Origin of the sequence: Wolbachia endosymbiont (group A) of Chalcis sispes, assembly GCF_964026765.1 — a bacterium.
In the GTDB taxonomy this organism is placed as follows: domain Bacteria; phylum Pseudomonadota; class Alphaproteobacteria; order Rickettsiales; family Anaplasmataceae; genus Wolbachia; species Wolbachia pipientis.
In genome coordinates this window covers 576,716-634,386 of record NZ_OZ034697.1, presented here as the reverse complement: position 1 = coordinate 634,386, position 57,671 = coordinate 576,716, and the positions used below count along the sequence as shown (strand labels likewise).

Sequence of the window (57,671 nt, the reverse complement as noted above, 5' to 3'; positions counted from 1 at the left end):
TTTGCCAAAGCTTGCAATCATTTTGCAAAAACTGACAAGTTAGATGCTAAATTACTGGAAAAATACGCTGAATTTGTCAGTAAAGACGGTGAAGTAAAAGGATGTATAATTTCACAAAAGCAAGAGGAATTAAAGGAGCTGGGGGCAGTTGAGCGTAATTTAAATGATGCAATTCATGCAAACAAGTGTCGCCTGCAAAGTGCGACGGGAAAAGCTAGAGAATACATAGAAAGACAGATAGGGTTTGCTGAAAAACAATTGAAAGAAATTAGGCAAGACATAGAAGACACAATAGATTCTGACCCTGAATTGAAAGGAAAAAATGAGCTTTTAATCAGCTATAAAGGTATTGGTCAAAGACGGCGAGCGTTCTACTGACAGAGGTGCCTGAGCTTGGTAGATTAGAGAATAGAGAAATTGCATGCTTAGTTGGAGTTGCACCTAAAACTAGTGAAAGTGGAAGAAAAGTTGGCAAAGCTCAAATCAAAGGAGGCAGGTTTTATGCAAGGAAAGCACTATACATGTCAGCTCTTGTTGCTATGCGCCACAACAGAAAAATGAAAGCGTTTTATCAGCGTTTGGTTGATTCTGGCAAAGCTGCTAAGGTTGCATTAGTTGCTGTCATGAGAAAAATTATCGTTTGTTTAAATGCCATGATAAAAAATAACAACTTTTATCTTGACTCTTAAGACGGTAGATGACAGACCATTGATTGTATGGGTTCCATCTGTTATATATAATCTTTTTGAATACGAAGAAAACTGATGAATGAGTATGATATTACGGTTATAGGTAGCGGTCCTGGTGGTTATATAGCGGCAATTAGGGCGGCACAGCTTGGGTTTAAAACTGCAATTGTGGAAAAAGAAAAAAATTTAGGCGGTATATGCTTAAATTGGGGATGTATACCAACAAAATCACTGCTTAGAGCATCTGAGGTTTATAGGCTAATAAAAAGATCAAAAGAGTTTGGTATAGAAGTAAAGGGAGCGAATTTTGATATACAATCAATAGTGAAATACTCAAGAAACGTTGTTGATAAATTGTCAAGCGGTGTTGCATATTTGATGAAAAAAAATAATATCAAAGTTCATCAAGGTTTTGGTAAACTTGCAGGCAATGGTACTATAAAAGTCGTTAGCGATAAGGAAGAACAAGAAATTGTTTCCAAGCATATCATTTTAGCAACAGGCGTGAGGGCACGGAATCTGCCTGGAATAGAGGCAGATGGAGATTTAATATGGAATGCGCAGCACGCTATGACTCCAGAGAGATTACCAAAATCGCTACTAATTATAGGGTCTGGTGCAATTGGAATAGAATTTGCAAGTTTTTATAGTACTTTGGGTGTTGATGTAACAATCATAGAGATAAAGAGCACTATTTTGCCGCTGGAGGATAAGGACATTTCAGATTTAGCACAAGAAATATTCACAAAACAGGGGATAGAAATATATACAAGCAGTAGCGTAAAAGCTCTTACTAAAAGTAAAGACTCTGCTCAAGTGCTACTAAGTAGTGGTGAGAGCAAAGAATTTGAGAGGGTGATTGTTGCGGTTGGAATTCAAGCAAATATTGAAAATATAGGTTTAGAAAATACAAAAATTAAATTAAGCCCTTCTGGCTTTATTGAAACGAATGAATGGTATGAAACTAGTGAATCAAATGTGTATGCAATAGGTGATGTAGCTGGCCCACCATGTTTAGCACATAAAGCGAGCCATGAAGCCGTGATCTGCATTGAAAAGATTGCTGGTAAAAATGCTCATGCGTTAAAAAAAGAATGCATACCAAATTGCACTTATTCTCATCCACAAATAGCGAGCATCGGCCTTACTGAGGAACAGGCAATAAAAGGTGGGTATGATATAAAAATAGGAAAATTTCACTCTAACTTTAATGGTAAGTCTGTTGCACTCAGTGAAACTGAAGGGTTAGTGAAAACGATTATAGATAAAAAAACCGGAGAAATTCTGGGTAGCCACATGATAGGTGCAGAAGTAACGGAGTTAATTAGCAATTTTGCTCTTGCAAAGCAACTAGAAGGAACAGACTTCGACATAAAATCTACGATTTTTCCTCATCCAACCATTTCAGAGATGATACATGAATCAGTGCTTGCTGCAGATGTTAAATAGTTGAACTAACGTTCCATCGTTTTAGAGTTGTCAATGTCTTGAGTAGTAGTTTGATTAGGCACTTTAGTTTCAATAGATTGATTACCACCAGCATCAGAATTCTGTAACTCTTCTTTCAATCCCTTAGCTGCTTCTTTAACTTCAAGCTTTGCCTTTGGATGAAGATCTTCTGGGCCTTTTCCTTTAGTATCCAAACCTTGTTGTAGATTAGTGCTTTTCATTTTATTATGCTGCTCGTGCTCAGGTAGGTCAACGACCGAATTGAAAAGAATTTTTATTATATTTTTTAGCAGTTCTAAAAAACCTCCGCTTCTGCCTTCTCTTTGTTCTTGAGGTTTATTTTTCTCATTAGGTTCTTTTTTACTATTACTTTTAGGCATTTTTAACTCAACTATCATAACGCTTAATAAAATTCTACGTGCAAATTGTTAAATAACAGTTAACAATCTAGGATTTATTATTTACAGATGGATATTATTTTAGCAACAGGTGGCACAGGTGGGCATATCTTTCCGGCCATAGCTTTAGCAAAAGCACTAAAGACACAAGGATACAATTGCATATTATTCACTGATAAAAAAACAAATAAAAATACCGACATAGAAAGCTACACCTTACCATTACGTAGACCAAGCAGCAACAAATTTAAGTTTTTCCTTTTCTTGATATACAGCTCTATGTTAGCACTGTATCAAGTAAGAAAATTAAAACCAAAATCGGTCATTGGTTTTGGTAGCTATGCTTCTTTTCCAACTCTTCTTGCAGCAAGAGTTCTTTCTATACCTATAATTTTACATGAACAAAACACAGTTTTAGGGAGAGTAAATAGATTCTTTTTCAAGAGTGCAAAATTAATTGCAACCAGCTTTCCGGAGACTAAATATGCAGAGGGCAATAAATGTATTTTTACAGGAAATTTTGTTGATATAAAAGCACAGAGCCATTCTAGCACTGAGAAAATCCTAAATATATTGGTCATAGCAGGCAGCCAAGGTGCAAATTTTTTTGATGATGTAGTAAGCAGCGTAATTTGTGATTTACCTATTAAAATGAAAAAGAAAATTAGAGTGACGCAGCAATGTACGAAGAAAAATGTAAACAAGGTCAAAAGTCTATACAAAAGTGAAAAGATCGATTGTGAATTGAGTGAATTTTTTGATGATATGGAGAATAGACTGGCCAATGCTCACTTGGTAATTAGCAGAGCAGGAGCAACTTCAATAGCAGAGATCACTCTTGCTAGGCGTTCTGCTATATATATTCCTTACCCTTACTCAAAAGATAATCACCAATTTTATAACGCAAAATATATTGAAGACTCGAGAGCAGCTATAATAGTTAAGCAGAATAGTGAAGCAAAAAAAAATCTAACAGAGGTACTATTTGATCTATTAAATAATTCTCAAAAATTGCGTGATATGACCAATAGTACAGAAAAAACAGGGATAAAGAATGGGACTACTGAGTTTGTTAAGGTGATTGTTCACAGGTTTAGTTGATGGCTGCTTGCTTTTTCTTCAAACACGTCCCAAAGATCCTTTTCTAGCGATATATTATACAATTTATTGATATAAACTACTCCCGTGGGTGAAGTTGTGTTAATTTCGAGCAGGAAGTCATCTATAATATCAATACCAACAAATATTAGCCCTCTTTTCTTTAATTCAGGACCAATTTTGTTACATATTTCATTGTTTCTATCGTTCATTTGAGCGGGCTCAAAACTTGCTCCAAGTCGCATGTTTGTTCTGATCTCTCCACTGATTTTTGGAATTCGTTTCATTACACCAATTGGTTGGCCATAAAGTAGCAATATTCTTTTATCTTTATCTATGTTTTTACAAAATGATTGTGCAATCACAGGGCATTCGTATTTTGCTATCATGAGATCCACTACTACTTGAATACTATTCTCATCTTGTATTCTTATCACATCGTTTCCTCCATAACTATACAATGGCTTCAGAATAATATCTTGATAGTTGTAGTAGAAATCTCTAATCATTGATATATTTTCAGTAATCAAAGTTGGCGGAATTAGCTCTGGAAATAATGAAGTTATCAATTTTTCAGGACAATTTCTTATTTCTGTTGGATTGTTAATTACCAATGCGCTGGTTTTTTCTAAGATATATGTTGTTGTAATATAACGCATATCAAAGGGTGGATCCTGTCTGATAAATATGATGTCCATTTCATTCAAGTTGATTGCTACATCCTCTTTAGAGATAAAACTAAAATCATCAACGCTGACTTTCTGAGCCAGAGCAATTGGATGGTTTAGCTTTAGTGCTAAATTGTTAGGAGCATAGACAAAAACTTCGTGCTTCCTCCTTTGTGCTTCCTTTATTAGCACGAATGTAGTGTCAGTTTCAAAATTTATATTTTCATCCATCTGAAAGGCAACTTTCATTTATGTTCTCTACCTATTGTCACAATTGTACAAATGTTATAATTTGAAAGCGATTTTTGCCTAATGGCGTAACTTACTGTACCTATATCGTACATAACTTACAACTTGTTTTACTCCCTTTACTTTTCTTGCAATTGCTATTACAGCTTTTAATTCCGCTTTATTTTGGGCTATACCCATCAAATAAACAACTCTATCAACCGTATTAACGCTATAATTAATTGACTTAATATTTCTTTTTCCCAGGAGTCTTGTTCTTATTTCCGCTGTTATCATGCCATCTACAGTGGTGTCTAGCATGGAAGCCATTTGAATTGGTATTACTCTTATTTCATTTATCACTTCTTTAATTTCTTTTTGCTGCCAAGCTATTTTTTCTGCTGTAAGTTGTTTTTCAGGAGTGTCAACACTTCCAATGAGCAATACTCTTCCTTCACTTACTTTAACCTTTATGGATGAAAATAGCCCATGTTTTAAGAGCCCCTTATTAATTCTGATGACCATAGTCGTATCATCAATGATATTTCCCAAGGATTTGTCCTGCATTGTTATTGCTGTTGCTGTCGCTGTAGCCACCACACCACCTATTATAAGGGTTGTGCAACCACTTTGTGTAATCAAAAAAATTGCGAGTAAGAAGCTTGTTATTAATCTCATTATTGATTTTCAGGGTTTAGAGCTTTCATTAAGAAATGTTAATAAGCTTTTTTGATTGTGTAAATACCATAAATTAAGTAAGACTTTAAACCTTGAATATTTTTAATGGAATACCTATAATAGGGTACTGAAAATTTCTTGCGGATATGGCGGAATTGGTAGACGTGCCAGGTTTAGGTCCTGGTGAGCTTGCTCGTGGGGGTTCAAGTCCCTCTATCCGCACTTTAAAGTCATGTAACTTAGGTTTTAAGGGAAAATTTATAATCACTAAATACACTTTTGTTTGTGTAAAAACCTGTTCTTAAGGATTGTGTTTAACTTAAATTCTGGTAAAATGACTCTATTAAGATATGAATTAAAATGTTAATAAATGAATTATGATGTCTAATAATATACCTCAAAATACAGTCGAAGTAAGTAGCGTATATACCTACAAAGAGCTTAGTATAGATAAACTAAAGTATGAGTATGAAATCACAGTTGGTAGTGATTATATAAAACAAAAGGTAAATTCCAGGTTGCAAGAGATAGCAGAAAATGCAAAATCACCTGGATTTAGGGCTGGAAAGATGCCCTATGACCTTGTTGTTGCAAATTATAAAAACGAGGCTTTGGAATATGTGATAAATAATACAATTGATTATTGCTCAAGTGATTTGATGAAAAAAATTGAAGTCAAGTCTCACATTTATCCTAAGGTTGATGTTATATCATTACCAGATCTGGGCAAAGAAAATGAGGAGGGCAATTTTGTATACAAGCTATCTTTTGAGTCGATGCCTGAAGTACCGATGATAGATCTTGACAAAATAAACTTAAAGAAAATTGAAGCAAAGATTGAAGAGGAAGATATAAAAGAATTTATTGATTCTATCAAAACAAAGTTCCCCAATTTTGCCTCTGTTGATGATGCTTCTTATCAAGCGAAAGATGGGGATAAATTGATAATTGATTTTGAAGGGCGGATTAGGAATAAGCTCTTTCAAGGTGGAAGTAGCAAAAATTTTGCCGTTAATTTAGGGTCTGGCACATTTATTAATGGTTTTGAAGATCAATTAACTGGTATGAAAAAGGGAGAAACAAAGAACTTTAAGTTGAAATTTCCTGAAAATTACCAAGCCATTTCCCTTGCAGGACAGGAAGCTGATTTTTCTGTGCGAGTTAATGAGATTCAAATTGCCAAAGATTTTGAAAATGATGATGAAATAGCTAAGAGTATTGGGTTTAAAGATTATTCTTTGCTAATAAATCATGCAAAAAAAATGATTGGTGATCAGTGCACCGAAATGAGAAATCTCTTAATTAAAAAGGAGCTGTTTGATTATTTGGATGCTAATTATAGTTTTGATTTACCCACAGACATAGTAAAACAGGAGCAACAAAGAATGGAAGGAGAATTGGGTGCTCAAAATGATTCTCGTAAAGAAGCTGAAAAACGTGTAAAGCTTGCTATGTTATTTATGAAATTTAGTGCAGAACATAAAATATCATTAACTCAAAATGATGTTTTGAGTGTTATTGTAAATCAATATGTCAGTAAAGATGTGCAATTTGACAGAGTACTTAAGCATTTTGAATCAAATAAACAATTTCAAGAATTAGTTAGAGGGCAAGCGCTTGAGTATAAAGTGACAGATTATATAATAGAAAAAGTTAGTAAAGAAGAGCAGATTGTTTCTGTGAAAGAATTAAAGGAATTATTTGATAATATTTAATAGGAAAAGGTATGACTCTTATACCAATTGTAGTTGAACAAACTAGTCGCGGTGAGCGCGCTTATGACATATATTCAAGACTAGTGAAAGAAAGAATAATTTTTGTAACAGGTCCTATTGAAGACAATATGGCCAGTGTAATAGTAGCACAGCTTTTATTTTTAGAATCGGAAAATCCCGATAAAGACATTTGTATGTACATCAACTCACCAGGTGGTGTTGTAACTGCTGGTTTGTCGATCTACGATACAATGCAGTATATAAACCCAGACGTTTCAACTTTATGTATAGGTCAAGCTGCGTCTATGGGTTCTTTATTGCTTGCAGCTGGTACAAAAGGTAAGCGCTACTCTCTACCTCATTCAAGAATTATGATACATCAGCCATCTGGTGGTTATCATGGTCAAGCAACTGATATAGAAATACATGCTAATGAAATTTTGCGAGTTAAGAAAAAACTAAATCAAATTTATGAAAAACATACTGGAAATTCACTGAAGAAAATTGAAGGAATGATGGAAAGAGATAAATTCATGGATCCTGAAGAAGCAAGGAAAATTGGCTTAATTGACAGGGTGATAGCTGAGCGTACAGATATTGAAATTGAAAATATTAAAGTTAAACAAAAGGTGGGTTAATGGATAACAATAATGATTTACACTACTGTTCTTTTTGCAACAAGGCGCAAGATGAAGTAGATAAATTGATTACTAACTCTTCGGATGGTTTAAAGGTGTTTATTTGTAATGAGTGCATAGAATTATCCCATAAAGCAATAAGTCAAAAGAAAGATAGATCTTTTAATTCAGATCGTATATCTGATATGAAGCTATTACTAAAGAAACCTGAGGATATAAAAAACTTTCTCAGCAAGCATGTTGTAGGTCAAGAACACGCGCAACACGTTTTATCTGTAGCTATGTATAACCATTGTCAATCCATGGTACAATTTCATGCTATAAGTGATATTGAAATCGAGAAGTCAAATATAATGCTTATTGGTCCCACTGGTTCTGGTAAGACTTTGCTAGCCAAAACACTTGCTAAAGTTTCAGATGTGCCATTTGCTATGGCTGATGCGACAACTTTAACTGAGGCAGGTTATGTGGGTGATGATGTAGAAAGCGTGTTGTCGCGTTTATTACAAGCTGCAAATTATGACGTTGTAAAAGCACAGCGTGGTATAGTGTTTATAGATGAAATAGACAAGATTACAAGAAAATCTGAAAGCACTTCAATAACCCGTGACGTTTCAGGTGAAGGGGTCCAGCAAGCTCTGCTTAAGATTATGGAGGGTACAGTTGCTTATGTTCCGCCACAAGGAGGGCGAAAACACCCACAACAAGAGTTTATACAAGTGGATACTAGTAACATACTGTTTATTTGTGGAGGAGCTTTTGAAGGCCTCGATAAAATTATTGAAGCGAGAAAAAAGGGAACGTCAGTTGGCTTTGGAGCAGATATAAGTCAGTCTAAAGAGCAAAAGAAAAAGAATGCTTTACATGATGTTCAACCTGAAGATTTAATCAAATTCGGTTTAATACCCGAATTTGTAGGGCGGGTTCCAATAACTGCTGTTTTAGATGAGCTGGATCATGAAGATTTAATACATGTGTTGACAGAGCCAAGGAATGCACTAATAAAACAGTACAAAGCATTGCTTGCGTTTAGCAAAGTAAACCTTGAGTTTTCAGATGAAGCAATATCAGCTATTGCTAAAAAGGCTATAAGCTACAAAACAGGTGCAAGAATGTTACGTGCTATCTTGGAGTCACTTTTGCTTGACATTATGTATACATCTGGAAACGGAGGCTTTGAAGGTAGCACTATAGTAATCACTAAGAAAATGGTAGAATTAGGAAAAGCAACGGTTAATCATAATAACAATGGCAATGTTATAACGGTTAATGATTAATTTGAGGCATATATTATGAACATTGAACGTGCTGTAAGCTCTAGTTTTACTGCATTGCCAGTATTACCTTTAAGAGATGTAGTAATTTTTCCAAATATAATGGTGCCTTTATTCATAGGCAGAGAAAAATCTGTTAATGCACTAGAGTATGCAATAAGTAGTAGTAATCACCAAAATGAGATTTTTCTTGTAGCACAGAAAGATGGCTCTGTTGATAATCCAGAGCCTGAAGATCTTTATGAAGTAGGTGTGTTAGCAAGCATTGTACAACCGTTAATAAAATTACCTGACAATGCAGTAAAAGTTATAATCCGGGGGATAAGAAGGGGAAGAGTTGTAGAATATATTAGCTCTCATACTTTATTACAAGCCAGGGTAGAGTTAGACAATCATTATAAAGAAGATGAAGACAATATTGATTTAGAAGCTTTAAGGCGGTCTGTTGTAGACGCGTTCGATAGCTGGTGTAAGCTAAACAAGAAAAATCAACCCGAGGTTGCCATTAACTCCATTGATCAAATCAAAGAAGTTGATCAACTTGTAGACACGGTAGCTTCACATTTAAATATAAAAGTATCAGATAAACAAAGTATACTTGAGGCTTATGACCCAGAAGAGCGTTTAAAAAAAGCTTTTGCTTTTATTGAGAGAGAAATGAGTATTTTGAACGCACAAAACCGTTTATATAAGACAATTAAATCGCAAGTTGAAAGCACTCAGAAAGTTTACTACCTTAACGAGCAATTGAAAGCTATACAGAAAGAATTAGGCGAATTTGAGAATGGTGATGAAGGGAATATACTCAATGAATTTGAAAAAAAGATAAATGAAACAAAGCTTTCTCAGGAAGCAAGAGAGAAAGCTATAACTGATTTGAAGAGATACAAGAAAATGAATCCCATTTCTCCTGAAGCTACAGTTATATCTAGTTACTTGCATTGGTTGCTTGAGTTGCCATGGGGAAAGTACAAAGATGCAAAAATTAACTTAAATGCAGCTAAGAAAATCTTAGATGAAAATCATTATGGCATAGAGAAAGTAAAAGATAGAATAATAGAATTTTTAGCGGTATTAAAAAGAGTAAAAGAGATAAAAGGTCCTATACTTTGCTTAGTTGGACCGCCAGGTGTTGGTAAAACTTCTTTAGCTAAGTCTATGGCAAGAGCAGTAGGAAGAGATTTTGTTCGCATAGCTCTTGGTGGTGTGCGTGATGAGTCTGAGATACGAGGGCATAGGAAAACTTATATTGGCTCAATGCCTGGTAAAATCATTCAACACATGAAAAAAGCTAATTCATGCAACCCGCTTTTTCTGCTTGATGAAATAGATAAGATGGGTTCTGATTCGCGTGGCGATCCTGCATCTGCATTACTTGAGGTTTTAGATACTGAGCACAATAAACACTTTACGGATCATTACTTGGAAGTTGAGTTTGATCTTTCAAGTGTAATGTTTGTAGCTACGGCAAACAGCTTAAATTTACCACATCCTTTGCGTGATAGGATGGAAATTATACAATTGTCCGGGTATACTGAAGATGAAAAAATCAGTATTGCTACACACCACCTTATTCCGAAGTTAAAGAAGGAGCATGGTTTGTATCAGAAGGAATGGGACATAACTAATGAGGCGTTATACGAGTTGATACGTTTATATACACGTGAAAGTGGTGTGCGGAGTATGGAAAGGGAGCTTGCAAAGCTCATGAGAAAGGCAGTTAAAGAAATATTGACTGATAAAAATAAGAAAATATCCGTAGGGGTTGACAATTTACAAGATTATTTAGGGGTACGTAAATATACCTTTGGCATTGCGGAAAATGAGAGTTTAGTAGGAATAGTAACTGGGCTCGCCTATACTGAAACAGGTGGTGATATTTTGATGATAGAATCAGTCCTAATTCCGGGCAAGGGAGAAATAAAATACACAGGAAAGCTTGGAGAGGTTATGCAAGAATCTATAAAAGCTGCGTATAGTTATATTCGATCAAATTGTTTGTTTTTTGGTATAAAGCCCGAAAAATTCCAAAATAATGATATACATTTACATGTACCTGAGGGTGCAGTACCAAAAGATGGCCCTTCTGCTGGCGGCGCGGTATGTACGTCTATTGTTTCTCTTATGACGAATATACCAGTTAACAAAAATGTTGCTATGACAGGCGAAGTGACATTGCGTGGTAGAGTTTTAGCTATTGGGGGCTTAAGAGAAAAATTGCTTGCAGCGCTCAGAGGATCAATCAAAACTGTGATTATACCAAGTGAAAATGAGAAAGATATGCAAGAGATTCCGGCAAGCATCAAAGAGGGGATCAACGTAGTTTTTGCTAAGAATATTGATGAAGTTATGAAAGTTGCTTTAATGCACCCTACTACTCCAATTGATGGTGATGATAATCAAAATAGTGTGCCTTCCTCTATAGAAAGTAAAGATGATACTTTTCCTATGTCGGAAACATTGAAGCATTAGATTAAAAAAATATTATCAATCTCCATTTCTCTTTTATCCGGCAAAAATCCACCAACTTGTGCATCCCATAAGGATATGACTTGCTTTGTTGTTATGTCATTCATATTTTTTACTTATTCTATCTCCCAGTTTAATTCAAGTAGATGATATATTATAATAGTCCTTTTCATGGAAATCTTTTCTGGTAGATTGCTTTCTAGAAAAACATTGGTCAAGGTGCCAACTGTGGTTTATAATAATATAGATTATATCATAGTTGATTTGCGTTTATCAGAGCTGAGGTATGTTTTATCTTACAAATTTTTTGCCTATTTTACTGTTCCTATTTCTTTTTGTAGGAAGCGGCATATATTTTACTGTTCTTGGCGTGTCAAATGCTTTTTATCAGTTATCTCCACTGGTAGCCATTGTTCCTGCCATAGCTCTGGGTTGGGTTTTATACAAGGGCAATACTGAAGAAAAAATGTATGCCTTTCTAGATGGGGTAAGAGATCGTAATATTATCACTATGTGCATCATTTTTTTACTTGCAGGTGCATTCAGTGAAGTAACTAAAGCAATCGGTAGTGCTGATGCCACAGTTAATTTGGCTCTTTCATTTATACCAACACAATTTTTACTCATAGGATTATTTTTTGTAGCAGCTTTCATCTCCACTGCTATTGGTACATCAATGGGCACCATTGCAACAATTGCTCCTATTGCAGTTGAACTGACACAAGCTGGGATTTCTCCTTCCTTAGGAGTTGCAACTGTTGTAGGAGGAGCAATGTTTGGCGACAATTTATCTATTATCTCTGATACTACCATTGCATCTGTGATGTCTCAAAAGGCTGATATAAAGAAAAAATTAAAACTGAATGCAAAAGTGGCACTAATTGCTTCTATATTCACAATAATTATATTATTTTATAGCTCAAGCAATAGTGCTGCTATTTCAGTTAAGGAGTATTCTTTATTGCTTGTGGCTCCTTACATCATACTTATATTGCTTGCAAACTTTGGAATCAATGTATTTACGGCATTGGTTTTAAGCATAACTTTTGCTGGAATCATTGGATTTATAAATAACAACAATTATGGGTTATTGTTTTTAAGCCAAAACATCACCAAAGGGTTTATGAGTATGCATGAAATTATGCTACTGTCATTGATGGTTGGCGGACTTTCAGGACTGGTAGGTAAAAATTCTAAGGAGTTTGCAGATAAACTTTCATCTTGGGTTATGATACAACGTGGTGGACAAAAAACTGCGCAGTTATTTATTGCAAAAATAGTCAGTATATTTGATATTTTACTTGCAAATAACACCATCGCTATAATTTTTAGTGGTGAAATTGCTAGAGATATTGCTAAGAAATATGAAATACCGCCTCGCTATAGTGCAGCATGGCTAGGCATATTTTCTTGTGTATTTCAAGGATTAATACCGTATGGCGCTCAATTGCTTTTGGCTAGCACTATTGCTGGAGTTTCACCTTTGGCAGTCGTGCCACACGTATACTATTGCTATGTTTTAGGTATTATTGCAGTGTTATATATTGTATTGAACAAAATTGAGAAAAAAGATTGTGCTTAATATACAAGACAACGCTCCGCTCTGTAGAAAATGGATGTTCTTAGCAGTATGTGCCCTTGCTTGCTCTGGGTTACTGTCAATAATTGTTATTTTTCTACGATTGCCTTTTATCTCCTCTCTCGTTCCTTCTGCACAATATATTTTTGATAATGCGCTGGTAATACACGTGAACTTGTCAATTTTAGTGTGGATGTGCTCTATAATATCTCTGCTCTTTATCATAAACCTACAAAATACCAATAGTTGGTTTAACTTTTCATGGGTTCTATCAACCCTTTCGATGCTGCTCATGTTTATATCCGCATTCGTTCCAAACACTGAAGTTATCAAAAGTAATTATATTCCCGTGTTACAAAACAAATTATTTTTGTTTGGACTCAGTTTATTTATTGCCAGTATATTAGTAAATACAATGCTAGCATACACATCAAAAAAAGAGGTTTCATTTCTCTCTGTTGGGCAAATTGGGCTAGTTATTATACTTGTATCGTCATTTCTTTGCTTTGTTTTAGCATATAATAATATGCCTCCAGGTCTATATCACTCAGATAATAATTTATTTTACGAATATCTCTTTTGGGGAGGCGGACATTTATTGCAGTTTGCTTTTACTCAAGGAATGTTTTTAGTCTATTTAATAATGCTAAGTTCCAATGATATTAGTCTAGCTTCAAGCAATAAAATTACTATTTTACCACTATTTATAAACACGATTTTAGCTGTAGGCGCACCGTTTGTATATTTTGTTTATCCAGTTGATAGTGCCAAGTTAATACAGTTTTTTACTTGGCATATGAGGATTGCTGGAGCAGTTTTGCCGTGCTTTTTGATAATATTAGTGTGCTGCAACATCAGGACTTTTACTAATGATAAAAGCAACTATTTATTACATTCATTTTTGTTGTTCACTTATGGAGATGTGCTCGGAGTGTTGACTATTGAAGGTAATGTCACGATTCCCGCTCATTACCATGGTTCTGTAGTTGGGATCACTATAGCTTTTATGAATTTCATTTATTGGCTGTTACCCAAATTAAACTTTAAAGAGGTAAAAAACTCCATGGTAAGATTACAGATTTATGCCTACAGTGTAGGGCATTTTCTCCATATTACTGGCCTTGTTTGGCTTGGTGGGTATGGTGCTTTAAGGAAGGTTGCAGATCTGCCAAGCATTTCGTCAATGTTAGCACGCACGTGCTTCATTATAGGTGGCGCTATATCAGTTGTTGGTGGAATGTTGTTCGTAATAATTGTGCTTTTACATCTGTTAAAAGGCAAAGCGCGTACCAACTGACCCATAGAAACAAAAAAAACTTACTTGACAAACTCCGCCAGCCCCCTTATCATGAAACTGAAGCTATTTATTTATCTTCTCTGTACAGATTAAATGACAAAAAAACTCACGTATCTGGCGTCTCATGTTTAATTTTTTGCACTATGTGCACCTTATGTCTTTATCAAACTTCTACCTACATAAGCTGAAACGCGCTTATAAAGCGTTTAAAACATAAAAAAACGCCAACTTAAAAAATGGATAGTGAATAACTAGCTACCCTAGGGTTTCTTTTGCCTTTTTTTCTGTTTAGTAAATTTCTTAATGTTTCTAATTTAGATTAGTTGCGGTTTAAAAGCAACTGAATCGCGGTTATTAAGCATTTAGAATAAAAAAACGCCATACTTGAAAGTATAATGTAAGTAATTAGCCAACCACGGGGCTTCTTTTGCCTTTTTTTTCATTTGGTAAATTTCTTAATGTTTATGGCTAAAGATTGCACGAATGTTGCAATTACAAAAGCGTTTCTACTAGGAGGGTGTCATCCCAGTGCTTGACACTGGGATCCAGCCTTTCTGCAATCTCATCGGAAACGTTGTAACCACTTTCTATACTAGTTTGCTTGTGAGCAACCTGGATCCCAGTGTCAGCTACTCGGATGACACCATTCTTTTTCCTGGATCCAAATAGTCAAGGCACTGGAATGACAAAAAAAGGAGGCACTGGAACGACAAAGTGGAGTGTCTGCTTCTGTCATCCTATGATAGCTAAAAAGACCTGGTCACGCGCTGGAATGACACCGAAGGGGCTACTGCCCTCTTGGATGGAGACCAGTGTCAGCTACTTAGATGATACCTTTTTTCTACTTAGTTTAGGTTATGCAGAAGTCTAATACAATTATAGAACAAGCTTAAAAATTCTGGTAAAGTAGTTTTATTTACAAAGAAAGAATATGCTACTTGAAATTGAAAAGCGCAGCATAACAAATGCATTGTGGAAGTTGCAAGAAGCAGATCAAAGGCAAATCTTAACTCTTACACAGAGATTTGAGTTACCAGAAATATTAGCAATAATATTGGTTACTCGTGGTGTTAACATAGAAAATGCAAGCGACTTCTTATATCCACTAATCAGATCGCTATTACCAGATCCCTTTCACCTTCTTGATATGGATAAAGCTGTTTCTCGTATAATACGGGCAATAAAAAATGATGAAAACCTTGCAATATTTGGTGACTATGATGTTGATGGTGCAACGTCGTCAGCATTGATTAACAGGTACCTGAGAGCAATCGATATACACTCTATAATCTACATTCCAGATCGTGTTGATGAGGGTTATGGATTAAACACAGATGCTTTATTACAACTTAAAAAGAATGGAATTGATTTATGTATTTCCGTTGATTGTGGTACGCTTGCATATCAACCAATAGAAGATGCAAAGGCTTTTGGTCTTGATATTATAGTTGTTGACCATCACCTTGGTACGGAAAAATTACCAAGCGCCGTAGCAATTGTGAATCCAAACCGCCTTGATGAGAGCTCTCCTTATAATAACCTAGCAGCAGTTGGAGTGTCATTTCTGCTAATTGTTGCTCTTAATAAAAGCCTACGTGAGCAAGGATTTTTTACCAACAAAAAAGAACCAGATTTATTTGATCTGTTGGATTTGGTTGCCCTGGGAACTGTCTGTGATGTTATGCAGATCACAGGCCTCAATAGAGCACTTGTCTCACAAGGATTAAAAGTTATGTCAACAAGAAAAAACGTTGGCTTGCGTGTTTTATTTGATGCTTTGGGAATCCTTGAAAAACCAAGTGTTTCTCGATTAGGGTTTAGTATTGGGCCATGCATAAATGCTGGAGGAAGAATTGGAGAAGCATCGCTTGGTGCAAGGTTGCTTTCCACCGATGATGATGAAGAGGCACATTCAATCGCGCTAAAATTAATAGATTTGAATAATGCAAGAAAAGTGTTAGAAAATGAGGCTCTCTTGGAAGCTACAGCACAAGCGGAAAAGTCTGCCCAATCAGGTGCGAATTTTATAATGATAAGTGGCAATTGGCACCAGGGAATAATTGGTATAATTGCATCAAGGCTAAAGGAGCAGTTTCACTTGCCAACAGTAGTGATATCTTTAAATAATGGAATAGGAAAAGCAAGCTGTAGATCAATTTTGGGAGTTGATATCGGTGCTGCAGTCCTTTCCGCAAAGTTTATAAATTTGATTATTGAAGGTGGTGGCCATAGTATGGCGGCAGGATTTTCAATTAAAGAAGACAAAATAAATGATTTGCATGATTTTTTTACTGAAAGATTTTCAAATTCTATAAATGAGAAAACTTTAAAAGCTGATAGTATAGTAACTGCTAAAGCAATAAATTTGTCTTTATGGAATCAATTGCAACGCTTGGGACCATTTGGAGTTGGAAATCCTGAACCAAGGTTTATTATCCAAGGAGCAAAGATAAGAAAGCCTGAAGTTATAGGAGTTGACCATATAAAATGTTTTATTGCTGATGATAATGTTATGGTAAGAGCTATTGCATTTCGTTCTGCAAATACTCATCTTGGCTCTGCTATCATGCAGGGTAATGTTAAAGCTATTTTGGGTAAAATCTCTATGAATTACTGGAATGGCAATGAATTTGTACAATTTTTAATAGAAGATGTATTGACCATTAGTTGAGTGTATCTGTTCAGCAGAGTGGCAAAATAGGTAGACAAGATAAACCAAAAAATCAAGAATGAAGTGAGTTTACAACAAATGGTGTCATGAAATTATCTGACACTGATTTCCATCCAAGAGGGTGTCATCCCAGTGCTCCTATAATGTCATCCCAGTGCGTGACACTGGGATGACACCCTACTTAACCGTCATACCGCGATTCATTCGCGGTATCTCTTAGCCGCTAACAAGTAGCGGGATGACGAGCTTATCGTCATGCCACTGCGAACCGTCATACCGCCGCGAACCGTCATACCGCGATTCATTCGCGGTATCTCTAGATCCCGCTAACAAGCAGTGGGATGACGAGCTTATCGTCACGCCGCCACGAACCGTCATACCGCCGCGGCGCTAACAAGAGATCCCGCTAACAAGCAGCGGGATGACGGTTGTCGTTTAGCTACAAACATTAAGAAATTTACCAAATGAAAAAAAAGGCAAAAGAAGCCCCGTGGTTGGCTAATTACTTACATTATACTTTCAAGTATGGCGTTTTTTTATTCTAAACACTTAATAACCGCGATTCAGTTGCTTTTAAATGCAACTAACCTTAGCTATAAATGTTTAAGAAATTTACTAGGCAGAAAAAAAAGGCAAAGAATCCCCAGGGTAGCCAGTATTCAAATTCTCCCTTGTTCTATTTGACGTCTTTTGATGTCTTGAACGCTTTATAAGCGCGTTTCTGCTTGTATAGGTAGAAACCTAAAAGTTTTATAAAGACATGAGGTGCACATAGTGCAAAAAATTAAGCATGATTTACGCCAAATACAAAGTTCCCTTTGTCGTTTTAATCTGCAGATTGCGAAGATAAATAAATAGCTTCAGTTTCATGATAAGGGGGCTGGCGAGGTTTGTCAAGTAAGTTTTTCGTTTCTATATGGGCTACCTTAAGACTTCAACGTCTTAACGCACCTGACCCCACCAGCATATAAATTTGCATAGCTCTTTCCAGTATTAAGCAATGCAAGTCCAATGTTGTCTACACTAGAGCGCAGTTCCCCTATTTCCTCATTGTTTTCATTTGTCACTTTAGTGCCAATATCTGGAAGTGCGTTATCCCCCTCAACAAGGTAAAGTTTTCTTCTGAATATTTCTTGTCTGCTCATTCGATTTACAACTTCCTGACCTATATAACACCCCTTATTAAAGCTTATACCGTTTACCTTATCGATTAAAAATTGCAGCGGAAACGATGAATTCTGCACCATATCTTTCGCTCCATCTGGAACGAGATTTTGAATTCTAACTTTTTCATACTGAGTAAAATCCCCAACCGGCTCTTTTATTTCATCTTTATGTATGATCCTCATTCCTAGCAGCTTGTGCCTTGGATCTTGAAAAATAACTTGTGACTTACCACTACACTCCGCCAACTTAGTATTAAACAAAACTCCAACCTTATATAGTGCGCTAACGTCTTTAATCTTCACTCTCAAGTAAGTTTTAAGCAAATCCAGTTTCTCGATTATTTGCTGCAAGTGCATGTTTTCGCACTCTAAGAGGGTGTATTTACCATATTCAATAAGAAAAAAATCATATAGATATTTTCCCTGAGGGCTAAGCAATAAAGAGTAAATGGCTTTTTGGCTATCCAACTTATTAATATCATTGGTTATAATACCCTGCAGAAAATCTCTAGTGTCAGGCCCATATAGCACTATCACACCACGACTTAAAAATGGTATATAACTCATGAAATCTCTATAAATAAATCTAAATTTTATTATATAACATTAGGCTTTTTTAGAAACTGCTTTTGGCGTGCATATTTTACAAGCTCCAGCCCTTGAAATCTAACTTACGAGTATATATATATAAACTTATAAGTTAATTTGTTGATGAGGAAAAACAAATGTCAAGTATAAGTTTAAATGTATTAGATGATAGCGTGCTGGTCAAGCCTATTAGCGAAGAAAAGCAAGGTGGAATTGTGCTTCCATCAAGTGCTGAAAAGAAACCTACTAAAGGTGAAGTTATAGCAATTGGTGAAGGTTCACGCAATTCAAGTGGCGAACGCGTAACTTTAACTGTGAAAGCTGGTGATAAAGTGTTCTATCGCCAATGGGCTGGTACAGAAATAGAACATAATAATGAGAAGCTTATCGTGATGAAGGAATCCGATATACTTGCTGTCATTAAGTAGCAGTCTTTATTTTACTAAACTTAAACAAAGCGCAACATGACGCATTGTGAATGATTTTATTATAGTTTTCTAAATTTTTTATTAACAAGAGGTGATAAAAATGACTAATGTAGTAGTATCAGGTGAGCAGTTGCAAGAAGCCTTTCGTGAAGTCGCAGCAATAGTAGACTCAACGGTGGCAATAACTGCGGGACCTAGAGGAAAAACAGTAGGGATTAATAAGCCCTATGGAGCACCAGAAATTACAAAAGATGGTTATAAGGTGATGAAGGGTATCAAGCCTGAAAAACCATTAAACGCTGCGATAGCAAGCATCTTTGCACAAAGTTGTTCTCAATGTAACGATAAAGTTGGTGATGGTACAACAACGTGCTCAATACTAACTAGCAACATGATAATGGAAGCTTCAAAATCAATTGCTGCTGGAAACGATCGTGTTGGTATTAAAAACGGAATACAGAAGGCAAAAGATGTAATATTAAAGGAAATTGCGTCAATGTCTCGTACAATTTCTCTAGAGAAAATAGACGAAGTGGCACAAGTTGCAATAATCTCTGCAAATGGTGATAAGGATATAGGTAACAGTATCGCTGATTCCGTGAAAAAAGTTGGAAAAGAGGGTGTAATAACTGTTGAAGAGAGTAAAGGTTCAAAAGAGTTAGAAGTTGAGCTGACTACTGGCATGCAATTTGATCGCGGTTATCTCTCTCCGTATTTTATTACAAATAATGAAAAAATGATCGTGGAGCTTGATAATCCTTATCTATTAATTACAGAGAAAAAATTAAATATTATTCAACCTTTACTTCCTATTCTTGAAGCTATTGTTAAATCTGGTAAACCTTTGGTTATTATTGCAGAGGATATCGAAGGTGAAGCATTAAGCACTTTAGTTATCAATAAATTGCGTGGTGGTTTAAAAGTTGCTGCAGTAAAAGCTCCAGGTTTTGGTGACAGAAGAAAGGAGATGCTCGAAGACATAGCAACTTTAACTGGTGCTAAGTACGTCATAAAAGATGAACTTGGAATCAAGATGGAAGATCTCACGCTTGATGATCTTGGTACGGCTAAAAATGTTAAAATTACTAAAGATAATACCACAGTTGTCAGCGAAAATAGCGATTCTGACAGTGTGAAAGCTAGAATCGAACAGATTAAATCTCAAATTGAAACTTCAACTTCTGATTATGATAAAGAAAAGCTAAGAGAACGTTTAGCGAAATTATCAGGTGGCGTTGCTGTGCTCAAAGTTGGTGGAGCAACTGAAGTGGAAGTTAAAGAACGTAGAGATAGAGTCGAAGATGCGCTGCATGCAACAAGAGCTGCAATTGAAGAAGGCATAGTTCCAGGTGGTGGAGTTGCGCTTCTTTATGCTTCATCTGTTCTCGACAAATTAAAAGGTGCAAGTGACGAAGAGCAAATAGGCATAAACATTATCAAGAAAGTTCTCAGTGCTCCAATTAGAAGGTTAGTTAAAAATGCTGGTCTTGAATCTGCTGTTATAATTGACTATTTGATTAAGCAGAATGATAAAGAGCTTATATACAACGTTGAGGCTATGAATTACGCTAATGCATTTACAGCTGGTGTGATTGATCCAGCAAAAGTGGTGCGTATTGCTTTTGAAACAGCGGTATCTGTTGCGAGTGTGCTGATAACTACTGAATCTATGATAGTTGATGTACCAAGCAAAGAAAATGCTTCATCTCCTATGGGTGCAGAAGAAATGAGTGGCATGGGTGGATTCTAAGTAGAATGAAACCGTGGAGCAATTGCTCCACGGTAGTTCCAAAAAATCTCACATTTTACTATTCGTTAAAGGTAATACGTTTGGTGCAGAAATGCACTACTGTTTGCATCCGTTTCACTCCTTTATATTGTGGTTGTCTAATAACAAAAAGGCAGCATAAGAAAACTATAACCCCTAGTATATTTATACTATAGCTGACCCAAGCAACACGTCATACCGCGATTCATTCCACAACTGTACGAACATTACGATATGGCACATAGTAAACGATGTCATGAAAGTAGCTGACACTGGAATGACACCCTTTTGGATGGAAACCAGTGTCACGCACTGGCATGACACCCATTTGTTCCTATAGTTGTCTTTTCTCGTCTACCTTATTTTGCCACTCTGCTGAACAGATACAATTTACAACCACCCCCCTACCCTTTTTAGTTGTTCAGCAAATATAGAGAGGTTAAAGGGAGTGGTATTACTTAAACAACTAAATAAAAAACCAGGTAGATCATTCTGAAATTCTTGCATTTTTGTCCATAATTTTGTTAAATAACTTCCCTTTTGGTCATATCGAACCAAATTTCTTTTTCACGCCACCTTTTAAGCCACTTTCGTTAGTTTTTGTCATAATGCGATCAAACACTCCCAATAACCTCTTTAATAGGTTTGGAGTTAGCGAAGAGATAAGATCAACAGATACGTTATTGTTTTTGTCATCACCACTTGCTTTATAGTCTATTGAAACGATTCCCCTACTTTTCCCGCCAGTAAGAAATTTCCCAATTATAGGAATTTTTAACAAAGATTTATTAATTGAATATGCTGGTATTACCTGTCCTTCAACTTGGAATTTATAATTTCTAATGTCGAGCTTACCGCTAGTGCTAATGCCTAATTCCGCTCCTTCAAGCCAAGATTCTTCAATTTCGACAGAGCCGTCTTTGTATGAGAAAGGTGCATTGCATTTATAAAAGTATACACCTTCATTTTTTATGGCATTTACAATGCCAGGCAATGAAGACATCGACAATAAAGTAGTAAGTAGTGGAGCATCTTTGATGTAGAAATTGCTAATGGATAACGTACCATAATGTTCTCCACTTTCTCTCTGAGGAGAGAGATAAAAAGACAATTTGCCGTTTTTAATTGATTTACTAATGCCTAAAGAACGCGAAAGTATACCTGCATTATCCGCATATATTTCGAGCCCTATTCCACTGTATTCTGCTAGTATATTGCTGCTATCTTCCAGAAACTGCCCTGTAAATTGACTTCCATTGCAATTACCTTTAGTACAGGTTACATTCAGCTTAGCATTTTTGATAACGATGCCTTCTTTCATCATTGCATTGTCAACATTCATACTAATCTCTATATCTTTGTTTAATCCATTACTGTTTTTGCCAAGCAAGCCTAAAATATCACTTAAGTTAATTTCCTCACCATAAATAGTTATGGCATTTTTTTCCTTACCTGATTCAATTTCTATACTAAAATCATTATCAGGCAATTTAAAGCTACTAGAATTTAAATATAAATTTCCATTTTCTACTCTTCCGCTGAATTTTATATCTAGGTCATTTCCTACAACATCTAATTTGTCTATTAACAATTCACCTGCTCCTTTTAACCTTGTAGAAAACAAAATTTTATTGTGATCTTCAAAACGATTTTTCCATCCTAAATAACTTGAACGTGATTCAAGCTCTGATAAATCCATATTACCATTAACATGCCCCGTCTTATCTTGATTTATCACCGATTCTATATTTGTATTGACATAGCCACCTATATTTTCATCAAAATTAAGTATTTGAGCGGGTAAATCTCCGGTCAAATTCCAGGCGAAACTTTCATTCCTATTGCTACTTTTCAGGTCAAATAATAGCTGTGTGTTATTCACCATACCACTACCATTTAAATCTATAAAGTCACTGCCAAAACTAAGCTTAATATCATATTTACCAAGACTTGCATTATAGACGGCTAAATTGTCAATTTCAGAATGAAAATTGGCCGAAAAATCTACTTTTTTGTCATCAGCGTTTAGATTAAAAATGCGAAAATTAAATACGGATTCTGCCATTCCACTTACTTTATCCCTTTCAACCTTCACCACATCATCCGGCTTAAATTTTATAGGCTCATATAAACCATAAGCATCACTTACAGCTTGGCCATTAATGGTTAGAACTGAATTTTCCTTATCGAGAGATTTCATTTCAATATCACCACCATTAATAGTGAAATTCTGAAACTTAGCGCTATTTACAGTAATTTCAAGATCGTTATTCTTGATGATCAAATCACCCTTTAATTCCTTTACTTGCTCAAAATCTTCATCAAACTTTACGCTACCGTTTTCTATATCAGCAACAATTACAATGTCTGACAGATCGCCATCAACCAATTTGCCATTGAAACTTACAATGGTATTTAAAACATCCCCATCAATATTATCACAATACCAGCTTTTAAATTTATTATTCACTACACCATCTGGTACATAAGTACATAAATCTTTTGCAGCAAACTTACTAATATTAATTCTAAGCAAAGCATGGCTTGTACTAAAGTTCATTTTGCCTATTAAAGAGAGATACGTGCCATTTAACTTAAAATGAAAGTTTTTTACACTAATAATTCCATCACTATATGTTAAATTTATATTTACATTAGTTAAGGCCAAATTTTTGTTCAAATAATTTTCTGTATTCAATACGTATATATTTCCATCTACAATTTCATCCTTTTTATTAATTTTCACTGAGAAGCTTCCTTTGAATCCTATATTTTTGTCCAAATTGTAGCTTTTAACTAATGTAGAAAACTTGCTCAATAGTCCCAATTTTAGATCATAAAATGTCCCGTACACATTTAGCAAATTGTTGCGATTTTTTATCGTAATTGATAAATCATCCAAAAATCCCTTTCCATCTTTTGTATTCACATGAATATCTAAAACATTAAAATCTTCCCCCTTCCCTATATATAATTTATCAATAAAAAATTCATCTTCTGTGCTTTTATCAATAGCGATGTTAGTAAATTCAATTTTTGAATCCGCACTTAAGTCAAAAAAAAATTCCCTTATTGTTTTTACTGAGTTTTGCAGATTAAAATTTACTGCTTTAAAGTCAGCTTCTTTCTGATTGATACATACATGCACATTATCAGCTGAAACCTGAGAGAGATTTGTGCTAGCTTTAAATAAGGAACTTAACTTAAAATGTACAAAAAGCTCAGGAACTTTTATAGTAAAATTAGGGTTTGCTATTGCCAAATCTGTAATGACTAAATACGGATCTTTGCTACCTTTCTGCCAAACAACTGAGGTATTCTCCATATTAACGCTTGAGCCAACAAATATTTTTGATATTTTATGTTTAACATAAAAATTAATATAATTAATATTGATTTCTAAAGGCTTTAAAAAAATAAAGAAGCACAATATGAACAATAAAACTACGGAAAATAATATAGTAATTTTTTTAAGCATCGATTATTGCTTTTCTCGCTAAACTATCAGCCTCCTCATTATACTTATCGCCACTGTGTGCTTTAACCCACTTCCAATCAATTTCGTGTTGTGAAGCAACGTTGTCTAGCTCTTTCCACAATTCCATATTTTTTACTGATTTTTTATTACTTGTTTTCCAGCCATTCATTTTCCACTTATTTATCCACTCTGTTATGCCATGTTTAACATAAAGACTATCCGTATATAAATTAATATTACAAGAAAATTTCAATACTTTCAGCCCATTGATCACCGCTGTTAACTCCATTTTATTGTTTGTGGTATTTTCTTCTCTACCATAAATGTCTTTTCTATAATCTTGAAATAATATGATAGCTGCCCATCCTCCCGCTCCAGGATTACCAGAACACGCCCCATCCGTATATATTGTCACTTCCTTTTTGCTCATCTTTAACTGTAATGAATTAATAAAGTATATAGTTGCTTCTATGAAAGCACAATTTCTAAAGGTAGTTTAAGCTGCACCTTTAAATTTTATTATAGAAACAAAAAAAAGTGTGACAACGAGCATTACCAAAAGGAAAAGTAAAAAATAGTTTTTATGCTTCTGCCGTTCTTTCATAATTAAAATAAATCAATAGAACAAAAAATAATACTGGCGAATAGGGAAAATAGATAAGAAATTGAGTAAGAAAACATTTGTTTCTGTGAGTTGTGGTTCTTGAATCTGAGAATTGATATAGCGTACCAAATAAAGATGCAACCTGCAAAAATTGCCATGCTTAGATAAAGTAAAGCCTTTTTCAAGAATAGAGCTGGAAGCAAGCTAGTTAGCACCAGCAACACACTATAAATTAATATATATTTTCTTGTTTTTTCCGGACCATAAACAATATTGAACATAGGAATCGATGCTCTTGCATAGTCTTCAGACTTATTTAAAGATAGGGCCCAAAAGTGTGGTGGAGTCCACATAAAAATTACTAAAAATAAAATGAAACTTTCCCAACTTACAGAATTAGTCACAGCTGCCCAGCCAATCATTGGAGGGAAAGCACCTGCTGCACCACCGATAACGATATTCTGCGGAGTGCGTCTTTTGAGCCAGATCGTATATACAAAAACGTAAAACAATATGCTGATTGCAAGTAAAGCAGCAGAAATATAGTTTACTGCTATTGCCATGATAAATACTGACAATATTCCAAGAGTTATACCAAATTCAAGCGCACTTTCTGCAAGAATTCTGCCTGAGGGTATAGGGCGGTTTTTTGTCCTTTCCATGAGCAGATCTATGTCTTTGTCATACCACATATTTATAGCACCTGCAGATCCTGAGCCAAGAGCAACACATATAAGAGATATTAGTGCTAGAAAAGGGTGTATACTACCTGGTGCAGCAACCATACCGGCAACTGCAGTGAATACCACAAGGTACATTATCCTTGGCTTCAGCAAACGCCAAAAATCCAGTATTGTTGATTCAACATTTAGCAAAACACTTGTGTACATTCTATTTTACCACTGGTGGTTTTTCGAAAGTATGAAAAGGCGGTGGTGAAGATACCGTCCATTCCAAGGTGTCACCTCCCCAAGGATTATCTCCAGCTTTCTTGCCCCATTTAAAAAGATGTATAACTATAAACACAAAAAACATAACTGAAACAAAGGACATATACGAACCAATTGAGGATATATAATTCCAAGGGATAAACGCATCAGGATAATCAGGTATACGCCTTGGCATACCAGCTAATCCTAAGAAATGTTGAGGTAAAAAAGTGATATTGGTGCTAATAAAAGTAAGCCAAAAGTGGATTTGACCTAAGCGCTCATTATATTGTTTACCCGACATTTTACCAATCCAATAATAAAAGCCAGCAAAAGCTCCAAATAATGCAGCAAGTGACATGACATAATGGAAGTGAGCAACAACATAATAGGTGTCGTGCAGGAGCTTATCTATTCCACCATGAGAAAGAATTATTCCCGTTATGCCACCGCCAACAAACATAAAAATAAAACCTAGTGCAAATAGCATAGGGGTCTTAAACTCAATTGCTCCGCCCCACATAGTTGCAATCCAACTAAAGACTTTTACACCAGTTATAACACCAATAAAAATTGTGGTAGTGCTAAAAAATGCAGCAGCGTCAGCACTAAGCCCAACAGTGAACATATGGTGAGCCCAAACCATAAAGCCAAATACTGCTATACCTATCATTGCATAAACCATCCCTATGTAACCAAATACAGGTCTGTGAGAAAAAGTTGATACAACCTGACTTATGATGCCAAATGCAGGAAAAATAATTACGTAAACTTCTGGATGACCAAAAAACCAAAATAGATGTTGAAATAACACAGGATCGCCACCACCGGCAGGATCAAAAAAGGAAGTGCCAACATTGCGATCAGTAAGAAGCATAGTTATAGCACCGGCAAGCACTGGTAAGGCAACAATCAACATAAATGCTGTTAGCAAGACAGACCAAACAAACAGTGGCATCTTAGTTAATGACATTCCTTTTGTGCGCATGTTAAATATAGTAACTATAAAGTTGATCGCCCCAACAATTGACGACATACCAGCAACATGAAGTGCAAGTATAGCAATGTCAACTCCTGCACTTGGATGGGACATTACCTGTGATAAAGGTGGATATAAAGTCCAACCTGTACCTGGACCTTCACCAATAAACACTGAGAGAATGAGCAAAATAAAAGATGACACTAATAACCAAAAACTTAAATTATTCATACGAGGAAATGCCATATCTGGTGCGCCAATCATGAGAGGTACAAACCAGTTACCAAATCCTCCCATGAGGGCTGGCATTATCATAAAAAACACCATTATCAACGCATGCCCTGTAACCATTACGTTATATAATTGATAGTTATTGTTAAGTATATTAATGTGCATTAGCTGAGTGCGAATAATCACCGATAATAATCCACCAATAATTCCAGCTAATATGGAAAAAATAATGTACAGTGTCCCTATATCTTTATGATTGGTGGAAAACAACCAACGCTTTATGCCCTTTGGTACGTCACTCATATCTATACTCCAAATTTAACTCACTAATTTTCTATTTTCAATCCACTCATTAAAATCTTCTTTGCTTACTGCTTCAACAACAATTGGCATAAATCCATGGCCTTGACCACACAATTCATAGCACTGCCCGTAATAAACACCAGACTTTTTGATATTAAACCACGCCTCATTCAGCCTACCTGGTATCGCATCAATTTTTACACCAAAAGCCGGTACTCCCCAGCTGTGTATCACATCTCCTGCTGTAACTTGTAAACGAACATTAGTATTAATGGGTAAAACGACGTTGTTATCAACAGAGAATAGCTTTAAATCTCCTTCGATAAAGTCTTCTTTTCCCTTAATATAACTATCAAATGACACACCTTGATATTCTGGATATTGGTAACTCCAATACCATTGATGGCCAATAACTTTCAGTGTTATATCAGCTTTCGGTATTTCTTCCTGTAGCTTCAGTAATTTAGCGTTTTCAAAGGCTAATATTCCAACAATGATAGTTGGTATAACAAACCAAATAATTTCTAAAGGAACACTATGGGTAGTTTTACTTATGTTTGTTACTTTGCTTTTACGAAAGCGAAACGCTATATAAGCAAGCAGCGCCCACACAAAAAGCATTATTGTAACCATCACAAGCATCACAAACGAATGTGACCTAACTACAGCCTCCATTACTTCAGTTGCAGGAGCAGGAAATCCAAATTGCCAGGAAGTAGGAGCAGAGGCAACAGATATATTTGAGTAAAATATTATCAATAGTGCAAATAACTTCACCATATCTTTTGTTTGTTTGCTATAAAACTAAGTGATATACTGTATAATAGTATATATAAACTTACTATGCAAATAGAGATTAGTGATGGTTAATAATTTTTTAGCATTCAACAAGTATAATAGTACAATACTAATTGAGGAAAAAAGCATTTACATAAATCTATTGTAAGTAAAAATATTATAATATTTTAAATTAAGTATTTACTTTAAGTAAATTCTATAATAAGTTTAATAGTGTCTGTTACTGCTAATAACCCTCTAGCCTCACACCTAAAAGCAGTAACAGACACTATTAAACTTTATGACAAGTTTATAATCTGTAAGATCAAAGTCTTACAAGTTTCTTTATTTCATTATACATTGCAGTTTGTTAATTAACTTTTAATGCCTATGGTGGCATTTACAGCTTGGACCAAAGGTTTATGTATTATAGAAAATAATTATAAAAAAAACACACTATTTGTATACCATACAAACTTTTTTTATTCTGCATAGCTGAGTTACTAGATTCTGTAAACGAAATCTTTAGAGAAGCCAAATGGGCAAAGTTTCATGAAGGTCTTTGGCATCTCTTAGCATAGATCCCTTACTTAACCATCATACCGCGATTCATTCGCAGTATCTCAAAGCATAGATCCCGCTAACACGTAGCGGGATGACGATTGTCAGGCTAGCTGTCATCCCAGTGTCAAGCACTGGGATGACAAGGTATAAACCTTATCGTCATGCCGCCACAAACCGTCATACCGCGATTCATTCGCGGTATCTCTAGATCCCGCTAACAAGTAGCGGGATGACGATTGTCGTTTAGCCATAAACATTAAGAAATTTACCAAATAAAAAAAAAGGCAAAAGAAGCCCTGGGGTTATTATCCGCTTTAAAATATTGGCGTTTTTTATGTTTTAAACGCTTGACAAGCGAGATTCAGCCGCTTTTAATTGCAACTAACCTACGCTGCAAATGTTTAAGAAATTTACTAAGCAGAAAAAAAGACAAAGAATCCCCGAGTTAGCTAGTCTTTTACTATCTCTGTCGAGTATTGGCATTTTTTGATGTCTTGTAACGCTTTATAAGCGCGTTTCGGCTTATATAGGTAAAAACCCAGAAATTTTTAAAGACATGCGATGCACGTAGTGCGAAAAATTAAACATGAGACGCCAAATACCCTAAGTTTGACTCGCGACATAATGTTGAACATTTTTTTTTGCATTTCCAGAGCAAGTTCTTGAAACCTAAACATTATATGTACATCATCATGATCAATTCTAATGCATCTAACTAATGCTATGATGACCTTACCCAGAAAAAGTGGAGAGAAAGTTTGGAATGTTTTTTACAAAAAGAATGATGCATCAAATTGTTCTGGAATGCAATAGTTAATAGTGACGTTGTTTGTTATAAAAAATTTCTATATATTCAAATATAGCAGTTTTGATATGCTGTTTAGAGTGCCGAGAGGTGTCTATTGGTAACTCCCTTTTTAGAGAACTGAAGAAGCTTTCCACAACAGAATTGTCGTAACAACAACCTTTATGACTCATCTATGTTTTTTATGGATAAGAGATATTGATAACCTTGCGAAGTATATTGTGAACCTTGATCACTATGTAATAGTAGATTTTTGGCAGGTTTACGCTTGTTAACGGCCATTAATAAAGAGTCCATAACCAATTGTTTATTTATTGAACTGCTCATTAACTACCATGCGTGAATATAGATCGATTATTGTTGCCAAATATAGCCATCCTTCTTTGGTTTTTATATAAGTAATCCCATACTTTATTTGGTTGATCGACAATAAAGTTTTGGTCTAATATATTGGGAGCTACTGTCCGTTTGTTGTTTCTTAATTTTAAATTTTCTTCTCAATATAGCCTGAATACCATTTTTCTGCATAATACTTTGCACTGTTTTTAAGTTGCAACTTTTACCCAAAGCCTTTAATTCAGCATGAATTTTAGGAGCTCCATATCTACATTTAAAAGCTTTTTTTGAATATCTGCTTTTATTTGTTGATTCTCTACTGCTTATTTTCCTTGTAGTCCACTTATAGTAGCCACTAGCAGAAAACCCTACATAATTCCTGCACTTTATAGTGTTTACTATGCTCTTTTATGAAAAAATATTTTACTCTTTTTGACTGGCCAGGGCTTTTTTTAAAATGTCTCTTTCTCTTGTTACTTTTGCTAACTCTTTCTGTAAATCAAATCTCTCTTTGTCATAAGGTGCTACATCTGGAAATGCATTTGCCGCTGACTTTTTTTCGTTATATTTCTTCATCCATTTTCCTAATACACTATCCCTTATTCCTAGATCTCTTGCTACTTTTGCAACTGGTTGACCTACCTTTCTTTGTTCATTTGTCAGCTTAACAGCTTCCAATTTGAATTCTGCCGTATATTCTCTTGCCATTTCTAATCCTCCAAAATTTTATTTTACCCGAAAAAACTCCTTTCTTTCTCTCCACTTTTTCTGGGTAAGGTCAATTCGGAACTCTATTTCTTTTTTACGATCTTTACTTTTATTCTTATTGTTCATATAATATACCCTTCACTAATAATAAATTATTTTTAAATGTTTACTGTTATTTTCTTAGCAGTATTGGCATAAAGCCATAGCTTTTGGGTGAAGTCAAATCAAATTTTCAATTTTTTTTTGTTTATTTTTTTATGAAAAGGTAGAAGATATTAATAGCTGCTAATTTCTTTAAACGATGTTGTCGTAGATTCGTATTTTTATACACCAAAAAGGGTATCTTTGATGTCTCCTACAGCTCCAAACTCATAGCATCCATTTGCCAGCCTTTTAAGGCGCTTTATAGAAGGGTTAATAAAAGATGTAAAAAGGACGTCTAAGGTGCGTAGTAGCATTCTAAAGCCATCTATGGGAGACATTTTTTTCATCAACGCATTCAAAACTTAAAAAAATAAAAAACTTGAACATTTCTTCAGAATTGTGTATAATTATTAATGCTTTTTAAGGTTCTTTCTTATGACTTTTTCTAAGTTTCTTGATCCCAAAAATGATGTATCGTTTAAGCGTATCTTCGGTACTGAAAAAAATAGAGATATCCTTATTCACTTCCTCAATGATATTCTTGGCTTTACTGGTAAAAATGAAATAAAGGATATAGAGTTTTTAAGTACTATTCAAGACCCCGATATCGCCGCTAAAAAGCAAAGTATTGTTGATGTTCTCTGTAGAGATTCTACAGGTGCTCAATACATTTGCGAAATGCAGGTCGCTAAAACTAAAGGCTTTGAAAAACGTGCCCAATACTATGCTGCTAAAGCTTACTCAAGGCAAGCTGATAAAGGTGACCAGTATCATAACCTTAAGGAAATTATCTTCATTGCTATAGCAGATTGTGTACTGTTTCCTAATAAATCTGAGTACAAATCAAAGCATACTATTCGAGATGAAGACACTAATGAGCATGATCTAAAAGATTTCTATTTTATATTTATTGAGTTGCCAAAATTTCCAAAGAATAAGGAAGATCAGTTGGAAAATATAGTTGAAAAATGGGTTTATTTTTTTCGATATGCAGATGAGACTAGTGAAGAAGAGCTGGAAAAAATAATAGGTAGTGATGTAATAATTAAAAAGGCCTATGAAGAGCTAAATAGATTCAACTGGTCAGAAAAAGAATTTATTGCCTATGAACAGGAAATAAAACGTATTCTTGATGAACAGGCTGTCCTCGCTCAAAAACTTGATGATGCTACTGAAAAAGGTAGAGAAGAAGGTAAAGAAGAAGGCATCCAAATCGGACATGAAAAAGGCAGAAAAGCAGAGAAAATCGAAGTGGCAAAGAACTCACTTAAGGCCGGTATCTCTATTGATGTTATCGCTCAAATTACCGGCCTTTCGATAGATGAAATTCAAAAATTAAGGAATTAATACTTTACCTTGACCTCTAGCTTGAGTTAAATGACATTGAACAGAAGTATTATTTAGATAACTTTTAGGCTCCAAGCTTATTTGTTGTTCTTTTACGTCACTCACTTCTAATCTGCTTAACATTTGTTGCATTAATTGATTTATTACTGGGTCTATTCTTCTATTAAATTCAGCCATAAACTTATCAAACTTTTTCGGACTTAATCTACCGGGATCTCCGGGTTCTCTACCAGGCAATGCTTCCTCTGCGTATGATTTTAAAATCCCTGAAATTTCATTAAATTCACCACTCCTAATTTTTTCATTAATCTTCTCAAATAATTTCTCAAAATTAATATCTAAGCGGTGCATTTTTATACCACCTTTCGATTCAGCTTGCTTCTCTAATACTTCCTTGAACGACTTTATAATATCCGATGTGTAAAAAAGAGCCTTTACAGGATTAACATCAGAAAACTTAGGAAGAGGACACTTTTTATCTAGAAAAGCTTGTAACAAGAAAAACATCAAGCTAGCATTATTACTCGCACAAACTTCACGACTAAATTGGCTAGTATATTGGATATTTGGGTTTCTTACTGTATCAGAATGGTTGGAGCTACTTCCTGCTGTACCAGAACGGCTAGAGCTATTTTCTGAAAATGAAGGCAACGCAGCCCTTAAAGGGGAAGAGATAAACTGAAAAACACCTTTAACAGCATCTATCCATGAAGACGGCTTACTTGCTCCGCTTGTAGCTCCTATTTTGTTATAGCCTATTTCGTCACTTTGCGATGAATTGTCTGATGCATTATCATAAGATAGATCACACTTAGCTTCTTTTGTAATACTATATTGTACATCACGCTTCTTGCGAGTAGATCCACAATCCTCAATTTTCCATTGACATGGACTATCTTTGCCCCTGGCCTCCAAGTAAATACTCTCCTTCTATCCCTATCATGGCTAAGATAATCACTAGCAGGATATAAATACTCATTAAAATAAGTGCTTTTTATATATATGTTGTTACCTTCAGGTTCAAATTTCCATTGACATGAACTATCTTTGCCCCCTGGCCTCCAAGTAAATACTCTCCTTCTATCCCTATCATGGCTAAGACCATTACCAGCAGGATATAAATACTCATTAAAATAAGTGCTTTTTATATATATGTTGTTACCTTCAGGTTCAAATTTCCATTGACATGAACTATCTTTGCCCCCTGGCCTCCAAGTAAATACTCTCCTTCTATCCCTATCATGGCTAAGATAATCACTAGCAGGATATAAATACTCATTACTATAGTAAACACTTTTAATACATACCTCCGATGAAAATACTGCATTCTTTACTGACTCTGGTAATTCTCCTTTTATCCTTTCAAGCTCAGATTTTTTTTCCGAATGAACATTATGGTAATTACTCATCTCCATAATTCTTTTTACATAACGGGCTAACCTAAACTCCGCATTTTCTACACCTTTAACTTCAATACTAGCTCCAATATTGAGAAGATTTGTAACTTCACTAACATTCCCACTTTCTACAGCAGCAAATAAAAGTCTATCATACTCACTTTGCTTTGGTCCTAAAAAGTTTACTACTTCTGACTGACGATAGGTATTTGCTGCATCTAAAGGGTTTTTACCATCCTTATTTTTAGCTCCAATGTTAGCCCCCTTATCTATAAGAAATTTAACTATCTCTAAATGACCTCCTTCAGCAGCCCTATGCAAAGATGTGTAACCATCACTATCTCTAGCTTCAATATTAGCCCCTTTCTCAAGAAGTTCTCTAACGTCACTAAGGCGTCCTACTCCTGCAGCACTAACTAATAAATCATCATTGTTTAAAGTCATTTGTCCCTCCACATTTATAAAAACTTACCTAACTTAACTAAGCAATCACACTATAACAAGCCACTCTTACCCTGAGCTTTTTTCTTTCCTCAAGCAACACAGAAAGGACCATCTTCCCTCAAACAAGAATTCTGGAATGCCTTCACATAACATAGCCCACTCACAAACGTAAAATTACCTTAGCCATCACACACTTACATACCATAAAAAATTAGTAATCTAATGTATTTCAGGAATAGTACTCCACTTTTAAAACTTGTCAACCCCTAATTTAAAATTTTTTTGAAATAATTTTTGATGAAAATTTTTAATGAATTACTATTAATTTAATATTAAATATTACTAAGAACCTAAATAATACAACCACTTTCAGCAATAAAAACTAGCTAGCATGAGAAGATTTTTTTGGAAATCGATTGGTATTGCAAATGTGCTTAAAATCTTCGTTTCAAGCCCTGGATGTAAGTTTGTTTGCCTTTTTTTGACTATTGGGGTTCCTTCTCTATCTCTTGGTGTTAAAAGTTCAAATAAATCTGCACTTGTACGTAAAGCCTTTGCATTTCTCCCATTTTTTCTATTATTTTCTTCACTTTCAGCCAATAAGTGGTTTTCTATTTCACCTTTTTATATCAATTTATTACTTTCTTTTTGATTTGACACACTTTTTTGAACATCTCTATTGTGGAACAAACTTTCTCTTGGTTCTCCAATTTAGACACATGAGCAAAGATTGTGAGCTTTCTCTTCTTACTTCAAAAACCAATATCTTCTTTAATATGATTACTTCTATGTACTTACTAAATTAGGCTACTTAAATTCCTTAGGCAGGTTATAAACGGATACCTTTGCTGAGCTTTCAAAGCTCTTTATAGAGGTAGGTGATTCTAATGTTCCAGGTACGTCATCATAATCAGATAGTTGCGTAGAAATTGAATTCGTCCTAATACCCTGAGATGTACCTTCTTGAAAATGAAGTAATTTATTTTCCAACTTATCTCTTGCTTCTCTAAAACTGTCCAATTTTTTTTGCAAGCTAACACTTTCTTCTTTATACTTTGAAAGTGTTAAATCGATAAAATGATTACACAACACTATTAGACCTGTAGCACTAGAAAATAACAACAAGAGAGGATGAATGGTAACACCTGGCATATCTCCACTTCTTGCATCATGAAAATTTTTATACATATTAAGACAAGAGCCAAAAGCTGCAGAGCATACAAAAGCAAGTTTTGTTCTGCACAGGAAATACTCGACTTGCGCTAATTTTTCATTGCAATGTGCTAATTCTTTACGCAAATCATTAATTTTATCACTATAATACCTAATAAACAATTGTTTTGTTTCTTCATTATTAACATATTTCCATGCTCTGTAAGATCTTCCATCTATGAGCTCAACGTTTACATGCTCTGATTTTAGAAGCGCACTAATTGCGTTACTACTTCTAGAACGCACAGCTTCATGTAGAGGTGTGTAATCGCTTTTAACATCTTTCCTTCTGTTAATATTTTCATAAGTTAAATACTTGAAAAGAGCCGAAATACATTCTGGGTCATTACCTTCAATAGCCAGAGTAATTGCATCTTTTCCATCTTTATCCTTAGAACCTGTTTAAAATCTTCGTAATAGGAGAGAAATGAAGGAAAGGACAATCACTTGCAAGCTGGTATTGAGTTTACGTTCGCAATTTTTCCATAGCCGTCTACACTTTTCTAACCAAGCAAAAGAACGCTCAACAACCCATCTCTTTGGCAATACAACAAAAGAATGTAATTCACTGCGCTTTATTACCTCAACAGTTGCACCAATAATATCTTTTATTTGGGTTGCAAAAATTTTTCCTGTGTAGCCTGCATCAACCAATATATTTTTGACTTCAGAAAGGGTATCTTTAGCATTTTCAACCATTCTTACAGCGCTACTACGATCAGTTACTTCTGCTGTTGTTACATAAATTGCATGTGGTAGACCTTGAGTATCAACTGCAATATGACGCTTTATGCCTGAAATCTTTTTACCTGCATCATAGCCCTTTTTTTCAGCAGTATCTGTGTTTTTAACACTTTGAGCATCAATTATACAGAAGCTAGTTTTCTCTTTCCGACCATTGTTGATACGGATCTCTCCAACCAATTTTTTTTAAAACTAATTCCAACAAACTTGGTTCTTCTCCATTCTTTTTATTCCACATTTGAAAATAGTAATATACGCTTTCCCACCTTGGAAAATCTTTTGGCAACATTCTCCACTGGCAACCACTTTTTAGGACGTATAACACTGTACGAAATACATCATACAAATCAAGTTTTCTTGGTCTCGTTTTCTTCCTGCTACTCTCTAGTATTGGTCTGATTTTTTCAAATTGCTCTCGACTCATATCACTTGGATAATTTTTACGCATAGATATACCTCATTCTTAATCTACCACTATTTTACCTCATCTCTCCGAGATTTTAAACAGGTTCTTAGAATTAATAACTTTAGAAAGCGGCTTTTCATTTTCTTGCTTACCTTCAAAATACTTGCACTTATACACCTTATTCGAACGATATGGCTCCTTAAGAATACACAAAAGTTCTTTTACAAGATCAACCTGATTTTCTTTAATAACCACATGCAAAAGTGTGTTTTGATTTTCCTCATCTTGTAACAGTAAAACATCATACAAATAAGCATTTTCATGTAGATAACTAATCTCTTTATTGAAACGTGTTTTATCTATACCTTCTCTTCCTCCTTTACAGATACTGAAGAGTCGTAAACTACCTTCCAAAGCATTGTGATCAATTGCAGAGGCACGTTGCCTTCTGTATAAAATTGGCGCTCCTTCTACGCAAACACTTCCGAAGTAACGAGCAATAGGGGAATGGATACATGCACTTAAAAAATTAGTAAGAGGGTTACAAGTGTTCACACCATTCCTACCTTCAAGCAGTCTAACTACATCTAATTTATTATACGAATCAGCATAATATAAAGGATCCCGATCATAACAGTCCTTAGCATCAATTATAGCATCACATTCAAGAAGAAGTTTAGCTACATCTAAATGACCTTCCCTAGCAGCATAATGTAAAGGTGTTCTAGCTTTTTCATCCATGGCCTCAACTTTAGCACCTTGGCTTATAAGAAAGCTAACCATACCCTCTCTATTGTAGTAAGCAGCATAGTGTAGAGGAGCTATACCCAAACGGTCTTTAGCATTAATTATAGAATCATGGTCAAGAAGAAGTTTAGCTGCATCTAAATGACCTTCCCCAGCAGCATAATGTAAAGGTGTTTTATCTTCTTCATCCATGGCCTCAACTTTAGCATCTCGGCTTATAAGAAAGCTAACCACATCCTCTCTATTGTAGCAAGCAGCATAGTGTAGAGGAGTCATACCAAAACGGTCTTCAGCATCAATTATAGCACCACGGTCAAGAAGAAGTTCAGCTACATCTAAATGACCTTTCCCAGCAGCATAATGTAAAGGTGTTTTAGCTTCTTTATCCACGGCCTCAATTTTGGCATCTTGTTTTATAAGAAAGCTAACCATATTTTTTCTATTGTGGTAAGCAGCATAGTGTAGAGGAGCCATACCAAAACAGTCTTCAGCATCAATCATAGTACCACGGCCAAGAAGAAGTTCAGCTACATCTGAATGACCTTCCCTAGCAGCATAATGTAAAGGTGTTTTTCTACTATCATCTTGAACGTTAACCTTAGCATTTCTACTGAGAAGAAGTTTAAGGACATACAAATTACCCTTACAAGAAGCTACACACAAAGGCGTTTGATTGTTTATACCTTTAGCCTCAATATTAGCACCTCCATCAAGAAAATCACTAACCTTTCTAATATCTTTTCTTTCTATAGCAGAAAATAAATATTTATCTAGCTTTGCTCTCAAAAAGTTTGCTACTTCTGTGTTACCAAGCTCATTTACTATGCGTAAAGGTGTCTTAACATTATTATCCTTAGCTAAAATGCTGGCACCTTGATCAACAAGAAATCTAACCATATCGTATTGACCTGCACTAACAGCATAGTGTAGAGGTGTCCAATTTTGGTCACATCTAATGTCAATATCAGCACCAATACTAAGAAGAAGTTGAGCTACATTTACACTATTTTTACAGGCAGCCCAGGACAGCAAAGGCAACTTATCTAAAAGTTCACGATTAACATTATATTTATCAATATGTTGATCAATATATTCCTCCAACCGTTTAAAGTCGTCATTTTCTATAGCATGCGTAAAATCCGTTGTAAGGCTCGTTTGATCTTTCATAAACTATATAAAAAAAACTATTTTCCTACTCAGTACAATACTCCATTTTTAAAACTTATCAACCCCTATTTAGAAATTTTTTATGGAATAATTTTTGATGAAAGTCTTTAATATATTGCTACTAATTTAGCAATATATACTGTTAAAAACCTAAACAATATAACCATTTCCAGCACCCAAAACCAGCAAGCGTGAGAACAATTTTTCTTGGAATCGGTTGGTCTAGCAAAAATTACATTACTAATTCCAAGAAAGCGGAGCATTTGGATCATCTGGAATTTCATAAAAAGGCAGCCTATCAATTAACAGACTTTCTTCATCTCTACTAAGATCTCTTGTTACAATATTGCAAAAATCTCTATTGCTCCCAAAATTAGCTGTTACTGCAGTCCTTAAATCTTGATTTCCTGCCACAGCTTCCTGAAAGCTGCTGTTATTGGCAAGATGAGTTTCCAGCACAGGTTTTGCGTCATTACCAAATTTGTTTTTCACATTCAGAATAGCTTGTCCCAATTTATTTGTGTTGCTACTAATTAATTTTTCTGCCACTCCTTCCTGCAAAATACGACTACCTGCTAAGATCTCTCTATTTTCATTATCCTTCACAACCGCTTTCCCTATTTCATCTACCTTGGTATTCAAAAGGTGCTGAGTTACGTTATTGACTAACGTCTTCGACTCATCTATATTATCGCCTAAGCCACTTGCATTAAACAAATATTCAGCTAATTTTTCAGGGCTAACCTTCCCTTCAGTAATTCTTTTTGCTTCACCTTTCTCTATACTGCAAGCATTAAATAACAACTCAGCTAACCTAGAAGTGCCAACATTTTTTATTATATCTTCAATAAAGCTCTTTTGATCCCACTGATAATTCTCTGCTAGTGCATTCTTAGCATCGTTAAATACTAGTTCAGAAATCTTATACGAGCTAACTTTATCTTCGGCAATCTTTTTGGCTGCAAGTTGATCTAAGTTACTTTTATTAAAAAGCAACTCAGCGAGTTTTATTGGATCAGCTTTATTTATAAAATCCTGCGAATTAAGATTTATTTTATTAGCAACATGAGTAGCAAGATTTTGACCAGTGCTATCAGTTATATCAAGTACTGTTTTTCCCAATATATCTTTATTTTCATCAGTAAGTAGCTGTACAGCGACTTCCTCAATTGATGGGCTTTTTCCATCTCTACCTGCCGGACCTTGAGGACCATCTGCACCTTTTGATCCCTGCATCCCCTTGTCTCCTAAAAAAGCTTTTGCTACCTTACCGTCATAAGCATTTTCGTTATCAGCAGTTTGATCAAGAAATCTGCCTAATTTCTCCACTAAAATTGATTTCTTTTTCCCATCTCCTATATCCTCTGTTGCATCAAGTATTTTTTTCGTGAATTCTAAAATTTTTATATTAGAGCCATCAGCTTTAGCAAAATTACCCTTTTCTGCCAAAAAATCTTTTGCTGTTTTATTATCACCATATATTTCATATTTTTCATCAAGAAGCTTCCCTAATGTATTAACTAAAATTGAAGTTGCATCGGGTTCATGTTTATAAAATAATTCACTTGCTAATCTATTGATTCCATCACTTTCACGAGAAATAAATCCTCTATCTGTATCTTCCTTAGTATATACATTTTCAACATCAACCTTTTTATTTAATCCTTCATCTACTTCTTCCTTAGTATATACATTTTCAACATCAACCTTTTTATTTAATCCTTCATCTACTTCTTCCTTAGTATATACATTTTCAACATCAGCCTTTTTATTTAGGTAAGCAGGCAGAACATCTCGCCTAGGAAATGTACTATCTAGTATCAAGTTAGAGATTCTATCACCCTTATCAAAATCTTTTGCATAAAATATCGCCTCCACTATGGACTTTTCTGCTAACTTCTCTTCAAGTACTGTATGTTCATCATTGTTAGTACTTTTCATATCAAGTAGACTTTTAAAAGCTGCCGCTAAACCTCCTACTTTATAGCTTATTTCACCTTGACCATCTTGTTTATATTTTAATTCCAGACTACCATTGCTTGCATCTAAAGTATACTTATTACCTTTCTCATCGCTCAAGGTTATAATTTTAACATTTTCCAAATTTGATATTGATGTGCCGTGATTATCTTTAAACTCTACATTAGGTGTCATATCACTTCATATTAATTAAAACGAAAGGATACGCAAAAAAATATATTTTTTTATTAATACATGATGCAAAAAGAGCTTTATTCTATTTTAAATATAGAATTGCAATGAATTTTCCTTTTATTTCCAAATAAACTAATTTTCACTCTTTAACATTAATTACCACTAACTCAAATAACACAACCATTTCCAGCATTCAAAACCAAGGGTCGTGAGAAGAGTTTGTTTTGGGATGGATTGGACTACCGCTAGATCCGCGCGAACTTTTCTTTATAATAATTCTACTATATCGTGAAGTCAGCTATATTAGCCTACTTTCGCCACATTTATATACGAACTAACTTACCTAACTTTGTTGCAAAGATTGCAAGTTCCTATTTTCATAACCCTACTTTTACGTAGCTTGTTCTCACAAAGATACGATCTTTTTGGGATCTTTGAAGAAGTAAATAATTGAAATCTTTGTAATACTTGGTTGCAATGTTTTTTAGAGACAAAAGGTATTTTCCTATATCTGAATACAATAAATTTGTAATTCTGAAAAAAATATAAAACTATTGCTAATTATAATAATTGTGTAATAATTAAAACATAAGTTTTTAAGTTAAGGTAGTGTTGTGAATAATCAATTGAAAGAAGTATCTAATCCAATAAATATTCAAGCAGATTTAGAAGAGAACAGTATGGTTGATGGAATAGAAAAGCGGTCAAAAGAACAAGGTTTTTATGCAACACAGACCATACCAATTTATCAAGTTAATCAAAATATTACGTATTCATATTTAGCTACGCTCGATAGTCACTTAAAAACAGATGAGCATTGTGTACACAAAAGTAATATACATACTGACTTACTTAATTTTGCTTTTCATGGTTCCTTAGAGAAAGTTCAAGATCTATTAAACAAAGGAGCTAGTGTTGAGATAAAAGACAACAATGGTAACACGCCTTTGCATCTTGCTGCTGGCAGGGGCCACTTAGAAGTAGTTCAAGTTCTATTAGGAAAAGGGGCTAGTGTTGAGACACGAAACGAAGAAGGATGCACTGCTCTTCATTCTGCTACTGAAATGGGTAAATTAAAAGTGGTTGAGTACTTTATAAGTGAAGAAAAAATCAATATTAACCAAGCAACCGATGATAATGACACTCCTTTGCATATTGCCGCTGAAATGTGTCACTTAGACGTAGTTCAATTTCTGTTAAAAAAAGGAGCTACTGTTGAGATACGAGGTTATCAAGACTGCACTGCTTTGCATTGTGCTGCTAGCGAGGGCCACTTAGAAATAGTTAAAGCTCTATTGGGCCAAATGAATAATGCTGACATACGAAAGAATAGTTTCAAATGTGTATTGCATATTGCTGCTCGAAAGGGTTACTTAGAAATCGTTAAAGCTCTATTAGACAAAGGTACTGATATTAATGCAACAAACTATGACGGCGATACTGCTTTAAATGAAGCTGCTGAAGCAGGCAAATTAGAAGTAGTTCAATTTCTGTTAAAAAAAGGAGCTACTGTTGAGATACGAGGTTATCAAGACTGCACTGCTTTGCATTGTGCTGCTATAGGTGGGCACTTAGAAATATTTCAATTTCTGTTAGACAGAGGTGCTAGCGTTAATGTGGGAGAAGGCATTGAACCCATTGCTTTGCAATGTGCTGTTAAAGGGGGAAACTTGAAAATAGTTCAGTTTTTATTGGGCCAAATGAATAATGCTGACATACGAAAGAATAGTTTCAAATGTGTATTGCATATTGCTGCTCGAGAGGGTTACTTAGAAATCGTTAAAGCTCTATTAGACAAAGGTACTGATATTAATGCAACAAACTATGACGGCGATACTGCTTTAAATGAAGCTGCTGAAGCAGGCAAATTAGAAGTAGTTCAATTTCTGTTAAAAAAAGGAGCTACTGTTGAGATACGAGGTTATCAAGACTGCACTGCTTTGCATTGTGCTGCTATAGGTGGGCACTTAGAAATATTTCAATTTCTGTTAGACAGAGGTGCTAGCGTTAATGTGGGAGAAGGCATTGAACCCATTGCTTTGCAATGTGCTGTTAAAGGGGGAAACTTGAAAATAGTTCAGTTTTTATTGGGCCAAATGAATAATGCTGACATACGAAAGAATAGTTTCAAATGTGTATTGCATATTGCTGCTCGAGAGGGTTACTTAGAAATCGTTAAAGCTCTATTAGACAAAGGTACTGATATTAATGCAACAAACTATGACGGCGATACTGCTTTAAATGAAGCTGCTGAAGCAGGCAAATTAGAAGTAGTTCAATTTCTGTTAAAAAAAGGAGCTAGTTTTGAAGCACGAAACGAAGAAGGATGCACTGCTTTGCATATTGCTTGTGAGGTGGGCTGTTTAGGCATAGTTAAAGCTCTGTTAGAAAAGGGATCTGATGTTAATGTAGTAAGCGAAAAAAATGGCGATACTCCATTACATGAATCTGCTAGAATGAATCACTACGATATAGTTGAATATCTTGTAGAGGAAGAAAAGGCTACTATTGATGTAAAAAACTTTAGAGGTGAGACTCCTTCCGATTTGGCGGATTCCAATGGTTACAAAGATATAGTTAAGTATCTTAGTCTTCGAGTAAGGGAGTGTCCCAAAACCTCGGGAAGTCTGGCTGACGATAAAAATGTGATACAGTATCAAAAAGTGACAGAAAATAAACACCTAACTATAACTAATAGAGCAATAAAGACCAGTTTCTGTGTAGGCATAATGACCATGTTGACAAGTGTAGCTATTGGATGTATTGCTATTCATCTTAGTTTATCAATATCAGCTACTGCTGCATTGATTGTTGGGGCCATTGCTGGTGGCATTACATATGCAGTATTAAAGCCTAATAGTAGGCTAAATGAATGTGAAGTGAATAGGCAAAGCTTACCTCAAATGCCTAAGGACGAATGTTGCATGTCATATTAGTTCTTGCATTTTATGTCATGCGTGTGAAAATGGTGTGTAGTATTTTTAACCGAGGTGGAGTTATGGAATTGAATAAATTGCAGGAAGTATTAAATTCTGCTAACGCTGATGTTGGTTTCAGTAAGAGTAATGTAGTTAGTAAAATAGAAGAGAGATTAAAGCAAGTAGATCCAGGTACATTGTGCCAATTAAGTTTTGCTGTTTTAAAAAACAACAAACAAATGGTAGAAACCCTTATAAAAGGAGGAGCTGATGTTAACACAATTGATGCGTACAATCGTGATCCATTATATTATGCTATCTCACAAGGGAACACAAGAATGGTAGAGATCCTAATAAAAAATGGAGCAAGTGTTAATAAGAAGTATAATGACGGAAGCACTCCTCTACATCATGCTGTCTTGAGCCAAAAAATAAAAATAGTAGAGTATCTTATAAACAATGGAGCTGATGTTAATGCGTTAGATGAAAAACGGCGCACTCCATTATACTTAGCTGGACGAAGTACAAAAATGGTCTCGATTCTCATGAAGAAGGGGGCATTACCTTTACTGGAAAACAGAGATATTGAATTTTTAAAGGATCTAGTTAAACGCATCAAAGATGATGATACAGAGTATTTAAAGGAGGTAAAGGTGGAACAGAAGGAGGGGCGGGTAGATGATAAGTATGAGTCAATTAAATACTCGTTGCTGCTTAGTGATAACAGCTCTTTGACCTCTATTATTAAAAGGGAAAAATTCAAAAATTTAATATCTGATTGGTCTTTCAACGTACCTGATTTAAAAGATAACCAAAAAAATTTGAATAAGGCACTGTTAAATCTTCTTACAGACTTTCCATTTTGTGACATTACAAGGTTTGAGGACTTTTTACACGATAACAAAGGTGATGATCTAAAAGCTGTTCTCAATCTTCAAAGGGGAGAATCCAAATTGACAATACTACATGTAATACAAGGTATGGAGTATTTAGCAGTGGAAAAAGACATAGGTTGTGCAGTTAGTGCATTTATGACTTTACTTTTAAAATCTGGTGCTGATCCTAACATAGTTAACAGTGAAGGGCAAACACCTTTGCACTATGCTGCTTATTATAATACTTTAAATATACCTTTGCTTCTGAAAAAAGGAGCACGTGGTCAAACTGACAGACAAGGAAAAACTCCTCTAGACATTGTAATTATTAACAAAAAACCTTTTGAAGTGAATCTTTTAGAACAGATCTTTTTAACTCAGGAGCAATTGGAAGCAAAAAATGATTTAGAAGGTATTTGCGGTCATAGCTTTAACACTAATCGACTAAGAAAGTTTTTCAATCAGCACAAAGGAAATGAAGGTCTTAAAGAGATTCTCAATCTTCGTGATTGCGAAGGAAAGTCTCGAGTTTTTCAAAAGATTAGGGAGGCTTGTTATGGTAATGAAACTCATTTCAAAGAAGCAAAAAAGTTGCTGCTAGAAGCAGGAGCGATTGATTACGAAGAGTGGAAGGACAAAAAACGTTTGCCTAAGCTTAGAACTCTATGGGATGATTTAATATTAGATCAGTCGGAAAAGTTGAAAATATTTTTGGGTAGGGTAAATAAATCCAAAGATATAGATGAGTTAAAACGCGTTGTAAACGAAGCTATAGAACTTGGGGTAAGGCTGAACTTTCCTAACCAGGGTAGTATATACGGAAAGGTATATGAAAAGGAATATAGTTTTACAGATTTTGTGATAAGAAAGATTAGTGAATTAAGAAAGAGTTCCGAAGGTTCAAGGAATATAGAGGTTGCTAGTGGTATAGTATGTCAATTGATATCAAAAGGGGCAATTTTGTACAACATAAGCAGTATATATGTAATTGACGAACTGGAAGAGTTTGAAAGCCACAAAGCTAATATGAAAAACGCTTATGCAGATTATGAGAATCGTGCTTTAGATTTCATAACAATCGTTCAAAGCGCAACAAGTGGTAAGGTAAGAGACGTAAAAATCGACAACTCTACTCTCTGTCTTGAATATTCACAGGATAGTAAAGTAGATGTTGCAAAGATTACAAATGGAGCAAGGGGTTTAGGTATCACTCAGGAAGGTGTACAATACGGAAGAAATATAATAAAGATAGGTAAGAGTGAGGTAGAAATTATAACGGAAAACGCTATAAGGAATTATGTAGGCCTAGCAGATGGTAGTAATATAGTATTGACTTTCGATACTGGCTTGGGAGAGTTGGAAGTGAGATTATACCCTGATAAGCAAAATCTAATAAAGGTAGAAGTAGAAGATCAAGAAAAGTGGAAAAAATTACAGAATTGTGAGGAACGAATAGGGGAAAAATGTTTGCTTGGTGGGTGTTCAGTACGTGATGCTATTGAACGAGGTTTTTTTACTAGATCTGGAGAGTTGATTCGTTCTGAAACAATTAGTCAATCTGATGCAACAAAAGTGGGCCCTTGGGCAAAGCGCGAAAAAATGAGAAAAGCTTCAAGTCTTGAAGAAACAGTAGGCCGTTCTCTATAATGAAGTGAGGGAGTGTTAAATAAACCATACGCGTCAAGTTAAGGAAAAGTGTAAGTAAAGTTGATAGAGTGAAGGAAAATAATAAGGTATAAATTCTCTTGGATATATGAATGAGAGAACTTACAATGGACAGAATAGCTTGCTTATCAAAAGACCTCAATGAATTCTTTAATGAAAAAGCAGACGAAATATCAATTGCAGTAGGTTTTATAAAAAGAAAGAGAAAACTTAATGGCTCATCATTCATAAAAGCTATGGTTTTTGGTAACATAGGAGTTGATGATTGCAGCATAGAAACAATGTGCCAATTGCTAAATGAAGACTCGATAGAAATTACAAAACAGGGTTTAGATTTTAGGTTTAGTGAAGAAGCAGTTGAGTTCATGAAAAAAATGTATAACGAAGCTTTGTGTTTATTTAAAAAAAGTCTACAGATTGATTGCAAAATTTTACAGCAATTTGGAAGCGTTAAATTATTGGATAGCAGCTACATTAGCCTGCCCAGTAGCATGGAAGATATGTACAAAGGATATGGCAGTAGCTATAGAGATTGTGAGAATAATACCAAATCAGGAATAAAGCTACAGTTAGTCTTTGATTACCTGAATCAAGCGCTAGATAAGTTAAATTTTATGGAAGGAATAAGGTCGGATCAAGGTTATAGGGATTATCTGAACGGTTTACCAGCCAATGATTTGCTAATATTTGACTTGGGCTACTTTGTGCCTAGTTCTTTTAAACAGATTGATGAAGCAGGTGCATATTTTGTTAGTCGTTATAAGTCTGATACCAATATATATGATATAGAAACAAATCAAAAAATAGAGCTATTGGAGTATTTAGAAGGTCAATTATCTTCAGAAAAAGAAGTATTATTAGGAAAGGAAGTAAAAATTAAGGTAAGAATTATATGTCAAAAGCTAACTGAAGAACAGTCTATGGCTAGAAGAAGAAAGGCTAATAAATTAGCAAAGTCACATGGATATATATCTTCTCAAAAGAATCAAAAGTTATTAGATTGGTCAATATTTATAACTAATGTTCCAGAGAGTAAAATTAATGCTGAACAAATATTGACGGTTTATAGAGTAAGATGGCAAATCGAATTACTATTTAAACTATATAAAAGTCATATCAATCTTGATAAACTAAAAGGAAAGACAAATCCATTTAGAGTATTGTGCGAGCTATACGCAAAATTATGTGCTATTCTCGTATTTCACGGAATGATTGGCTGTGTAAAACTAAAAAAGAACACGGAGCTCAGTTTAACAAAGGCATTTATTGAATTGAAAAGGCGGGTTAGAGAGCTCTTTTTGATATTAAACAATATTGTCAATAATTTAAAAATTTTTCTAAAAAAGCTTACTATAATCTGGTCAAAGTTTTCTTTGAAAGACAGATATAGGAAGACCAGGGTATCTACTTTAAGCTCTCTACATTCCTTAACTTGACGCGTATGGTTTATTTAACACTCCCCCACTGGACATTAGGTTTGGGACAAAAGGCTGAATAATGGGAGCTGTGTGAGTCGAGAGGGTGCGCCGTGGTACGCATTAAGAAATACTTAGCGGAGCTAAGCGGGGTTCAGAATAAATGGCCTCGAGGTGAACAACTAACTTTAACCCGAAAGGGAAGGAGGACAAGAGCATGTATGTAAAGCGAGAGTTATCTGAAGATGTGTAAGGTAACGGCTTGCAACACCTGATCAATATGGTTAAAGCTAAACTGCTTGAATTCTAATCTTCAGGGGTGGGATTTCACATCCATGGGTATCACATTTAAAACCCCATGTCTACAGTAAGCACAAATTAAACTTTCGTTTGTGTGACATTCTGGCTGTAGAACGATAAGTAGTGAACTTATTTAAGAGGATGAATAGAAAACCTAAGTTGATCTAGAACAGTTCTTAGTGACGGAACATGGGATGACCTAAGGAACGCGAGTTCTATGGTTACGGAGTCATCGTAGTAGTCGTGAAAGTAACGAATCACCGGGGAGTGTGGGAAAGCCACATACAGGGCAAAGGGTGACAGATAATTGAATGTTGAAATTGGGAGGTACGCAAGATGCGGAAAGCTGAAACAATACTTAACATTATACGTGAACGTGGACAAAGAAATTTGCCGGTTAAAAACGTATATCGCCTACTCTATCAGCGTGATCTTTACCTTCGGGCGTATGGCAAACTTTGTCGTAATAAAGGTGCTATGACAGAAGGTGTGACAGTTGAAACAGTTGATGGTATGTCTTTGGAAAAGATCGATAAAATCATAGAGGGTTTACGCTATGAGCGATATCGGTGGACACCAGTAAAACGTATCTATGTTTTAAAGAAGAGTGGTAAACGCAGGCCGTTAGGGTTGCCAACATGGTCAAATAAGTTACTTCAAGAAGTAATTCGATTAATATTGGAAGCCTACTATGAGCCTAAATTTAGTGAATGTTCACATGGATTTCGACCAAAGCGTGGATGCCACACTGCATTAAGAGCAGTAATGCAAAAAGGCAGAGGTACAAAATGGTTTATAGAGGGAGATCTCAGTGCATGTTATGACTCAATTGATCATACTATGTTGTTGAAAATACTGAGTGAAAGCTTCCAAGATATAGCTCTTTCCATAAAAGTCTGGATGTGATAGGATAAGGGTAGATGATGATAAGGAGGTTGAATGCCAGCAGCATATAGTTATGATTTAAGAAAAAAAGCAATGGAAGCGCTAGACGAAGGAGAAAGCAGAGAAACAGTGGCAGCAAGATTTAAGATTGGACGAACTACTTTATGGGAGTGGCAGCAAAGAAGAAAAGAAACAGGAGACTTTCAATCAAAAAAACTTGGAAATGGGGGTTACAATCACAAAATTACCGACTGGGGTACCTTTGCCAAATTTGCCAGAGAACACGGAGGAAAGACTCTATCGGAAATGGCTAAACTTTGGAACAACGTTAGTATCCAAACGATCTATCGAGCCCTTAAAAAAATTGGATTTACGCGCAAAAAAAGACATATGGATACAAGGAAAGAAACGAAGAAAAACGTGCTGAATTTTTGAAAATTATAGCGACAAAAGAACCTAAAAACTTAGTGTATATAGATGAGTCTGGCATTGATAACACCGAAGACTACCCCTACGGATATTGCCAGAAAGGACAGCAGTTTTATGCCTTAAAATCTGGAAAGAAAACTCAACGAATCAGTATGGTTGCAGCCTTAAGTGGAAGAAAGATAGTTGTTCCGTTAACCTTTGAAGGCCACTGTAATATGGATGTTTTTAATGGATGGTTTGAGCAATTTTTGACACCGATCTTGGAACCTGGACAGACTGTCATTCTTGACAATGCTACTTTTCATAAGTCTGATAAGATTATCGAGCTTGCTAAAGGGGTTGGTGCAGAAATTTTGTATCTGCCGCCTTATTCTCCAGATTTCAACAAAATTGAGCATCATTGGTTTGCTATAAAAAACAGAGCCAGGAAAAACATTCCTCTATTCGAATCCTTTCGTCGTGCTGTTGATTCTGCCTTCCTATGACCTGTTCGGACTATTATGAGAAATGCTATAGTAGCCACTAGCAGAAAATCCTACATAATTCCTGTACTTTATAGCAGTTACTATATAAAAAAATATTTTACTCTTTTTGACTGGCCAGGGCTTTTTTTAAAATGTCTCTTTCCCTTGTTACTCTTGCTAACTCTCTTTGTAAATCAAACCTCTCTTTGTCGTAAGGAGCCATGTTACCTCTACCTGGAAATGCATCTGCTGCCGACTTTTTTTCGTTGTGTTTCTTTATCCATTTTCCTAATAAACCACCCTTTATTCCTAAATCCTTTGCTATTTTTGTAATTGTTTGACCTGCCTTTCTTTGTTCATTTGCCAGCTTAACAGCTTCCAATTTGAATTCTGCCGTATATTCTCTTGCCATTTCTAATCCTCCAAAATTTTATTTTACCCGAAAAAACTCCTTTCTTTCTCTCCACTTTTTCTGGGTAAGGTCAAGAAGCCTATTGTCTAATTATGTACCTAAATTTTATTACGGCACTTTCACTACTACTTTAACGAGTGAGCTACCTTTCTATAAAAGACCTATCGACTGTTGCAATTATAGGCGTAAACAAGAATGATAAAAGAGTACGAGATTGAGTAACTATGTACACTTCTGCTGGCATACCAGGGTATAGGTATACATTTTTAAATTGAGCAAGCTCTGACTTTGGTATCACTACGCGCACTGAATAATAACGCCCTAGTCTTGGATCATCAAGAGCGTCAGGAGAAATATGGCTTACTATACCACTAATTAAACTTAAACGACGTGCACTGTAAGCACTTAACCGGACTTTAACCTTTAGCCCTTCTAGCCCATCAATAGAGACTATGTTGCTATCTTTCTTTTGTGCTGACAGTACCTCTTCTATGTTTCTGGTCTGAATTTTAGCATCTATTATTAGGTCATCATCCGATGGCACTACGCTCATGATCGGAACTCCAGATTGTATAACACCACCTTCAGTATGGTATCTTATATCTGTAACTATCCCATCTTGAGGCGATTTAATTATTGTACGTGCCAATGAATCTTCAGCAACCATCAGCCTCTCTTTCAAGTCTGCAATAGACGTACTAACTTCCTTAAGTTCAGCGTTTGCTCTTTCTTGAGAATCATTTTTTACGTTTATAATTTCTAATTCGTTCTCTCCAATTTTTTGCTGCACTTGAGATATTGCAGAACGGTAATGTCCAACTCTGCCTTCAATTTCAGCAAACTGTTTTTCTAAAGCTAAAATATGTGGTTTGCTTATATGGCCACTATCAAGTAATTGTCTTTTTGTTTCCAACTCCTCAGTTATCAAGTCATATTGCTTATGAGCTGCATTTAGTTGAAAGTTTAGCCCCGCTAATTCATCATTTAACTGCTTTATACGTTGTTGCAGTATGTCTGTTTTTCCCAATATGCTCTTTCTCTGAGAGTTGAACAACTTTACTTGATTCTTTATCACTTTATTTACAAGTTCATCGTTAGATAATTTTTTAACCTCATCAGAAAATTCTAGTGTGTCCAAATCTACTCTGATTGCAAGAAGCCTTGCTTCTGTTGCTAAAAATGATAAGAGCTTCTCTTTGATGATACTTAAATTCGCCTTCTCGTTAACATCACTTAATAAAACTAAAGGCTCATCTTTTTTAACCGCTTGGCTCTCTTTTACTAAAATTTTGCTTATTATTCCTCCACCCAAGTGTTGAACTATTTTCCTATTTGAAGATACAATAACTTCTCCACTTGCATGCACCGCACCGTCAATTGGAGCTATAGCCGACCAAATACCACCTATCCCAAAAAAGATGAGTATTACTACCAGACCAAAAAATAGTGGTCCCCATGTTACTTTCAGGACTTCATTTACGTTATTACTTTCGCGTTTTAAAATAAAATTTATCACTGCATCAATCAATGCAAACGTCTTATCCAAAAATTTTGGGTACTTCTTCTTTTTATTTTTTGCTCCTTGCATATTTATATTATCACCATGGCCAATCAAGCCTGTCAAAGAAAATCCAGCGCTAAGCTTTTTTAACTTACTTATCATAATACTACTGTGAATTTGTGTTAACTCAAGATAACACACAAAAACAAAGAATCTATAATTTAAGCATTCCATTTAGACTGTAGAGCACCAGAATAAACTATTTAGTAACAATTCCTGCATCAATTATGTTTTTAAAATTTTTTGACGTTTAACTTTATTATAACTTTTCCTTTATTTTGTGAATATCTGAGTTACTTATATTATGTAAGAAATCTATTGCCAACCAGTCGATATTCTGTTAGGAATTAAGATAATATAAAGTTATTATGTTTGGATTGGAAAGCAGAAAGTTCCTGATCACTGGCGCATCAGGCGGAATAGGGCAAGCAATTGTAAAAATTATGCACAAAGCTGGAGCAACTTTATGTATTTCTGGCACAAAAAAAGAAGTGCTCGAAGAAGTTGCTAAACAATATGAAAAAAACATACACATACTCCCTTGTGACTTATCAAATGCTGAGGAAGTAAATCAACTAATAAATAGAGCAAGTGAGTTGATGGAAGGCTTTGACGGGCTTGTATGCAATGCGGGCATTACGCGAGACAGTTTATTACTGAGAATGACAGATGAAATATGGCAAAAAGTAATTGATATTAACTTGAGTTCTACATTTAAGCTGAGTAGAGAAGCATGTAAGAGACTAATTAAGAACAATTGGGGAAGAATTATAAATATTTCCTCAATAATAGGGCTGACAGGAAACGCCGGGCAAGCAAATTATGCGGCGTCTAAAGCTGGAATAATAGCTATGAGCAAATCTATAGCAAAAGAAGTTGCAAGTCGTAATATAACAGTAAATTGTATTGCTCCTGGATTTATAGATACTAAAATGACTGAAGTTTTAAATGAAGGACAAAAGGGAAAAATATTAGATAATATTCCAATGAAAAGAATGGGAACAGGGGAAGAAATAGCAGCAGGGGTCTTATTTTTAGCAAGTGATGAAGCAAAATATATAACAGGGCATGTGCTTAACATTAATGGTGGGTTATTTATGTAGCAACACTTATGTATGGACAAATTATAATTTTTACTTTAAAATAAAAATATGTGTAGGTTTAGGTTTACGTTAATTTATTATTTAGAGGCAAAAAAATGAGCTCTATAATAGAATTTTTTGGTATTTTTTGTGTAGTATTGCTTTTCTCTTTCTCAGGTTATGCAGATAACCCTGGTGTTGATATGGATGACACAACTAAAGTAATATGCAATATTATTGGTTATGTTTGGGGGATAGGCGGTCCACTTATGACGGTAGTAATAATTGGTGCAGCTTTGCTTGCAATATTTGGCAGGATGCCTTGGCCTGCTCTTTTTGCTCTAGGCGTGTTTTGTGCTGTATTTTTTGGCGCTAAAACTATCATAACGAAAATTATGCCCAACGTAAGCGATGAAGCAAAAACTATGTTGGAAAAGTGTGGACAAAAATAACCCAAAAAGTGCAGAAATGCTTTTTTGTTACCCATTAAATTGCTTCATATCTTCAATTTGCAACAAGTAAGGGCTATTCTTTGGTAGAGTTTTAACAGCTAACTCAGCGTATTTCATAAATTGCTTTGAATTACCTTCAATACAAGCCTTTTTTGTCAAAGCAAAATAATGCATTGCCGTATCAGCGTCACATTTATATGCAATGCTTAAATATTTCCAGACAAAAGCGTTATTTGGTTCTACATTCAAAATCTGCTCCAGGTAAAAAATCGCCTTTTTTGCATCACCGTGTAATAATAAAGTATGAGATAATGCAAGTTTCACTAAATAACTGTTTTTCTCAGATAAATACCTAAGCGATTCTTCATACATTTTTATTGCTTCACTTAAGTTTCCAGCTTTGTATAGCATTTCTGCTTTTAATTCATATAGGTATGGGTCATTGCGTGACTCTTGAATCAATGAATTCATTTTAGCAATAGCCTCTTCTATCTTTCCTTGCCTATAGCAAACTATAGCATTTACATACTCAGAATTATTTTCATATTTATTAGATAACACATGAATAGGAGCAAAGAAAGAGTCTAGCTTGGCAACCACACGCTCAAACTTTAGTAACTTATCCGCAAAAATTGGTTTTACGTTGTTTTTAACCTTATAATTTTGTACAGCAAATATACGTTTCTCACTAAGTGGGTGAGTGCGGAAATATTCCTCGGTGTTCTCATGCTCAATACTTTTAAAATAATCAAAAATCTCTTTCATACCTGAATTATCATAGCCAGATTCATCAAGATACCTTAAAGCATAGCTATCTGCTACACTTTCTTGCTCTTGAGAATAGTTAAAAAATAGCCTTGAACTAAACGCTACACCACTAAGCAAAATTGCACCAGCAACCTGAGGGTTAATGATAATACTAGAAACTAATCCTACCATATAACTAATCATTGCTATCGATTGAAAATAACCCATAGCACTACTCATTTGCAATATATGACCAGCAGATATGTGAGCAATCTCATGTGCTAATATACCAAGCAAGACATAAGGTTTAGCCGAATATCGTAAAAGCCCTAAATGAATGAAGATACTGTTATTGTTAATTACAAAAGCATTAATCGAACTGTCATTAATTACAAAAACTTTCACTTGATCATGATCAATATCTGCAGCAGAAAATAAAGGTTGCGCTAGCTCTTTCACTATTGCTTCCACCTCACTATCTCTAATAATGTTAATAGAGTAAGCATTATTATAATATGCAAGAAAGAACAATAAGGTCAAAAACTTAGCAACTCTAAACATGAAAATTCTGTGCTTGTATAATTTATAGAAATTCTATATTTTAACACTTAAATTATACAAATTTATAAACGCTAGTTTAAATTTTTAACGTAACTGATAAGTTTGTCGATGGTAGTTAACTTAATTTTATGTTGTTCAGCAAATTTAAGTAACTGAGGTAAGCGCATCATAGAGCCATCATCATTCACTAATTCACAAATAACTGCTGAATGATCAAACCCTACTAACTTCGCCATTTCAACACTCGCTTCAGTATGACCAGCACGTTGTGCCACCCCACCTTTATGTGCAATTACAGGAAAAACATGACCTGGAGTTATGATGTCATCCTGAGTACCATCCTTGTTGATAGCAGCATGTATAGTTTTCGTTCTATCCTCTGCTGAAACACCGGTTGTAATGCCATAACGTGCATCAATTGATGTAGTAAATGCGGTATGATTTTCACCAATATTTTTCTTTTCCATGAAATTAAGGCCCAACCTTTTCATGTGAAATTTAGTCATTGCTAAGCAAACAACCCCTGTACCGTACCTAACCATAAAAGCCATATGTTCCGGCTTTATTTTCTCAGCTAAGACAATCAAATCGCCTTCATTTTCTCTATTTTCATCATCAACTAAAATGAATAATTTACCGGAACGAGCATCCTCTAATACATCTTCCACAGAAGAAATACCGGGTAGACTCATTGAAGCATAAGTGGCCTGTACCATAATAATTTACTTAAATTCAATCTTAACTATTTTATACAATTTCTCTCCATTTGGCACTGTCACTTCCACATATTCACCGACTTTTTTGCCGATTAAGGCACTCCCAAGTGGTGAACTAGTAGATATTAACTGCTTTGAAACATCAGCTTCATATTCGCCTACAACCTTATAAACATATTCCACTTCACCGTTATTATCACTTAACATGCTTAATGTCACAGTTGCACCAAACATTACTGAATCACCAGACAAATTTTTTACTTCTATTACTTCCGCATGTGAGAGCTTACTTTCTATCTCCATTATACGGCCTTCAATAAAACCTAACCTTTCCCGTGCTGCATGATACTCTGCGTTTTCAGACAAATCACCTTGATCACGAGCATCAGAAATAGCCTGTATCACAGAAGGTTTTTCTTCCTTTAATTTTTCAAGTTCGGCTTGCATATTCTCAAAACCTTCCCTCGTCATAGGAAATTTATTAATAATGGATGAAGCCATAATCACCACCTAAACGCAATTAAATTGAGTAACGAAATTACTCACAATGTTAAAAATATCACCTTTTATATCATCACTCATGTCATTTGACAACTTTTTTAAAACCCCAGGGTGTACAGTATGAAAATAATTAATAAGATCATGTTCAAATTTATTAATGTAACTTATTTGTATTTTACTTAACTGATTATATAGGTTAGAAAAAATATACATCAGCACTACTTGCTCTTCTATTGACATAGGTAAATGTTGTTTTTGCTTTAATAACTCGACAAGATATTTACCCTTATTCAAGGATAATTGAACACTAGCATCAAGATCAGAACCAAATTTTGCAAAATCTTCTAATTCTCTATACTGAGCTAAGCTTAGCTTTATAGAACCAGCAACTTTCTTCACAGACTTTAGTTGTGCAGCAGAACCAACCCGTGAAACTGACAAACCTATATTTACTGCAGGTCGAAATCCTTTATAAAATAATTCAGACTCAAGAAAGATCTGCCCATCGGTAATTGAAATAACATTTGTTGGCACATATGCAGATACATCACCAGCTTGAGTTTCGACAATTGGCAAAGCAGTTAAAGAACCCTGCCCTTTTTTATCAGACATTTTAGCAGCTCTTTCAAGCAAGCGAGAATGTACATAGAATATATCTCCAGGGTAAGCTTCACGACCAGGAGGACGTCTGAGCAATAAAGACATCTGCCTATATGCCACAGCATGCTTAGATAAATCATCATATATAATCAAACAATGCATTCCATTGTCACGGAAAAATTCCCCAATAGTGCAACCAGCATAAGGTGCTAAAAATTGCATAGGCGCGCAGTCAGATGCACTAGCCACAACTACAGTTGTATACTCTAATGCTCCGCTTTCTTTCAGCTTATTTACCACTTTTGCTACTGTTGAAATTTTTTGCCCAATAGCAACATAAACACAGTAAACTTTTTGATTTTCGTTTACCTCATCGTTAATCTTCTTCTGATTGATAATAGTATCAAGCGCAATAGTAGTTTTACCAATTTGTCTATCACCAATAATTAATTCACGCTGCCCTCTACCTATTGGAATTAGCAAATCTATAATTTTAATTCCTGTTTGCAGTGGCTCATGCACAGACTTACGATCAATAATGCCTGGCGCTTTAGATTCTATATCCATTCTGTTTTTGGCTCTAATTTCCCCACCGTCGTCCATAGGATGGCCCAACGCATTTACAACTCTCCCTAACAATTCATGCCCTACAGGCACCTGCACAACATCACCACTACATTTTACAACGTCCCCTTCTTTCACATCACGGTCATTACCAAGCACAACTATTCCAGCCGTATCATGATCTAAATCGAGAACTATTCCTTCTACACCACTTGCAAAAAATACCTTTTCACCGAATTTTGCTTTTTCCAGCCCATAAACCAATGCGATACCATCTGTTACTGAAATTACTTCACCTATATTTTCCCGCTTTATAGGATTATCAAACCTCTCAACCTTTTCTCTTATTATACTTGCTATCTCAGAAACATTCATACTGTTCTTCATACAAAATTCCTTACTTTTAATATTTCCATTTTACTTAAGTCAACTAACCTATCCAAGTAACTTTTTAGCGAAGCATCGATCAAATTAAAACCATACCTAACTACGAAGCCACCTAGTATAGAAGGGTCAACCACATTGCTTACTTTTATTATTTTACCAAGAAAGCTCAAAGATTCAGTAATTATTTTTATATCAGATTCCTTTAAAGTTTCTGCTGACTTTATAGTAATTTCGAATTCATTTTCATTTTCTCTTGCAAGACTTAAGAATTTTTCTAATATAAGGATCAATAAACTAGAGCGTTTATTTGCAAATATAACCATAATAAATTTTACTAAATTCTCACTCAAGTGCTCATTTATAGAAAGCATCACTTCTTTTTTGTGTGCAAAAGAAATCATAGGATGAGATAGGTACACAAAAACATCACGTTGATCCTTAAAAAAAGCCAACAAAAATTCTACTTCTTCCCTTATAATACCTAACCTGCTTCCTGAGACATGAAATAGCACTCTAGCGTAAGATGAAACTAAATTATTGTATTGGGTCTTTTTCATATTAAATCCAGTAAATCTAAATTAATTCAGCTACAAATCTTTCATTCTTCAATCCAAGCATTTTTTATATAAACAGGTCTTCTCTTTAAGGAAAGAAAATATAAATCATATCTGACTGAATAATCTAAAAAACTAAGGTTTTTACTTAAGAAATACTTAGAAGAATTTATAATAGACTGACATTGAAGATGAGATATCGGTATTTCTTTTCCAAGTAAACTTGTTTTAACTTCTATAAAAATCAGCTCCTTTTTTTTAGATACAATTAAGTCAATTTCACCGAACTTACAACGGTAACGGCGT

Annotated in this window: 49 protein-coding genes, 1 tRNA gene and 3 pseudogenes (1 of these 53 cut by a window edge); 22 read left to right on the top strand and 31 right to left on the bottom strand. The window is 35.0% G+C overall.

All coding sequences use genetic code 11. From position 1 onward, the window contains the following. The first annotated feature begins 383 nt into the window (after window positions 1–383). Window positions 384–689, top strand: a complete 306-nt coding sequence (locus AAGD72_RS03210) for a transposase (RefSeq protein ID WP_051062205.1) — start codon at window positions 384–386, stop codon at window positions 687–689. 75 nt (window positions 690–764) lie between these two features. After that, the gene (gene lpdA / locus AAGD72_RS03205; RefSeq protein WP_151807945.1) at window positions 765–2,138 is read left to right on the top strand and encodes a dihydrolipoyl dehydrogenase; all 1,374 of its coding nucleotides are present in this window, start codon (window positions 765–767) and stop codon (window positions 2,136–2,138) included. A gap of 5 nt (window positions 2,139–2,143) precedes the next feature. Here the strand turns inward: lpdA and AAGD72_RS03200 are convergent, their stop codons facing one another. Continuing rightward, complete coding sequence (locus AAGD72_RS03200; RefSeq protein WP_006279962.1) at window positions 2,144–2,536, bottom strand: hypothetical protein; 393 nt, start codon at window positions 2,534–2,536, stop codon at window positions 2,144–2,146. Window positions 2,537–2,605: 69 nt separating this feature from the next. On the opposite strand from AAGD72_RS03200, the gene murG reads away from it, so the two are divergent. Further along, complete coding sequence (murG, locus tag AAGD72_RS03195) at window positions 2,606–3,637, top strand: undecaprenyldiphospho-muramoylpentapeptide beta-N-acetylglucosaminyltransferase (RefSeq protein ID WP_007549072.1); 1,032 nt, start codon at window positions 2,606–2,608, stop codon at window positions 3,635–3,637. Here the strand turns inward: murG and gshB are convergent. Together gshB and AAGD72_RS03185 are read right to left on the bottom strand one after the other, a co-directional pair. After that, window positions 3,622–4,551 carry a glutathione synthase gene (gene gshB / locus AAGD72_RS03190; protein ID WP_007549071.1) on the bottom strand — a complete coding sequence of 310 codons (930 nt, stop codon included), beginning with the start codon at window positions 4,549–4,551 and terminating at the stop codon, window positions 3,622–3,624. The two genes, murG and gshB, sit on opposite strands and share 16 nt — an antisense overlap. 60 nt (window positions 4,552–4,611) lie before the next feature. Next, the gene (locus tag AAGD72_RS03185) at window positions 4,612–5,208 is read right to left on the bottom strand and encodes a BON domain-containing protein (protein WP_006279461.1); all 597 of its coding nucleotides are present in this window, start codon (window positions 5,206–5,208) and stop codon (window positions 4,612–4,614) included. A 140-nt stretch (window positions 5,209–5,348) separates the two neighbouring features. Between AAGD72_RS03185 and AAGD72_RS03180 the strand changes: the two genes are divergently transcribed. The 6 genes from AAGD72_RS03180 (at window position 5,349) to AAGD72_RS03155 (ending at window position 12,886) form a co-directional block, all read left to right on the top strand. Further along, window positions 5,349–5,430 (top strand) — tRNA-Leu (locus AAGD72_RS03180). Between the two features lie 158 nt (window positions 5,431–5,588). Beyond that, window positions 5,589–6,923, top strand: coding sequence for a trigger factor (gene tig, locus AAGD72_RS03175; RefSeq protein ID WP_151808083.1), 1,335 nt, complete (start codon window positions 5,589–5,591; stop codon window positions 6,921–6,923). A gap of 11 nt (window positions 6,924–6,934) precedes the next feature. Continuing rightward, complete coding sequence (clpP, locus tag AAGD72_RS03170; RefSeq protein ID WP_006280254.1) at window positions 6,935–7,561, top strand: ATP-dependent Clp endopeptidase proteolytic subunit ClpP; 627 nt, start codon at window positions 6,935–6,937, stop codon at window positions 7,559–7,561. Continuing rightward, a complete protein-coding gene (clpX, locus tag AAGD72_RS03165; protein WP_006279985.1) occupies window positions 7,561–8,838 on the top strand; it encodes an ATP-dependent Clp protease ATP-binding subunit ClpX in 1,278 nt (425 codons plus the stop codon). The genes clpP and clpX overlap by 1 nt, the downstream gene beginning before the upstream one ends. 15 nt (window positions 8,839–8,853) lie before the next feature. Then, complete coding sequence (lon, locus tag AAGD72_RS03160; protein ID WP_141456951.1) at window positions 8,854–11,307, top strand: endopeptidase La; 2,454 nt, start codon at window positions 8,854–8,856, stop codon at window positions 11,305–11,307. A gap of 283 nt (window positions 11,308–11,590) precedes the next feature. Next, a complete protein-coding gene (locus AAGD72_RS03155; protein ID WP_341815099.1) occupies window positions 11,591–12,886 on the top strand; it encodes a Na+/H+ antiporter NhaC family protein in 1,296 nt (431 codons plus the stop codon). Here the strand turns inward: AAGD72_RS03155 and AAGD72_RS03150 are convergent. Beyond that, the gene (locus tag AAGD72_RS03150; protein ID WP_236718462.1) at window positions 12,842–13,048 is read right to left on the bottom strand and encodes a hypothetical protein; all 207 of its coding nucleotides are present in this window, start codon (window positions 13,046–13,048) and stop codon (window positions 12,842–12,844) included. The genes AAGD72_RS03155 and AAGD72_RS03150 overlap by 45 nt on opposite strands. Between AAGD72_RS03150 and AAGD72_RS03145 the strand changes: the two genes are divergently transcribed. From AAGD72_RS03145 to recJ, 3 genes are all read left to right on the top strand, one after another. After that, window positions 12,960–14,180 (top strand): cbb3-type cytochrome c oxidase subunit I, encoded by a 1,221-nt coding sequence (locus AAGD72_RS03145; RefSeq protein ID WP_341815118.1) that lies wholly within the window; start codon window positions 12,960–12,962, stop codon window positions 14,178–14,180. The two genes, AAGD72_RS03150 and AAGD72_RS03145, sit on opposite strands and share 89 nt — an antisense overlap. A 637-nt stretch (window positions 14,181–14,817) precedes the next feature. Next, window positions 14,818–15,051 (top strand): hypothetical protein, encoded by a 234-nt coding sequence (locus tag AAGD72_RS03140; RefSeq protein WP_010962507.1) that lies wholly within the window; start codon window positions 14,818–14,820, stop codon window positions 15,049–15,051. A gap of 60 nt (window positions 15,052–15,111) precedes the next feature. Further along, window positions 15,112–16,851: a single-stranded-DNA-specific exonuclease RecJ gene (gene recJ, locus AAGD72_RS03135; RefSeq protein ID WP_341815098.1), complete on the top strand. Its 1,740-nt coding sequence runs from the start codon at window positions 15,112–15,114 to the stop codon at window positions 16,849–16,851. 926 nt (window positions 16,852–17,777) lie between these two features. Here the strand turns inward: recJ and AAGD72_RS03130 are convergent. Then, the gene (locus tag AAGD72_RS03130) at window positions 17,778–18,584 is read right to left on the bottom strand and encodes a folate-binding protein (RefSeq protein WP_341815097.1); all 807 of its coding nucleotides are present in this window, start codon (window positions 18,582–18,584) and stop codon (window positions 17,778–17,780) included. A gap of 167 nt (window positions 18,585–18,751) precedes the next feature. Here AAGD72_RS03130 and AAGD72_RS03125 point away from each other — a divergent pair, with 167 nt between their 5' ends. Further along, complete coding sequence (locus tag AAGD72_RS03125) at window positions 18,752–19,033, top strand: co-chaperone GroES (protein ID WP_341815117.1); 282 nt, start codon at window positions 18,752–18,754, stop codon at window positions 19,031–19,033. Between the two features lie 100 nt (window positions 19,034–19,133). Beyond that, window positions 19,134–20,783, top strand: a complete 1,650-nt coding sequence (gene groL / locus AAGD72_RS03120) for a chaperonin GroEL (RefSeq protein WP_341815096.1) — start codon at window positions 19,134–19,136, stop codon at window positions 20,781–20,783. 562 nt (window positions 20,784–21,345) lie between these two features. On the opposite strand, the gene AAGD72_RS03115 is transcribed toward groL, so the two are convergent. The 10 genes from AAGD72_RS03115 to AAGD72_RS03080 all read right to left on the bottom strand — a co-directional run bounded on the left by AAGD72_RS03115 (window position 21,346) and on the right by AAGD72_RS03080 (window position 31,009). Next, window positions 21,346–24,279 carry an AsmA-like C-terminal domain-containing protein gene (locus AAGD72_RS03115; RefSeq protein ID WP_341815095.1) on the bottom strand — a complete coding sequence of 978 codons (2,934 nt, stop codon included), beginning with the start codon at window positions 24,277–24,279 and terminating at the stop codon, window positions 21,346–21,348. Beyond that, window positions 24,272–24,709 (bottom strand): ribonuclease HI, encoded by a 438-nt coding sequence (rnhA, locus tag AAGD72_RS03110; protein ID WP_151807582.1) that lies wholly within the window; start codon window positions 24,707–24,709, stop codon window positions 24,272–24,274. Before rnhA ends, AAGD72_RS03115 begins: the two co-directional genes overlap by 8 nt. A gap of 176 nt (window positions 24,710–24,885) precedes the next feature. After that, complete coding sequence (locus AAGD72_RS03105) at window positions 24,886–25,773, bottom strand: heme o synthase (RefSeq protein ID WP_151807583.1); 888 nt, start codon at window positions 25,771–25,773, stop codon at window positions 24,886–24,888. Window position 25,774: 1 nt separating this feature from the next. Then, window positions 25,775–27,325: a cytochrome c oxidase subunit I gene (gene ctaD, locus AAGD72_RS03100; RefSeq protein WP_341815094.1), complete on the bottom strand. Its 1,551-nt coding sequence runs from the start codon at window positions 27,323–27,325 to the stop codon at window positions 25,775–25,777. Window positions 27,326–27,340: 15 nt separating this feature from the next. Further along, complete coding sequence (gene coxB / locus AAGD72_RS03095) at window positions 27,341–28,105, bottom strand: cytochrome c oxidase subunit II (RefSeq protein WP_341815093.1); 765 nt, start codon at window positions 28,103–28,105, stop codon at window positions 27,341–27,343. Between the two features lie 1,374 nt (window positions 28,106–29,479). Further along, window positions 29,480–29,644, bottom strand: coding sequence for an IS3 family transposase (locus AAGD72_RS03090; protein ID WP_081600772.1), 165 nt, complete (start codon window positions 29,642–29,644; stop codon window positions 29,480–29,482). Beyond that, window positions 29,634–29,753 carry a hypothetical protein gene (locus tag AAGD72_RS06365; protein ID WP_394356550.1) on the bottom strand — a complete coding sequence of 40 codons (120 nt, stop codon included), beginning with the start codon at window positions 29,751–29,753 and terminating at the stop codon, window positions 29,634–29,636. Before AAGD72_RS06365 ends, AAGD72_RS03090 begins: the two co-directional genes overlap by 11 nt. A gap of 129 nt (window positions 29,754–29,882) precedes the next feature. Further along, window positions 29,883–30,038: a transposase gene (locus AAGD72_RS06360; protein WP_209472784.1), complete on the bottom strand. Its 156-nt coding sequence runs from the start codon at window positions 30,036–30,038 to the stop codon at window positions 29,883–29,885. A 192-nt stretch (window positions 30,039–30,230) separates the two neighbouring features. Next, a complete protein-coding gene (locus AAGD72_RS03085; protein WP_039964423.1) occupies window positions 30,231–30,515 on the bottom strand; it encodes a transposase in 285 nt (94 codons plus the stop codon). 323 nt (window positions 30,516–30,838) lie between these two features. Continuing rightward, a complete protein-coding gene (locus AAGD72_RS03080) occupies window positions 30,839–31,009 on the bottom strand; it encodes a hypothetical protein (RefSeq protein ID WP_341815092.1) in 171 nt (56 codons plus the stop codon). Between the two features lie 85 nt (window positions 31,010–31,094). Between AAGD72_RS03080 and AAGD72_RS03075 the strand changes: the two genes are divergently transcribed. After that, window positions 31,095–32,006 (top strand): Rpn family recombination-promoting nuclease/putative transposase, encoded by a 912-nt coding sequence (locus tag AAGD72_RS03075; RefSeq protein WP_341815091.1) that lies wholly within the window; start codon window positions 31,095–31,097, stop codon window positions 32,004–32,006. Here the strand turns inward: AAGD72_RS03075 and AAGD72_RS03070 are convergent. The 8 genes and pseudogenes from AAGD72_RS03070 to AAGD72_RS03040 form a co-directional block, all read right to left on the bottom strand. Further along, on the bottom strand, window positions 31,995–32,657 hold the full coding sequence (locus AAGD72_RS03070) for a hypothetical protein (RefSeq protein WP_220468173.1): 663 nt from the start codon (window positions 32,655–32,657) through the stop codon (window positions 31,995–31,997). The genes AAGD72_RS03075 and AAGD72_RS03070 overlap by 12 nt on opposite strands. Before the next feature lie 104 nt (window positions 32,658–32,761). Continuing rightward, complete coding sequence (locus AAGD72_RS03065; protein ID WP_341815090.1) at window positions 32,762–33,847, bottom strand: ankyrin repeat domain-containing protein; 1,086 nt, start codon at window positions 33,845–33,847, stop codon at window positions 32,762–32,764. Window positions 33,848–34,270: 423 nt separating this feature from the next. Continuing rightward, window positions 34,271–34,471 (bottom strand): annotated as a pseudogene (locus tag AAGD72_RS03060) (IS256 family transposase); the annotation flags it as partial. A 183-nt stretch (window positions 34,472–34,654) separates the two neighbouring features. Continuing rightward, window positions 34,655–35,305 (bottom strand): hypothetical protein, encoded by a 651-nt coding sequence (locus AAGD72_RS03055; RefSeq protein ID WP_341815089.1) that lies wholly within the window; start codon window positions 35,303–35,305, stop codon window positions 34,655–34,657. 3 nt (window positions 35,306–35,308) lie between these two features. Continuing rightward, window positions 35,309–35,416 (bottom strand): annotated as a pseudogene (locus AAGD72_RS06355) (hypothetical protein); the annotation flags it as partial. A 45-nt stretch (window positions 35,417–35,461) separates the two neighbouring features. Continuing rightward, window positions 35,462–36,251 (bottom strand): IS5 family transposase gene (locus AAGD72_RS03050; RefSeq protein ID WP_341815088.1). Its coding sequence is split into 2 segments (ribosomal slippage): window positions 35,462–35,989 and window positions 35,991–36,251, totalling 789 coding nucleotides; the frame shifts between segments, so codons are not numbered across the junction. Between the two features lie 36 nt (window positions 36,252–36,287). Then, window positions 36,288–38,123: an ankyrin repeat domain-containing protein gene (locus AAGD72_RS03045; RefSeq protein ID WP_341815087.1), complete on the bottom strand. Its 1,836-nt coding sequence runs from the start codon at window positions 38,121–38,123 to the stop codon at window positions 36,288–36,290. Window positions 38,124–38,363: 240 nt separating this feature from the next. Then, a complete protein-coding gene (locus tag AAGD72_RS03040) occupies window positions 38,364–40,277 on the bottom strand; it encodes a hypothetical protein (RefSeq protein WP_341815086.1) in 1,914 nt (637 codons plus the stop codon). 614 nt (window positions 40,278–40,891) lie between these two features. On the opposite strand from AAGD72_RS03040, the gene AAGD72_RS03035 reads away from it, so the two are divergent. From AAGD72_RS03035 to AAGD72_RS03015, 5 genes and pseudogenes are all read left to right on the top strand, one after another. After that, window positions 40,892–43,213: an ankyrin repeat domain-containing protein gene (locus tag AAGD72_RS03035; RefSeq protein WP_341815085.1), complete on the top strand. Its 2,322-nt coding sequence runs from the start codon at window positions 40,892–40,894 to the stop codon at window positions 43,211–43,213. A 62-nt stretch (window positions 43,214–43,275) separates the two neighbouring features. Further along, window positions 43,276–45,717: an ankyrin repeat domain-containing protein gene (locus AAGD72_RS03030; RefSeq protein ID WP_341815084.1), complete on the top strand. Its 2,442-nt coding sequence runs from the start codon at window positions 43,276–43,278 to the stop codon at window positions 45,715–45,717. 125 nt (window positions 45,718–45,842) lie between these two features. Next, window positions 45,843–47,171, top strand: a complete 1,329-nt coding sequence (locus AAGD72_RS03025; protein ID WP_341815116.1) for an IS4-like element ISWosp9 family transposase — start codon at window positions 45,843–45,845, stop codon at window positions 47,169–47,171. Between the two features lie 615 nt (window positions 47,172–47,786). Further along, window positions 47,787–48,326, top strand: a pseudogene (locus AAGD72_RS03020) (reverse transcriptase/maturase family protein); the annotation flags it as partial. A gap of 63 nt (window positions 48,327–48,389) precedes the next feature. Further along, window positions 48,390–49,249, top strand: a protein-coding gene (locus AAGD72_RS03015) for an IS630 family transposase (RefSeq protein ID WP_341815082.1) whose coding sequence is annotated in 2 segments (ribosomal slippage) — window positions 48,390–48,714 and window positions 48,714–49,249 — 861 coding nt in all. Because the reading frame shifts where the segments join, the coding sequence is not laid out codon by codon here. A gap of 97 nt (window positions 49,250–49,346) precedes the next feature. On the opposite strand, the gene AAGD72_RS03010 is transcribed toward AAGD72_RS03015, so the two are convergent. Together AAGD72_RS03010 and AAGD72_RS03005 are read right to left on the bottom strand one after the other, a co-directional pair. Next, window positions 49,347–49,640, bottom strand: a complete 294-nt coding sequence (locus tag AAGD72_RS03010; protein ID WP_209473078.1) for a transposase — start codon at window positions 49,638–49,640, stop codon at window positions 49,347–49,349. A 142-nt stretch (window positions 49,641–49,782) separates the two neighbouring features. Further along, window positions 49,783–51,303 (bottom strand): HlyD family type I secretion periplasmic adaptor subunit, encoded by a 1,521-nt coding sequence (locus AAGD72_RS03005; protein ID WP_007549478.1) that lies wholly within the window; start codon window positions 51,301–51,303, stop codon window positions 49,783–49,785. 266 nt (window positions 51,304–51,569) lie between these two features. Between AAGD72_RS03005 and fabG the strand changes: the two genes are divergently transcribed. Both fabG and AAGD72_RS02995 read left to right on the top strand, forming a co-directional pair. Further along, entirely contained in the window at window positions 51,570–52,304 is a 735-nt protein-coding gene (gene fabG / locus AAGD72_RS03000; RefSeq protein WP_264718835.1) for a 3-oxoacyl-[acyl-carrier-protein] reductase, read from the top strand. 95 nt (window positions 52,305–52,399) lie between these two features. After that, window positions 52,400–52,735, top strand: coding sequence for a TrbC/VirB2 family protein (locus AAGD72_RS02995; RefSeq protein WP_151807567.1), 336 nt, complete (start codon window positions 52,400–52,402; stop codon window positions 52,733–52,735). 27 nt (window positions 52,736–52,762) lie between these two features. Here the strand turns inward: AAGD72_RS02995 and AAGD72_RS02990 are convergent, their stop codons facing one another. From AAGD72_RS02990 to AAGD72_RS02965, 6 genes are all read right to left on the bottom strand, one after another. After that, entirely contained in the window at window positions 52,763–54,043 is a 1,281-nt protein-coding gene (locus AAGD72_RS02990; RefSeq protein ID WP_341815081.1) for a M48 family metalloprotease, read from the bottom strand. 71 nt (window positions 54,044–54,114) lie between these two features. Next, complete coding sequence (gene ribB, locus AAGD72_RS02985) at window positions 54,115–54,759, bottom strand: 3,4-dihydroxy-2-butanone-4-phosphate synthase (protein ID WP_007549343.1); 645 nt, start codon at window positions 54,757–54,759, stop codon at window positions 54,115–54,117. Window positions 54,760–54,765: 6 nt separating this feature from the next. Further along, window positions 54,766–55,260: a transcription elongation factor GreA gene (gene greA / locus AAGD72_RS02980; RefSeq protein WP_007549342.1), complete on the bottom strand. Its 495-nt coding sequence runs from the start codon at window positions 55,258–55,260 to the stop codon at window positions 54,766–54,768. Between the two features lie 9 nt (window positions 55,261–55,269). Further along, window positions 55,270–56,811: a F0F1 ATP synthase subunit alpha gene (gene atpA, locus AAGD72_RS02975; protein ID WP_341815080.1), complete on the bottom strand. Its 1,542-nt coding sequence runs from the start codon at window positions 56,809–56,811 to the stop codon at window positions 55,270–55,272. After that, a complete protein-coding gene (atpH, locus tag AAGD72_RS02970; RefSeq protein WP_007550302.1) occupies window positions 56,808–57,368 on the bottom strand; it encodes an ATP synthase F1 subunit delta in 561 nt (186 codons plus the stop codon). The genes atpA and atpH overlap by 4 nt, the downstream gene beginning before the upstream one ends. 41 nt (window positions 57,369–57,409) lie before the next feature. Continuing rightward, window positions 57,410–57,671, bottom strand: the 3' portion of a protein-coding gene (locus AAGD72_RS02965; RefSeq protein ID WP_012673177.1) for a YraN family protein. Its footprint extends 89 nt past the window's final position; 262 of the gene's 351 nt are visible here — the last part of the coding sequence; its start codon lies off the right edge, out of view — the gene reads right to left on this strand; its stop codon occupies window positions 57,410–57,412.

What these genes read in the sequence shown, in the direction of transcription:
- fabG (WP_264718835.1), top strand. Translation starts at nt 51,570, where the DNA reads ATGTTTGGATTGGAAAGCAGAAAGTTCCTGATCACTGGCGCATCAGGC.
- AAGD72_RS03040 (WP_341815086.1), bottom strand. Translation starts at nt 40,277, where the DNA reads ATGACACCTAATGTAGAGTTTAAAGATAATCACGGCACATCAATATCA.
- coxB (WP_341815093.1), bottom strand. Translation starts at nt 28,105, where the DNA reads ATGGTGAAGTTATTTGCACTATTGATAATATTTTACTCAAATATATCT.
- clpP (WP_006280254.1), top strand. Translation starts at nt 6,935, where the DNA reads ATGACTCTTATACCAATTGTAGTTGAACAAACTAGTCGCGGTGAGCGC.
- rnhA (WP_151807582.1), bottom strand. Translation starts at nt 24,709, where the DNA reads ATGAGCAAAAAGGAAGTGACAATATATACGGATGGGGCGTGTTCTGGT.
- gshB (WP_007549071.1), bottom strand. Translation starts at nt 4,551, where the DNA reads ATGAAAGTTGCCTTTCAGATGGATGAAAATATAAATTTTGAAACTGAC.
- AAGD72_RS03005 (WP_007549478.1), bottom strand. Translation starts at nt 51,303, where the DNA reads ATGATAAGTAAGTTAAAAAAGCTTAGCGCTGGATTTTCTTTGACAGGC.
- recJ (WP_341815098.1), top strand. Translation starts at nt 15,112, where the DNA reads ATGCTACTTGAAATTGAAAAGCGCAGCATAACAAATGCATTGTGGAAG.
- lpdA (WP_151807945.1), top strand. Translation starts at nt 765, where the DNA reads ATGAATGAGTATGATATTACGGTTATAGGTAGCGGTCCTGGTGGTTAT.
- AAGD72_RS03045 (WP_341815087.1), bottom strand. Translation starts at nt 38,123, where the DNA reads ATGAAAGATCAAACGAGCCTTACAACGGATTTTACGCATGCTATAGAA.
- murG (WP_007549072.1), top strand. Translation starts at nt 2,606, where the DNA reads ATGGATATTATTTTAGCAACAGGTGGCACAGGTGGGCATATCTTTCCG.
- AAGD72_RS03010 (WP_209473078.1), bottom strand. Translation starts at nt 49,640, where the DNA reads ATGGCAAGAGAATATACGGCAGAATTCAAATTGGAAGCTGTTAAGCTG.
- AAGD72_RS02995 (WP_151807567.1), top strand. Translation starts at nt 52,400, where the DNA reads ATGAGCTCTATAATAGAATTTTTTGGTATTTTTTGTGTAGTATTGCTT.
- AAGD72_RS03030 (WP_341815084.1), top strand. Translation starts at nt 43,276, where the DNA reads ATGGAATTGAATAAATTGCAGGAAGTATTAAATTCTGCTAACGCTGAT.
- AAGD72_RS03140 (WP_010962507.1), top strand. Translation starts at nt 14,818, where the DNA reads ATGACACCATTCTTTTTCCTGGATCCAAATAGTCAAGGCACTGGAATG.
- greA (WP_007549342.1), bottom strand. Translation starts at nt 55,260, where the DNA reads ATGGCTTCATCCATTATTAATAAATTTCCTATGACGAGGGAAGGTTTT.
- AAGD72_RS03065 (WP_341815090.1), bottom strand. Translation starts at nt 33,847, where the DNA reads ATGACTTTAAACAATGATGATTTATTAGTTAGTGCTGCAGGAGTAGGA.
- AAGD72_RS02990 (WP_341815081.1), bottom strand. Translation starts at nt 54,043, where the DNA reads ATGTTTAGAGTTGCTAAGTTTTTGACCTTATTGTTCTTTCTTGCATAT.
- AAGD72_RS03085 (WP_039964423.1), bottom strand. Translation starts at nt 30,515, where the DNA reads ATGGCAAGAGAATATACGGCAGAATTCAAATTGGAAGCTGTTAAGCTG.
- clpX (WP_006279985.1), top strand. Translation starts at nt 7,561, where the DNA reads ATGGATAACAATAATGATTTACACTACTGTTCTTTTTGCAACAAGGCG.
- AAGD72_RS03090 (WP_081600772.1), bottom strand. Translation starts at nt 29,644, where the DNA reads ATGAGTCATAAAGGTTGTTGTTACGACAATTCTGTTGTGGAAAGCTTC.
- lon (WP_141456951.1), top strand. Translation starts at nt 8,854, where the DNA reads ATGAACATTGAACGTGCTGTAAGCTCTAGTTTTACTGCATTGCCAGTA.
- groL (WP_341815096.1), top strand. Translation starts at nt 19,134, where the DNA reads ATGACTAATGTAGTAGTATCAGGTGAGCAGTTGCAAGAAGCCTTTCGT.
- tig (WP_151808083.1), top strand. Translation starts at nt 5,589, where the DNA reads ATGTCTAATAATATACCTCAAAATACAGTCGAAGTAAGTAGCGTATAT.
- AAGD72_RS03185 (WP_006279461.1), bottom strand. Translation starts at nt 5,208, where the DNA reads ATGAGATTAATAACAAGCTTCTTACTCGCAATTTTTTTGATTACACAA.
- AAGD72_RS06365 (WP_394356550.1), bottom strand. Translation starts at nt 29,753, where the DNA reads ATGGCCGTTAACAAGCGTAAACCTGCCAAAAATCTACTATTACATAGT.
- AAGD72_RS03155 (WP_341815099.1), top strand. Translation starts at nt 11,591, where the DNA reads ATGTTTTATCTTACAAATTTTTTGCCTATTTTACTGTTCCTATTTCTT.
- AAGD72_RS03025 (WP_341815116.1), top strand. Translation starts at nt 45,843, where the DNA reads ATGGACAGAATAGCTTGCTTATCAAAAGACCTCAATGAATTCTTTAAT.
- atpH (WP_007550302.1), bottom strand. Translation starts at nt 57,368, where the DNA reads ATGAAAAAGACCCAATACAATAATTTAGTTTCATCTTACGCTAGAGTG.
- ribB (WP_007549343.1), bottom strand. Translation starts at nt 54,759, where the DNA reads ATGGTACAGGCCACTTATGCTTCAATGAGTCTACCCGGTATTTCTTCT.
- AAGD72_RS03105 (WP_151807583.1), bottom strand. Translation starts at nt 25,773, where the DNA reads ATGTACACAAGTGTTTTGCTAAATGTTGAATCAACAATACTGGATTTT.
- AAGD72_RS03200 (WP_006279962.1), bottom strand. Translation starts at nt 2,536, where the DNA reads ATGATAGTTGAGTTAAAAATGCCTAAAAGTAATAGTAAAAAAGAACCT.
- AAGD72_RS03075 (WP_341815091.1), top strand. Translation starts at nt 31,095, where the DNA reads ATGACTTTTTCTAAGTTTCTTGATCCCAAAAATGATGTATCGTTTAAG.
- ctaD (WP_341815094.1), bottom strand. Translation starts at nt 27,325, where the DNA reads ATGAGTGACGTACCAAAGGGCATAAAGCGTTGGTTGTTTTCCACCAAT.
- atpA (WP_341815080.1), bottom strand. Translation starts at nt 56,811, where the DNA reads ATGAAGAACAGTATGAATGTTTCTGAGATAGCAAGTATAATAAGAGAA.
- AAGD72_RS03115 (WP_341815095.1), bottom strand. Translation starts at nt 24,279, where the DNA reads ATGCTTAAAAAAATTACTATATTATTTTCCGTAGTTTTATTGTTCATA.
- AAGD72_RS03130 (WP_341815097.1), bottom strand. Translation starts at nt 18,584, where the DNA reads ATGAGTTATATACCATTTTTAAGTCGTGGTGTGATAGTGCTATATGGG.